The sequence below is a fragment of the Nocardia sp. NPDC059154 genome (genome assembly GCF_042755705.1).
Lineage (GTDB): Bacteria > Actinomycetota > Actinomycetes > Mycobacteriales > Mycobacteriaceae > Nocardia.
Window position 1 is genome coordinate 1 of sequence record NZ_JBHZCS010000050.1, and the last position, 57671, is coordinate 57671.

Sequence of the window (57671 nt, forward strand, 5' to 3'; positions counted from 1 at the left end):
CGGACACGGCGCTGGACCTGAACTTCCCGCCCTGTTACCTCGACTTCGCCGACACAGCTTGACAACGACTCCAGCAGCCAAACTTCCCGGCATTGACCCAAGGCCCACGTCCAGCACGTCCTCACCGCCATCGCCGTGAACATCGAACGCCTCAGCGCGGGACAGCTACCCGACGAGTCTTCCCCATCCAGGCCACCGACAGCCTTCCAAAACTTCCTGGACCAGAACGGAATTCACCGACAGCGGTCCTGGCGGGCACTCAACAGCTGATCTTGAAACTCACAAGATCACCGACAGAGTCAAGCTAGGACTCGCGTCCCGTAGGCGATCCCGCGTTCGTTCGTGTCGTACGTGGCAGCGTGACGTAGGCGCCCCACTCATCTCCTTCAATGCCCTCGCTGGGCATCGCCTCGCACCCCGGAGGTTGCATCGGAGAACCTTGGACTCCGACGCAGGGCACGACACCGGTTTCAGCGGTCGTTTCCGGTGGATGGGAACTTGCATCGACTGGAGATTGGGATTCAGGCAATCCAGCAATTCCGCCCTATCACACGGGTCCCTCCGGCACCCCGTCCCCGACCACTGGGCCCGGTCACCGGATTCTCTGGCATGCTGTTGTCCCGTCAGCCTTTCGGCATCAGGTCAGCCATTCGACCCAGGAACCTCCCTTCAAGTCCCTCCCGGCTGAGCCGGGGATACGACACGCCGCTTCGCGGCGCACAAGGATTGTTCGACGATCCAGCGGCCGGCGGTGACCTTGTCGCGGGTGCCGCGGCGGGGAATGTAGCCGGTGATACGTCGTTGCCGCAGTTCGGAATACACGCCGGGGTAGTCGTCCCCTTATCCGCGATCAGGTTCGTGATCCGATGCCTGGGCCGGCCCGCACGCCCGCGCAGGGGTCGGACCCGGTCGAGCAGCGTGGGTAACAGCAGATGGTCATTGACATTCGCGCCCGACAGCGCCACCGCGAGCGGGAATCCGTTCCCGCAGGTCAGCAGGACTTCGGTGCCTGGGTCACGTGGCAGCGGCAGGTATGTCTCCTCGACGGTCGCCATCGTCGTGGTCACAGTGTCCGGAGGTGCTGGGTTGGTCTCACTGGCATGGGTTGATGTACGTGGTTGCGGGAAAGTATTGCTGCCATTCGTCTGTCGAGACGGTCGATGCTGTTGCGGTGCACAGGGTCGCGGTGATTTCGGCTGGGTCGATGTGCCAGGTTCGCAGGGTTCCGTCGAATCCTGCGGCGGTGAGACGAGAGCCGTCGGGGCTGAACGCGACATCGTTGACTCGCCCGGTGTAGGCGTTGAGTGCGGCGTAGGGCTGCGGATCTTGTGGGTGGGTTACATCCCACACCCAGACTTGGTGGTCGCCGATTCCTGCGGCGAGTCGATGACCGGACGGGTCGAAGGTCAGTGACTCGATGGCACCGGAGGGCCCTGTGAGCGTCGCGACAAGGGTGGGTTGTCGGGGGTCGTGGAAGTCCCAGAGTTTGATCGTGCGGTCGTCGCTGCCCGCGGCGAGTAGTCGGCCGGTGCCGAATCTGGCTGCGGTGACCGTAGAACCGAAAATGTGGCGCAGGTCGGCGACGGGAGTTGCCTGCGGGCCGGAGATGTCCCACACGTTGATTCCGTTGGCCGTGCTCGCGGCAAGGAGGCCCCCGTCGGCGCTGATCGTCAGCAGTTGGACCAGGCCGTTGGCGGTCAGGGTCCCCACCGTGCGGGGGTTGGCCGGATCTGTGAAGTCCACGATGGCGATTCGGTTCAGGGAGTCACCGGCTGCGGCTGCATAGGCGTGGTGGCCGTCGTAGGACAGCACGGCAGCGTCGATGACACGGTCGAGAACACGGATGGATGGTGCGAATCGGTGCGGTTGCTCGGGTTCGCTGACATTCCAGGTGTATAGCTCGCCGTCGTTGGTCCCGGCCGCGACGATGTGTCCGTCGCCCGATACCGCGGCTACTCCCGACATCCGGCCACCGCCTTCGAACTGCAGCGGTGGCCGGATCTCACCGATTCCGGCCGGATCGGTGAGATCGAAGCGGTGTACGACGTTGAACTCGCTGTTGACGGGTGCGACCAGCCCGACGGCCGCAACGGAACTGTCCGCGCTGGCGGGGAGGGTGAATACGCGGCCGCCAAGGCTTACGGTGACCGGTCCCGGCATGCTCCATTCACGAATGAAACCGTCTGTGGCGGCGGTGATTACGGTACCTCCGGCATCGAGCACCGAGGTGACCAGGGAGGGTCCCGGAAGAATCTGGGTAGTGGTTCCGGACGCGACATCGAAGAGGCGGACCGAGTTGTCCGAACTGCCCGCGACCAGCGTGGCACCGTTGTCGCGGAAGGCAACCGAGTTGACAAAGCTGGTGAATCCGCCCAGATGAGCTGTGATGGAGGGCGTTTCGGGCCGGGTGACATCGACGAGGGTGCACTCGTTGGCTTGCGATCCGACCGCGAGGTGGGTCGAGGTCGGATCGAATTGCAGGTCGAGGATGCCATCGGTGGGCCGGGGCATCGTCAGAATTCCCGCGGGACTATCGGGCGTGTTGGGAGTCCGGTTCCACAGCTGGACTGTTGCGGCTTCGGTGCCTGTTGCGAGGTATCGCCCGTCGGGGCTGTAGGCGAGGGCTTTGGTCACCGTGGTCGAGTCCGAGATCGGGGGGTGTGCCGCGCCGTCGGGGTCGACGGTCCAGCGCAGCGCGCCTCCCGTTGTCGCGGCAGCGATCTCGTGTCCATCCGGTGACCACGCGAGATCGTAGACCGGACCGGTGATCCCGCTCAGCAATGTCAGGTTGCGTGGATGAGCCGGTCTCGAAACGTCCCACAGCGTCGCTCCGGACACGCCACCGACCGCGAGTGTCTGGCCATCGGGCGCGAAGCTGACCGCATACAGCGCTCCGATCGACGGGGTAAGCATCACCGGTGAATCCCGGCCTGCGTCACCGCGATTGAACAAACGCACAGTGCCATCGGAGTTGCCTACTGCGAGCCAGGTCTTGTCGGTGTTCAGCGCGATCGCAACAGTTCCCGGCACGGTCGGTGTGCGCTGTGGCGTCGGGACTGCGGTGGAGTCCAGTAGCGCCGAGCGGGCTTCCAGGGTTGCCGCGGTATCCCACCCCACCAGCGCCAGCTGCTGAGCCAGGGCAGGATCTCGATCGCGTAGCTGCCCGGACTGGACGGCGGCAAGGCGGGAGAACGCTTCGTTGCGCGCTGTGCGAGCAACCTGTGCAGCGGTGCGCGCGCGGTCGCGGTTGCTCACGGCCTCGACCACGGCCGCTGATGCCACGATAGTCAGGATCGTCAGCAGAACTGCCAACCATTGCAGCACTCGTGCCCGCCGGCGAAGCTGCGCTCGCGAGATCCTGAGCCTGTCCACTGTTTCGTTCAACTCGGCCACACGGCGACGTTCCTTGGCCGCCTGTTCGGCATGAAAAGCCACGTTGGCGGTCAGGAACTGCCGTTCGAGCGGATTGAGTTCGCGCTGGTGGGTTTCGTCGGCGGCCCACGCCGCGAACTCCTCGGTACGGCCGGCGCTGAGCAGGTCCTTGTGCGCGCGCCCGCCGTGCTCCCATTGCAGAGCCTCGCTGGTCAACCGTCGGTGCCGCAGCAGACTGACCCGATCGGTGTCGATCCAGCGCGCGAGTCGCCGCCAGGCCGACAGCAAGGCCTCGTGGCTGGCTTGGACACCGTGATCGCTGATGGTGAGCAGTCGCTGGTCAGCGAACCGGTCGATCGCGGCGTCGACATCGGTGGGGGACAGGTCGTCCCATTGCAGTTCCGAGCGGATCGCGGTCCTGCGTGCGGTCGATTCCTCGGTGACGGCCACGCAGCGCATCAGTATGCGTTTGACTGCCAGCTGTTGGGTGGAGCTCGATGCCGCATACGCGTCCTCGGCGGCCTTCTCGATCGCTCCACGGATCCCGCCGGTTTTGTGATAGTCGCCGTATTTCAAGGTTTTTCGTGGCGGACGCAGGTTGGCCCAGGTCTGTTTGAGCGCGTAGGACAGCAACGGCAATGCGCCCGGTTCGGAATCGGCGTCGGTGACGGCCAGTTCTTCGAGCAGTCGTTGCACCAGCGCTGGATCGACCTGTATGTCGCGCCGCGCCGCAGGTGCTTCGATCACCTGGCACAACTGGTGTCGGTTCATGGGGGTCACGACGATTTGATGGCCGCCGGTCAGTGCGGCGCCCAGAAGGGGTTCGTTGGCGGCATAGCCGAAGTGATCGGCGCGCAAACCGACCACCACTACGGTGCGGGGCCGTCGAGCCCACGCGGACAGTTCGCCGAGAAACTGGCGCCGGTTGTGATCCCAGCGGACGCTGGCTTGGTCGCGTTCACCGGTGTCCGGTGGAGCCAGCGCCCACAACTCTTCGCATTGGTCGACTACCAGAACCACAGCCTCGTCGCTGTCGAGCCGGCATCCGCGGGTCGTATCCGCGAGCGAGGCAAGCGGATCGAGGCCGGGTGTGAGAATGCGGCAGTCGAAACGCGCGGCGAGCCCGGCACGCAGCAGCGAGCTCTTTCCCGCACCGGAGGATCCGACCACGACGACCACGCTGGATTCCGTCGCCGCGGCTAGCCTCGAGCCGACCTGGTCGCACAGTTGCTCTGTGAGCTCGGTGCGGCCGAAGAAGTCCTCGGCGTGTTCGAGCTCGAATGGATCCAGCCCGCGGTACGGGGAGCGGGTCGCTGCTGCCGGCCGTGGAATCCGGCGCACGCGTGCCGCGGCCGCGTGCCACCGCGAAACCTCGTGCGGCGCAATACCTAATGTCAGCAGGACCGGTGTCAGGAACGGAGAGTTCGCGTCGGGTGTCGCTGTTCCGGAGAACCAGCCTTGGATGGTCCCGTACGGGACGACCTGACCTGGTGGTAGGTGAGCGCTGGCAGCTTCAGCCACCTGGCGAACCGACAGTCCGGCTTGCAGCGCGAATGACTTCAGCGTGCTCGCGAACTGTTCACGGCTGGTGATCAGTGCCGGATCGGTCGGAGCGGTGTCCCCCACGGCCATATCTCATTGTGGCACAGGCGATTGGGCCGATTGGATGCTCAGGAATTTGGCCTGACCTGCGCGAAGGTGGGCTGGTCGCCGTTCGATTCGGCGATCGCCTCACGGAGATCGGAGCTCTCGATGTTTTTCGCCGCCACCAATTCCCGCACCGTATCCACGACATCCGCACGGCAGGTGTCCAAGACCGCCATCGCCTTGGCGGCCACCGCGTTCGTCGCGGTGTTCTCCGGCAGCGGCGCCGCCGCGGCCGGCCCTCAGCACAACGGCACCGACCCCGCCGCTACCGGCTGCAACCAGAACGCGTATCTGGCCGCTACCCGAGGCATTCAGACCGAACTCGGTCAGGTCGTGAGCTACGTCGATGTCTACTACTCCAACAGCTGCCAGACCAATTGGATCCGCGTGCGCAGCAACCCCGCCGGTGGTGCTGCGGTCAAGGACATCTGGGCAGACGGACAGGCGGCTTTGCCGACTGAGATCGACTACGGCTCAGGGTCGAGCTACAGCATGCAGGTCTATGCGCCGGGCAGTACCTGCATTCACTTCCAGGTGCATCTGAAGTACCCGAATGGTCAGAACTACGCCGAAACCTACACCGCCGGCGCGAACTCCGAAACCGTCTGCGGATAGACGCAGACAACCGCGTCCTCGGCCGTTTCTCTCGGCGCTTGCGCCCGAAGGCGCTGCCGAAGACCGCAGCCATGACCTGAATCGAAAGGAAAGATCATGCCAAATCCACTGATCCTGCTCGTCGGAGGCCGCAGCACCGAGCACGACGCATCGTTGCACAGCTACCGCCGTGTGCTGACCGAATTACTCGATGCCGCCGATAGATTCGCGGTGCAGGCGGTTGTGCACATCGATCGCAAAGACGGTGCCCGGATCATCACCGGACCGCCCTGGCCCATCACCGAATCCGAGTTCCTCATCCGCCGTTCAGCTCCGCTACGCGAGGCCATCGCCTTTCTTCAAGACGAAGGTTGTTTCACTTTCTCGCTGCTGCACGGCACCGAAGGCGAGGACGGCTGCTGGCAGGGTCTGGCCGAAATCCTCGACATCCGAGGTAGTTTCGGTTCGGTGCTGTCCTCTGCGGTCGGAATGGACAAGCGGATCCAAGCGGTGCTTGCCGACGCGGTGGTGCCGGGTCTGCGGGTTCCGCGGACCGTCGCGATCGATCGTCGACACCGCGTGAGCGGTATCGACGTCGCGGCGGCGGCCTTCGAGGGATCTGCGGTCGTGGTCAAGCCCAACCGCATGGGTGCCTCGCTGCTCACGACTGTGCTCACGGGCTTCGACGGTGCCGCGGTCGAGGATCTGGTGCGCGAGATCCACGAGTTCAGCACCACCGCACTTGTGCAGCAGTACATCTCGGGCACCGAGATCAGCTGCGGGGTTCTCGTGGAGGACGGCCACGCGCGACCGTTGCCGGTCCTGGCCATCGACACACCTGAGCGATTTTTCGGCCATGACCAGAAGCATCGGCACGGAGGGGCTGAGGTCACGGTCAACACCGGTGCCGAGGCCACGCTGGCGCAACGCGCCTCTGTTCGATTGTTCGAGTATCTGGAGCTGTTCGGGTGGGCGCGGTTCGACTACATCGCCGCATCCGATGGCGTGTACTTCCTCGAAGTCAACACCATTCCTGGACTCATGTACGGGAGCCTGTTTCCTCGCATGCTCGCCGAGCACGGGCAAAGCATCCCCGATCTGATCGACCGCTGTATCCAGGTGGGGGCTTCGATGCCCAGTTCCCGCAAACAGTTGCCCTACGAGATCGGGCATTGACCGATGACTACCACGACCATCGCCCCCCGTGTCACGCCCGTGCGCGAGCTGCCCGGCCATGGCTGGCGCAGGCTCACGATCAAAGACGAAACACAGCAGATCTCGGGTGCTTTCAAGTTCCGTGGAGTCGCGCGAAAGATCGCTGCAATGCCACGCAGTGCCACGCTGATCACAGCATCGACGGGCAACCATGGTGCCGCGCTGGCCATCGCGGGACGTCTCGCCGGCCACCGGGTCCAGGTGTTCGTTCCTGAGTCCACCCCCGCTGTGAAGCTCGCCCGCATCATCGACACCGGTGCGCACGTCGACCTCATTGCCGGTTCCTACGACGACGCCGAAGCTGCCGCACGCGAAAAAGCGCGTTCGAGCGGCGCTCACTATGTACCCAGCTTCGACGACCCCGACATTATCGCCGGGCATCAGAGCCTGTTCGCCGAGGCCGAACGACAATGCGGTCGACCCGATTTCGCGTTCGTCCCGATCGGCGGGGGAGGCCTGGTATCAGCGGCACTGACAGCGTGGCCCGACACCACCGTCATCGGCGTCGAGCATGCCAGCGCACCCGCCATGAAGGAATCGCTGCGCTGCGGGTACCGATGGCAAGCCTCACCCGGCCGCAGTTCCGCAGAGGGTCTGCTCGTGCGCTACATCGGCGCGTTGCCGTTCTCTATCTGCCGAGCCGCCGACCTACGCGTGGAACTTGTGACCGATTCCGAGATCGCCGAGACGATTCGACTGCTACACAACACTTTTGGCATCCGAGCCGAGTTCGCTGGAGCCGCCGCATTGACCGTCGCGCTGCGGTTCACGCAACCAGATCTCCACGCATTGTGTGTCGTATCGGGCGGGAACATCGACAACAGTCTGTGGAGCACCCTCATCCGGACTCATGGGGATAGGATCTCGTCGTGACCGTCGCGGACATGGCACTCCCAGTGCCCTACTACTCGCAATGGGAATCCCCGGACCTCGTCGACGCGATCCTCGCCGGCACCATGGCCGCCGCCGACGACCCGCGATGGCCAGACTCGGGTGCCTCGTCGGCCCAGGAGTACCAATTCTGGTCGTGGCGAACCTGCGGTGTCGCGTGCCTGCGCATGGTGCTCGCCTACCGAGATGGCACCGCACCCGACGCGGCATCGGTGATTCGAGACTGCCTCGAGGTCGGTGCCTACATCGTCGACGGCGACTCTGTCCGAGGTCTCATCTACGCACCGTTCAGCGAATACGTGGCTCAGCGATGGGGACTGTCGGCGCAGGTCGAGCCCTCGCTGACACTGCAGCACGTGAGGCAGGCGGTCGCTGCTGGCCGTCCGACGATGCTCTCGGTCCACCCGTCGATCCGCCGTCCGTCGGAAAAGCCCGGAGGCAAAGGCGGGCACTTGGTCCTGGCTGTCGGTGCCAGCGCAACTGGCCTGATCATCCACAATCCCTCCGGTCTGCCGAATCGATCGCAGCAATTCGCCACGGTCGATTTCGACGCCTTCGAGGACTACTTCGCCGGGCGCGGGATCGTCATCGATCCCACCCTCGCTCACTGACTGTCTCACCGCTTCGACCCGTCACCGACTTGCCGGGCCGACCGACTACGTCGCTGATGTGCGTGTCCATAGCCGCGCACAGCCGACGGGTTGTATCCGCACCCGAACGGAGCTCCATCATGTGCAAAAACGCTCTTGTTGCCTTGCCAACGGCACTCTGTGATGCTCGATATTTCCTTCACGGGCATCCGGGGGCCCGTTCAGTCTGTCTGGCTGCGCCGGAAATGGCGCGACGGCTCGGGATGGCCGCCGAACACATTGCACGCTTGAGCCGGCCACGCCGCCGCTACGGACTGCTCGTCTGGGACGCCTATCGCGCGCCCGAGACCCAGAAGGCGATCTTCCTCGACTACGCAACCCGCATCAGCCAGCAACAAGGTGTCACCCTCGACGAAGCAGCCCGGCAGGCCGCTACCTATGTCTCCCCGCCCGATACGGTGTTCCCCCACGGAACCGGCGGCGCGGTCGATCTGACCGTGACGATCGACGGCGAACCCGCCTTCATGGGAACAGATTTCGATGAATTCGCGGCCCATTCAGCCGCGGACTGGTACTTCCGCCACCCACCGTCGACTCCCGAGCACCACCTCGCGCAACAATCGCGGTCGCTGTTGCATTTCGTGATGACCTCAGCAGGGTTCGTGCCCTATCCCGAGGAATGGTGGCACTTCGAATGGGGCACACAACGGTGGGCAGCCACGACAGGCTCACCGGCAGTACTCGAGCAGGTCCACCAGGTGGCGTAATCTCAGCGACCGGCTCCGGCCACCGGACCGATCAATCACTTCTCTGGTACCGGAGCGGTCGCGCGACCGTGATCGTCCACAAGCGATTCTGCGATGCGCCACAGCGCGAACGACTTCGACGCCTTCACCAACACGACATCGCCTTCGTCCAACTCCTGTCGTAGAAGATCAAGCGCCGCATCAATGTCCGCCACTGCGTACGCACTGGTGCCTACGATTCTGATGCCACCGAGCACGGCATGTGCCTGCTCGCCGACGGCGACGACACGGTCAATGCCCAGATCCGCGGCAAGCCCTCCGATCAGCTCATGTTCGACGTGACTGGAGGACCCGAGCTCGCCCATCGGCCCGAGGACCGCCCAGCTACGCGGGCGCCCCACCGCCATTGCGGCCAGACTGTGCAACGCAGCACCGGTGGATTCCGGGTTGGCGTTGTAGGCATCGTTGATGATCGTGACTCCATCGGAACGAGTGCACACCTGCATCCGCCGTACCGATCGTGAGCTGGCATGCGACAACCGATCGGCGATCTCGTCGACACCCGCGCCCAGTTGCATCGCGGCTGCAGCTACCGCCACGGCGTTGTCGACATGATGTTCGCCGTGTAACTGCAAACGCACCATCGCAGCCCCGTCAGGCGTTGCGAGCCGAAAACTGGCGCGGGCGTTCTCATCGAGAGCGATATCGACGGCACGTACGTCGGCGTGCTCGCTTCGCCCGGCGTAAACGACCGTGGCAGAGGTCCGCGACGCCATTGCCCGCACCAGCGGATCGTCGGCATTGAGAACGGCCACACCATCTGCGGTCAGCGCTTCGACCAGCTCTCCTTTCGTCGCAGCGATCTGCTCGCGGGAACCGAACTCCGCCAGATGCGCGCTACCGACGTTGAGTACGAGGCCGATTCGGGGCGGTGCTGTCTTGCACAGAGCCGCGATGTGTCCCGGGCCTCGCGCAGACAGCTCCGCCACGAGAAACCTCGTGGCGTCCTCGGCACGAAGCACTGTCCACGGATGGCCCAGCTCGTTGTTGAACGATCCGGGGGGTGCGACAGTGGAGCCCATCGGGTCGAGAACCTGGCCCATCAAGTCCTTGGTGGAGGTTTTCCCCGACGAGCCGGTGATTCCCACGACAACGAGTCCACGAGCAGTCAATCGCCCCGCCACCGCGCGGGCGAGCTTCTCGAGTGCTGCCAAGACGGCGGCGCCGGCGCCATCCTTGTCCCCGGTGAGCGCTACCGAGCGGGTGTGCGTTCGAGCAGGGTCAACCGGCGGTACGACAATGGCGGGAGCATTCACCGGCCTGGCTGCCAAAACTGCAACCGCGCCTGCGGCTGCGGCGGCATCGGCGAAATCGTGCCCGTCGACCTGCTCACCTGGCAGCGCGGCGAACAGGCCCCCTCGAGTGACCTGCCGCGAGTCGAACTCCACTGTGCCGGTGACGAACTCGTCGTCGTTTGCGCCGTACAGGCGGCCACCCACCACAGCAGCGACGTCGGCCAGCCGCATCGGTATCATCCCGGATCTCTCCTTGGCTTGGAGGGCTCTGAGCCACGGACTCGACACTCCTGGCGTGCTCCAAGATGTCCGTGACGCGGCATGCAATGAGACGGTTTCAGCTTGCCCATCGGTCAGCCAGCTATCTCGAGACGGTAGTCGAGCATCAGGACCGGTCCAACCTTCGCGGCGTGGCCTGCGGAGTGTCGCCCGCATTCTGGTTCGATGGGCTACGACGAGGACGTCTCGGAATCGCCGCCAGCACAACGTCCGTGGATTATTACTCTCGCCTTTTCCTGGACCGAACACCTGCGCCGCGGCCGTGCGACCGAATGTTTTGCTCAACAACATGATTCATGCACCGATCGTGATGTCAACTTTAGTTGACGCGACTGTTAAGAGCTGCGCGACCAAGCAAGCATCGCGTCGGCCCACCGCTCGGCGTCGAAAAGTTGGGTGTTGCTCAGGCCGGTTACCTCGCGCAACGCGTGCGGATATGCCTGGTCGTAAATGCGATTCATGGCTGTCGCCATTTCGGGAGCCAACAGCATCCACTCGGCACAGATGCTTGTCGGGGTCCACATTATCGCGTCCAGCTCTTCGATTGCATCGAGGAGTCCGTGCCCGCGCAGCCCGCGCCAGAGCGACGCGCATTCCTGAGCCGACGTACCGTACGACGATGGACGGTCGACGACCAAGAGTGGCCGCGGCAGCTGCTGTGGCACCTCGACGCCGTCCTACCCACCGGCGGGATGCCGTTCGCGGAGATCTATGACCCCACCATCGGCACCGTCGCTGCACGCATCGACGCCACGGTGGCGGACGCCCGCCACACGCGAAGGCTCGGAAGATGAAACGCCACCAGGTGACCGATGGGCCCGGATGCGATCCACGCAAACCATACGGTTCTTCGGGCCGCGAGCGCCCGCGACTGTATGGCAAGCGATCGACAAGAACCCTTTCGACGGAATCGATCGTTACGACAGCCTCGACGACCTGTCCGACACGATGCCCCCCGCCGACTGCGAGCGGTGGCGAGAGCACCTGCAGGCGTCGACCGTCTTCTTTTCCTGGCCATTGGATTTGGACTTGTCCCTGCTGCGCGCCTACCGGGACCACTACATCCGCCTCGAAGGCTCCGAGACCGGTCCTCGTGAGACCGACGCCCGCGCTGCGATGCTCGGTGTGGCCGGAGCCCGCAGCGACTACTGGAACCCCGTAGACCAGAACAAGAACGACGAGCGCCAAGACGAGCTGCGCTGGCATCGATACTTGTTCAAGACCCGCTCCAAACCCAGCACGCATCTGCGCGCGCTGGCCACGGTGCCCGCGGCCGAGCTCGCTGAGCCACCGAGCCCGCTGGCGGAATTGATCACGCTGATCGCGCAGGAGATCGCGCTGTGAACATCCCTGCCGCCGATTCCTCACCCGCGCACTCGGATACCCGCGCGAGCGCGGGACTCGCCGACCCGCAGTCATGGCGCCCGATCGGCATCGACGACCTCGAGCCCGCGGCGTGGGAGGCGTTGCGCAGCACCACGTCCTGCGCGGTCATTGCCGGGCCCGGCTCGGGCAAAACCGAGTTCCTGGCCCAGCATGCCGCCTACCTGCTGCAGACCAAGTTGTGCCCAGCGCCACGGCGTATCTTGGCGATCTCGTTCAAGCGCGACGCCGCGGCCAACCTCGGCCTTCGGGTACGAGATCGTCTCGGCGAGCTCGGAAGTCGTTTCGAATCCATGACCTTCGATACCTTCACCCGCTCGCTGGTGGATCGTTTCGGGGCGATGCTGCCGCCGGCATGGGCACTGCGGGGCGACTACCAGCTCAACTACTTCACCGTCGCCCAGCAACGGGACTTCGTGCAAACACTGGCCACGGCAACAACCACAGAGCCGATGCGCACGAAGTTGTTCGCCCTGCCTCAGGCCCGATTTCTGACAGAAGTCCTCGGGGCCTATCCGCTGCCAGAGCACCCTCCCACCGAGACCGGCATCCCCGCCGAGTATGCCGCCCTGTCCTGGTGGCGGGAGCACTACCTGGGGCATGCCGCACAGCTGGTGGACTTCACCATGCTGAATCGGCTTGCGGAACTGCTCGTGCGGACATCACCGCACATCCGTCGAGCACTCACCGCGACCTACCCTTATGTGTTCGTCGACGAGTTCCAGGACACCACCTACGCCCAATACTCTTTTCTGACATCGGTGTTCGGCAGTGGTCCCGTCGTCACTGCCGTGGGCGACCGCAAGCAGCGGATTATGGGGTGGGCCGGCGCGCTCGAGGACGCGTTCACAGAATTCCGGGCAGACTTCGAGGCGTCGCCGTTCAGACTGACATGGAACCATCGCTCAACCCCGGTGACTGGCGCTGCAGCACGCGGTGGCAGTGCGCCTCGACCCCGAATCCGCACCGGCAGAATCGAAAGCGGTCGCTGACGTCGTCGGCGACCCGGTCCAAATCTGGACCTTCCCGAACCTCGACCGCGAAGCACAGATCATCGCGGAATGGATCGCCAACGAGACCTCGGAGGCGAGGCGGTCACCGGGGCGCTACATCATCGTTGTACGGCAACAGGTTGCCGAGTTCGAACAGCGATTCCGTACCGCTTTCGCCCAGCACGGAATCGGCCTGCGCAACGACGCTGCGAAGGTGATCGGTGAACTGAGCGTGCAGGACCTGCTCAAGAATCCGATTGCTCAGCTCCTGACCGGAATTATGCAGTTGGCGACCGCGGGTGGGCAGCCGGCGGTATGGACCGAGGTGTGCGGTCAGGTCTTGCGTGTTCACGGCGTCAGCTCTCGCGAGGACCTGGCCGGGCGCGTGGTGATCGACGAACTCAGTGCGTTCGTCGCAGAGCTGCGGTCCTGGCTTCGGCTCAACCCGCCCACCGTCGACAACGCCGGTAGCGCAATTGTTCACATTGCGGAGTTCCTCGATGCCGATCGGATCCACCGTCAACTCGCTGCGCATCAGCAGGCCGGGGAAGTCCGCGAGCTGCTCGAAGCTGTCGCGCTCCGATTGGGCCAGTGCGCCGAGAGCGCCGATTCGTGGATCACCGCGGTGCGCGCCTACCCGGCAGCCGACGCGGTCGGACTCATGACCGTGCACAAGAGCAATAGACTAGAATATCACACGGTGTTCTTCGTCGGTCTCGACGACAAACAATGGTGGTCGTACAAGAAGGATCCCGAGGAGTCCACGGCCGCGTTCTTCGTCGGCTTGTCCCGCGCGGCTCAACGTACGATCTTCGCCTCGTGCACTGAACGCGGGGCCCGCACCGACATCGAGGACCTCTACGGTGTCCTCCGCCATGCTGCAGTGCCGGAAATCGAGTGGCAGTAGCGGGCCGGCCGCAGGCCCAGCAACGTGCACCTGGCTGCGGGATGTGGGGGACACCGGAGGGTAGGTCAGCGGGCTTCGGCGGTGTCCGTAGCAGGTGTCCGTAGCGGCCCGACACCTCCGGAGCAGCCCGAACCTGACGTGTTATCCGCCGTTGTGGCAGCGAGGTTCTATCGATCCGGCGAGAACACGGTGTCCGGTGCTACCAGACCGACAAGAGTACCCACGACTTGGCGCAGCGTCGATTCGCTGACCACTCCGATGCGGTCCTGCAGCCAGGGCCGGTACATCGGTGTGATGCGGTATACGACGGCCGAGAGGCCCGGAAGGGGGTCGAGGTCGGAGAACGGGACCGCGAGGCCGGGCATCTTGGGTGCCAACTCGACTGGCACCGCGAGCGCAGTCGGCAGGATCGCGTTCACGGCGGTGCGCGACAGCACCAGGATCCGGTCCGCGCCCAAGGCTGACGGTTTCTCACGACCGGCGATCGTCGGCAGGTAGTGCCATACCTCGCCGTGGGCAGGCGCCGCCGCGGTTACCACGCGGCGCCGTCAGCGCGGATCGCTTCGGCCATCGCGGCCCGCTCGGCCTCCGCCTGTGCGAAGTGCTCAGCGGTGTCGCGTCCTTGGGCCCGCTCATAGTCGGCCGCGATCCGTGCCGCGCCGGCAAGCAGTTTGTCCCGCAACGCCGCTTCGGCAAACGCCGAGAAGGTGATCCCCAACTCGGCAGCAACCTGTTTGGACTGCTCAAGCACAGTACCATCCAAACTCAGCGACGTATTAGCTTTCATAATAGAGATCGTAACAGCACGCCGAGCATCGATCAGGGTCTTTGTCTCGGCTGCAGCGCACTACTGCGACAAGAGCTAACCAGGAGATTCGGACCGACCTCGCCGACTTGGCCTCGGCTGCTGGTCGAGCTCGGGAACGCTCCAGGTTTCCTGCGGGTCCGCGTTCAGCCGACCAGGGTCGACAGCCGGACCTGCCGGACGGGATTGTCGACATTGAGGTCGACCATCGCGACCGATTGCTAGGCTCCCAGGGCCATCTCACCGCCCAGCACCGGGATGCTCGCGTAGGGGGCGATCAGCGCCGGCATGACGTGGGATCGTCCGTGCCCACGCGAACCGTGTGCGTGACGCCAGCGATCATCGCGGGGGAGTAGATCCGCCAAGGCAGCGAGGAGGTCGTCGTCGCTGCCGGCACCGAGCTCGATAAGCGCAATGTCTATTGTCGCGTGCGCGACGAAAAACGTGCAGCAGGCCATCGCGGCCGGCCGCAGCTTCGTGCAGGAACTCGATGCGATGCGGTCTCGGATCGTGAACCACCTCGACGGCGCCGGTCCTCCATCGATGAGTGTGCTCTGCATGGCCACATCGTCCTCCAGTCACATGGCGACCCGCCCCACCGACACATATCCCCTCGATCCGTCAGGGGATGGCCGTGCGCGGGCAGGCATTAACCCCAGCTCGGTTTTGCAGTGCGCGCGACAGACCACGCTGACACCGGTCAGCCCAGAAATCCTTGGCCAATCGAAGCTCGTAGGTGACAAGCCGGAATGATTTGGGCATCAAAGTATTTCGTTCTGCCTGGATCGGCCGCCGGTCCAGGTGAGCGCCCTGCCGCTTTCCGGGACACGCGTGCACTCGCAGACGAGTTCGAGCGGGTCGGGATCGAAGTAGCGATGGGGAGGCCCTTCGCTGACCGTGACAGTCGTTGCGGGACAATGCCGGTGTGGCGGATGACTATGGGTTCGACGAAATCCCCTTGGCCCAAATGGTTTTGGCCGGGCAGGACCACGATCTGCTGAGCGCGGCTGGATTCACGCCTACTCGGGTGGGGCGTACGAACGCATCAATCAAGCGATGCGCGGACAGATCCCGATGACAGCGGACCTGGAGCGGCGTATCGTGACGATCCGTTCCGGGCTGGCCAAATACCCGATTCCTGCGACGGTCCGCGTCACCCGCGAAATCGATGCCGCGGTGTATGGCGTGACCGATGAGGCATCTGCGCAGGATCTGCTCTTCCGGGAAATCTACGAGCCAGCATTCCTATCGACCAGCGGCCTGGCCAACCCACCCCACAACACTCTCCATATCGAGCCGCTCATCGTGGACATCCGGAGCTGCTGCTGTCCGTGAAATGTGGTGTACGGATTCACCCGGTAACCCAGATGCGTTTGGTCCCTTGCGGCGGATTGGCCGAGATCCAGGGTCAGGCCGGGTGAGGTTTTCGGTCGCAGCGAGAAACCTCTTGCCGGAGCGCGTCCATGAGCTTCGGGTAGGCGCTGTCCCAGGGGATTCGTTCCTGTTCGAGTAGCAGTCCTGTCCCGTGTTCGGTCGCGTGCTCGACGAGGTGATGGTACAGCCGGCGTTCGTGGTCGGTCAGATGTGGTGGGATCGAGTTACGTTGCGGCAGCGCACCTTCAACTGAGAGGTGCCGGTAGCGTCGGAGGACGGCGGTATCGGTGAGGATGGTGGTGGCGGGGATGCCGTGGCCGCGTAGGTCGCTTACGAACTGCAGGCCGGGGATGTCGATATCGCCCCAGTAGATGACTCGTTCGGCGTCACGTACCCAGGTGATTCGGGCGTATTGATCGACGAAGAAGCCGTGGCCGTGCAAGATGACCGTGCCGAGGTGGTCATCTTGCACGGCGAAGGCAGTTTCCTTGTTCTCCAGGATCACCACGGTGGTGGGATGGTGCGGCCATCGGTTGAGGTCGTCGACCGGGGCAGCGAGGTGGCGCATGCCTGCCAGTTGATGGCGCAGCTGTGGATCGCAGACGGTGACTTGGACGAGTTCGGGGACGACCCGCAGGCCCAGTCGGGTGTGCAGGGTGCGCTTGCGAGATTGGGGTGGCTCGTTGTCGGAGGGTTCGGGGTTCGGTTCGTCTCCGAGGAGCGCGAGGACCAGATTGGCGTGTGCGCCTATCCATTTCGTGTCGATGCCTTCGATCGGCAACTGTCGTAGCAGTAGCCCGGAGGTGGGGTTCGCACGTAGCCAGCGCACGGTGCGGGTCAGGCGGTCGTAGTCGCGTTGCCCGAGCTCGGTGATGCGGCGGATCAGGCCGGTGAAGCGTGCCTCGGGAAATTCGCGTTGCAGGGTGGTGAGGCGTTGCCCGCACCGCTGCCATGTCTGCTGGTCGTCGGGATGCGCCGTGGCGACGTCGCCGGGGCGTTGGAGTATCAGCGTTTTCGGCATGCGGTGGGTGCCGGTCGGGAATCGCAGGTTGGTGTATTCGAGGGTGCCTGGGCCGGGGTGCGCCGCCCAGTGTGCGGCCCACTCGTGACACGCGACCGGCGTGGTGGATCGTTGCGTAGTGCTCGGTGGTTGTAGTGAGATGCGAAGTGGCCAGCTGCCTTTGCCGCGGGCCCACGCCGGGTATTCGTCCCGGAACCGCTGATGCAGTCGATCGAGAACCTCGTCAGGCCGTAGCACGGGTGGCTCCGTCGCTTTCGGCGAATCGCTGGGCGGCAAGCTCGCCGAAAGTGGCGGAGCGGCCGTGTGATCGGGTGCCGTCAGGGAAGAGCCGCTTTTCGACCAGGATGGCTTGGCCGATGTAGGGCTCAACGATGCCCGACAGGCGGATGGGTGCCGCGATGACCAGTTGAAAGCCGAACTCGTCGAACGCCGACAGGGCCTGGGCGGAGAAGTTCTCGTCGGATTTGCTGAACGCTTCGTCGAGCATGAGGGTGCCGAATCGTGGGCGCGCGTCGGTTTGGTCGTCGGCGAGGTTGTAGCTCAGTGCCGCGGCGAGGCAGAAGGCTACCAATTTTTCTTGTTCCCCACCGGAATTGGAGGCAGTGTTGCGGTAGGTGTGTTTGGTGATCTCACCCTCGACCTCACGTCCGTAGAAGACGTAGCCGTTGCGGACGTCGAGCACATTGCGGCGCCAGCGTTCGGCGGCGGTGTCGGTGGCGGTGAACTTGGCCATGAGTGCTTTGACCCGTTTGAACTGTTCGACGTAGCGCTGGGGGTCGTTGCCGAGTTGGGCGGCCTTGCGCATCAGGTTGTCGACGCTGGCGCGGAATGCCTTGATGTCGACGGAGGGGCTGGTCGTGTACGAGATCTGTAGGTGTGTCCCGGTGTTGAATTCGACGCGGCGCAGGCCGGCATTGACCATCCCGACTCGGCGTTCGATCTCGGTGGCGGCGTTCTCGATGCTGCGCTGCAGCATGGCGATCGAGGGAACCATGTCCTCGCTGATCATTTTTTCGAAGCGCCGCATCGCTTCGGGGAATCGGCGTTGCACGATCTCGGCGTGCAGGTCGACGAAGTCCTGGCCGCTGCGGTCGACGTCTCCGCTGTCGTCGGGTGCGCTGTCGCGCCACTGGTCGAGAAATCGTGTGATCGCCGACCGGACTCGCTCGCGGGCAGCCTGCCGTTCGCCGTTGGCGATGCCGACACTCTTGTCGAGCGTCGAAATAAGCTGGCGCCGAACGTTGTCGATGGTGTCGACGGTGGCAATGACGCCGGTCGAGGCGTACAGCTCGTCGAGGTACTGCTGGTCGTCTGCGTCGAGGGCGTGGGGTCGACTCTCCTCATCGGATTGCAGGTCCACCAGAGTCGTTTCGCGAGTAGTGATTTCGGTGATGCGTTGCTCGGTGCGGTGCCAGATGCCGTAAGCCTTCTTGTCCTCGTCGGCGGCCTTGTCCCGCTTGGCTTCGAGATCCTGCAAATCGACATTGCCCGAGCGGATCTCGTCGACGCGGTCACCCAGCTCGCTCGCATCGTGGTCGGGAGTCCAGTAGTCCAGTTCGGTCCAAGTGGTGAAGCCGGTGAGCTGGGTGGCGGCGTCCCGGTGCCGGTTGGCTTCTTCCAGTTGGTCCTGCAGGTCCCGGGCGTCGTCGTCGGCAATCCTCTTCTGATCGGCGAGCTGCTGGATATCCGCTTCCAGTGCTCGACGTTTGGCGATCGTGTTGGCTCCGAGAATGTAGCTCGACGTGCTGGTCAGCTCGGGACGGTCGTCCTTGCGGTAGTGGTTTGCGTGCAGTTTCACGGTGCCATTGACTGTGACGGCTATTTGATGATCGTCGAGGTCGTGTGCGGATTCGACGCAGACGTGGTTGAACCGGCGGGTCAGCTGGTCGGCGAGCCATCGCCCATACGCATGGTCTCGGTCGACGGTGAGTTTTCCCGCCAGGGTCGTGGGCAGCGGGCGCGGTTCGTGCGCGGAAACCGCGGTGACGACGCTGTATTCGATCACTCCGCGCATATCGTTCTGGTCTATGAAGCGACGTACCGATTCCTTGTGCCGCTGCGGGACGAGCATCCGCATGCCGTAGCTGCGTAGCACCTTCTCCGCGGCCGCCCGCCAGCGTTCGTGGCCTTCGGCCATATCGATCAGTTCGGCGGCATAGGGTAGGTCGGCGATCGGCACACCGGTTTCCGCGCTGATGCGGGCCCGCCGATCGATGGCAGGGCCGGGCATCAGGGACTTCGCCGAACGCAGCCGGGCGAGTTCTTCCTCGGCCTCCCGGTGCGCCTTGGCAGCCATGTACTTGGCGGCAATGGCGGTATGGGTTGTCGGCGTGAGGTTTTCCGCGCGGGCAGCCGCCGCGGAGCGCAGCTCCGGCAGCCGGGTTCGCAGCCGCTCGAAGCCCTCGGGATCCTGCGGGCACGGTTCGCCCAGCTTCGTCACATGCCCGCTGTATTGCCGGTACAGCAGCCTGGCCGCGCGCGCTTGGTCCAGCAGCGCTTCGTGGCGTGTTTCGAGGGCGCGCAGGCTCTGGTTCTCCTTGTTGAGCTGCATTTGCAGTTCGATCAGAGCCCCGCGGGCGGCCTCGCTACGGGCCTTCTGGTCGCCGATCACCGCATCGAGGCTCTGGACCTCGGTATCGATCTCGTCGAGTTCACGCTGGATCGCCGAGAGCAGAAGCCCGCGCACATACCGTTCGAGTCCCGCTCCCCGCACGTTGGTGGCCCGGTCGATCATGTGCGCGGATTCCCGGTAGGTCCGCCAGCTTTCGGGAAGATCATGCAGCACCTGGGCTTGCGCGTTGGCGCGCTTTGCCGTCTCGTAGGCTTCGTTGAGAGGCGTGAACGCCGACAGCATGTGCTGGGCGTCGTCGAAGGTGTCGGGGCGGTCGAGCATATTGTCGCGAATGAAGAGGTTGAGATCGCCGACGTTCTTCATCGCTTTCGCTTTACCGAGCAGCGCCAGCGCGGTGCGCGACTTGCTCAGGCCGATACGTTTGGCCAGTTCGGTCATGTACTTGTCTTGAGTCGGCGGGAATTGCGCCGCGGGATTGACGCTCTTCCACCATCGGGTGTCGAATGTGCGGTCAGCCCAGCCATTGAGCTCCTGCAGATCGAAGTCGCCGTCGTTGAGTTGATGCAGGGTGCTCATGGCCGCGCCGTCGTTCTCGACGCCGGTGAACCACTTCACGACGACCGCCGTGGTGACGGCTCCTCGGCCGTCATCGTAGGTGGCCGCAACCGCCGACCAGGTGGGCGCGCCGCCACGCAGGTAGCGGACCTGTGAATGTTCGTTCTCGTCGTTGGTTTCCGACCACGCGCCGCGTACGTAGTCGGCGACGGTGCGGGTATTGCGTTTCGAACCGCGCGCGGTGAGATCGGCTGAGGCGTTGAACCGTTGGTCGTGAGTCGGTAGCAGCACCAGTGAATGCGCGTCCATGAGCGAGGATTTGCCGGATCCAGACGGGCCGGTGAGCAGCACCCCGCGATCGTCGATGCGAAAGTCCTTGTAGCCGCAGAAGGTTCCCCAATTCACCACCTGTAGCCGGGTCAGGCGGAACTGGCCCAGATGCACGGTGCGCGATGATGCGGGCTCGGTCATTCGGATCCCTCTTCTTGCGCGCTGGCACCATCCGCCGACGGTGCCGACTCCCCCGTGGCGATCGCCCGGTATCGGGCTTCGAGTGCGGCCACCTGATCGGCGGTCAGGATCGCCGTGATCACTCCGTAGATGGTGAATCGATCGTTGTTTCCCTTGATGGGCTTGATGATCGCGGCTTCGTCGAGCGACCGGATCGCCGCATTGATCTTGTCGCGGAATCTGACCTCGTCGGTATCGTCGCTCGGCCGGTAGGCCAGCAGATGCTCGACCATATCGGCGCGGTCGACGATCGGATCGTCCGGCGAAACCACATACAGCCGATACAAATACAGTGCCAGTGCGCTGGCCGCCAGACTGAGCGTTTTGGCGCGCAGCAAGGTACGGCTACGCGGGCTGGGGTCCTCGGCTTGTCGGGTGAACGCGTACCGGAACTCGCGGTTGATCTCGAGAATCAGACCGAGTTCCGACAATCGCGACCGCAGGGGCTGTTCGTACTGCAGGACCACCGGCCAGCTTCTGGACTTCTCGGTGATGTGCGGTGCGGTCACCAATTCTTGTAGTGTCCAACATAATTCGGGTGGTAGTTCGCTGGTGTCACCGTCGAAACGCTCGGCGGGAGCGTCGTCGTTCACCCGCGCCCCAACGTTATCGTCGTCGCCGGTGAATACGGCGTCCGGATCGAGTCGCACTTGATCGGCGAGCGACGCCGCGTTCCCCTGGCCGGACAGATCGTCGCCGAACACATCGGCGAAGGAGGGGTCAGTTGCGTCACTCATCGCTCAGCTCCTCGGCCAGGGTCAGCTGCCGTTCCAGGCGGCGTGGTGCGCGTACCGGGGCGGCCGGAGCGGGAATGGGCTCGCCGAATATCGCGTAAGGAACCGAGATTTCCCGGTGTCCGCCTGCGGTAACCGCCCAAACCGGGGTGGTCGCGGTGTCATCGACTTCGCCGTAACGTGTTGCCAGCGACCATAATCCGATGACGTCGCCAGTGCGCGCGGCGGGCAGTCGTTCCAGCACTTCGGATAATGTAGCGAAGCCCGAATGCGCCTCCATGCTGGCGTGGACGGCCTCGCGCAACGCGTTCCAGTCGATCGATTCCCGTCCCACCATCTCCGCCGGATCGATCGCGAACTCCGCACTCGTGTCCTGTACCGCCGCGGGCTTGGTGGTCATGCCCTGATCGAGCCGGAGCCGACCCACCGAATGGGTGTCCACGCCGCTCATCGGCACCACGAAGCCGATGTCGCGGCTGCCGTGGGTGTGCTGGAACGCCAGCGCCGCCGAGGCCTGCGCTTCGCTGATCCGTGTCCGCATGCTCCGGTAGTGCGTCAGATCTCCGCCGCGCACGAAGTTGCTCATGCGGCGGAAGGCGATGCGGCGAATGTCCTCGACTTCGCGCACCCGCTGCCACATGGCACCGATGAATCCGTTCAGCGACCGCTCCAGATGCGCCGGCAGGCCTTCGACCCGGTCGATGATCTCGGCGATATCGCGTTCGAGCTGGGCGCGCTGCGACGGCGTCGCGATGAGCGTGGCGAACGCCCGGAATGCCTGCCCTTCAGGTGATTCGGCGATCACGTCATGGCCGTCGAACATGCGCTGAAGAGACTCGGCGAACTCCATCGCATCATCGGAAAGGCTCTGCCGCAGCAGCGCAGCGGTATTGGCGTGCATCCGCTCGCCGTAACTGGCGACGTCGGAGGGAATCCGGTCAACGAGCTCGGCCAGCGTGGCGATCTTGTCCACCAATTCCGCGTGATCCACCGCGAGCTCCGCGCCGCTGTCGAGCGCATCGCGCTGCGCGACCAGTGCCGCGATCCGTTCGTCGATCGCGAGCCGGCGAGCCGCTCGATCGGGGTTCGCCTCGGTGGCGATCAGGTGGAGTTCCGACATCACGATGCCCAGACCCGACCCGGTCGCAATGGAAGTACGCCGCCGCAGATTACGCATCTGCCGCACCGCCGCATGCGCCCCCGAGGTCAACTGATATCGCTCCACCCGCGGATCACGCGGGTCGGCACTGCGGTGAACCCAGTTCCTTTTTCGCCATCGGGTGAGCACCGCGTCGGCGCCCCCCGATTCCTGCTCGGCGCCGCGCTCCTCTGCAGGACTCCCGCGCAGCAGTGCCGGCAGATCGGCGTCCATCGCCGCGGTCAGGGTCTGTCCGTCGACGATCTGCCCGTCTCCCAGGTGCGCGGCCATAAGCGCCAGGTCGAACAGCGCGCTCCGGGACCGCAACAACGACAGCGAGACATCCGCGATCGCACTGTTGCGGAATTCGTGGAAGAGCTGTTCCGCAGTCAATTCGGCCACTCCAAACCCCCTAGCCCTGAGCAGCTTCCGGGCTCATTACAGCATCGCCCGCCGACAGGTTGCTGTTTCGCAGATTTCCTCGCAGCCGGCACGACGGCCTCGCCTTGGAGCCCGGGTCGGCGGACACTCTCGTGATCCACACGCCTGAACACGCTTACGAGCGCGTAGTACTGATGCTGTGCGAATACGCGCAGATCAGCGCCCTCGTCGAATTTGGGTACGATGAGGATCGTGATCAGGTCTGCGGCCTGCGCGGGCGTCGCCTCTTCGAAGCTTTTGTCCATCAGACCGATCACATTCCCCTTGATGATTTTCTCGATCTCGACGCATTCCTCGATATACGCCAGTGCATAGGATCGGATGCGCAGCACATCCCGGACCCAACGCACCGAACAATTATCGCGGCGAATGCCGTCCAACCGGGTACGGATGTGTTCGGCATTCTGCGCAATAACGCGCAGGGCGGTCTCCGGGGTGCGGATCGCGTCGATCAACCTCCCCCGCTTGACCAATGCGCTAAGTTCCGCATCGGCGGCAACTTGTTCGGACGCGATGTCGACCGCGCCCACCGGCACCGCGATCGCATCGTTCGAAGCACGGAGCCGGGGACGACCATCGAGCCCGACGACCTCACGTAACAGCCTGTCCGAGAAGATATGTGAAGCGAACGTGCCGCCCGACGTGACCCCGTGCACGTGACTGAAGCGGCGATCGACGGTACTGACGTACACCAGGCTGTCCAGAATCCATCCGGCCACCTCGTCGTGCTCCTCGGTGCTATGGCCGGGCATTTGGCTCCGCGCCACGCCGACCACCGCGACCACGACATCTTCGTGCTTGGTGCCGTCCTCGAAGTCCCTCTTCAGAGTGATGGTATCGATGGCGTTCAGCGCGAGCTCCTCCATCTGATAACCGGTCCGGTCCCGTGATGTCAGAAGCGATTTGCATCGTTCCAAGTCGAGTACCGGATCGGCGACGGCGAGTGCCCTCCCCCGTATGGCCGGGCCGAGTGTGTCCCGGCCACGCCCGTCGGCTTTGAACATTGCGAGTCTTCTCCCAGCGGTCGGTGCGCTCAGTGCAGGCCACTGGACAGATCGGCATTCACCAGCTCCTCTCGCTCGGCGGTGGTGAGCCATCGTGCAGCGGAGCCGCCGCCGAGCGGCCGCTCGACCCACAGCACGTCGTCGACAGCTTCGGCGACGGCGTGCAGGTGGCTGATCACCATCACCAGTCGGTCGCCACCGGTCTGGGTGCGCAAGACCTCGAGCGCTGCCTGCAATGCCGCGGTGTCCAGAGTCGCGAAGCCTTCATCGAGAAACAGGGCTCCGAGCCGCGGTCCGCTGCGAGAGTGCAACTCCGCCAAGGCGAGAGCCAGAGCGAGCGATGCCAGGAATTTCTCGCCGCCGGAGAGCCTATTCGCACTGTGGACGACCTTGGAATGGCGGCTGACGATATCGCAGTTGTCAGCGAATCCGAACTGCCTGTCGGTGAGACGTGCAAGCAACGTACTGGCGATACCGAGCAGCGCGCGGCTGTTCAATTTCGTCAGATGGCCCAGGAACCTGGCATCGACGAGCTCCCGGCGCAGCACGTCTAGGGCCTCGAATCTCGCCTGCCCGGCGGCGATGGCGAAGTCGAGGTCGGCTGCGGTCTGGAACTGAGCCGCTGCGGCACTGTGCTTCGCACGCCATTGCTCGGCCTCACGTCGAGCGATGGCCGCCGCGGCGATGATCGGGTGCATCGACTGCGCGGTGGTCAAATCGGCGGTTGGTTCGAAGCTGACCACGTCGGCCAACCGCGCGGCCGCGTCCGCGAGGCTGCTGGTCGCCGCCTCGACGTCGGCGTGGTGGGCAGCGGACGCTCCGCTCAGTTCGGTGCAGACGGCAGCCGTGACTTCGAGCAATTCGGCAGCGAACGGCCGGATCCCAGCGATGCCGGGTTCGGTCGGGGTGAACGGCACACGGTATTCGCAGGTGTCTCCGAAGTAGTCGACCGCGCGACGCAGATCTTTGGCCCACGCCTCCAGCGCACTCCTGAGCTCGGTGAGCGGTTGGTCCAGGAAACGGCCGACATCCTGTTCGACCTGGCGCTGCCGGTCGAGTACGTCCGCCTTCTCCTTACGTCCGGTCTCCCTTGCGGTGAGCAGTCGCTCGATCTCGGACTTCCCGGCGATAGCCATCGAGATCGCCTGTTCGACGGAATCGCTTGTTATGTCGATGATTTCCCCAGGCAGCAGGCTACGAACCTGGTCGGGCAGCGCATGAATGTCGGCGACGGTACGGGCAATCGCCTCGGTCTCCCTGGCTGAGGCTGTTGCGACGGACTCGATCGCCGCGTCATAAGTTTCTCGGCGGTTGGCCAGTGACCTGCGATCGACTTCGATGTTGGTGGTGGCTTCGGACGCGGTGTCGCGCAGTTGTGCAACATGGGCGGAAACCGCCTCCTCGCACAGTGCCAGTGCCGAGGTGATCGGTGCGCTCACGTGCTGATGCGAGGTGTAGCGACCGGGTTCTGCCGCGATCGCGTTCATCGCGGCGGTGAGAGCTGCGGCGGCACCGACAGCATCGAATGCTCCACCGACTTGCGCGGCGAGAGCGGCGAACTCATCGAACTGCTCACATGTCGCGGCGGCGGAGAGTTGTGCTTGCAGCTCCGCGACTCGCAGATTCTCCACATTGCTCGACGCTGCTTGCAAAGCCGCGGTGACCTGCGCTTTGGACTGCGCGAGTTCACCACCGACTTTGTCGCGCAGCCGCTTGACCTGACGTAGCGCCGCCTTCACCGCTTGGATCTCGTCGACTCCGGCAGCCGAGCCGGCTTCGAAGGAATCCGGAACCTTTTGGCGGCAAACCGGGCAATCGTCATCCGGATGGAGGTCAGCTGCGATCAGAGCCGCCCGATTGTTCAGGTCCAAAGCGCTCTCACGCACCTCGGCGCGGATGAGCGCCGCCTTCGCGTCCACGAGCTTTCCCTCGAACCGCACCACAGCCTTGTTCGCATCGTCCAACGCGCCGGTCGCAGAGCCGCACGCTACGACGGCCTCGGCGGCTTTCAACGCGGCCTGCATCGACTCCGAGACCTGTACGCGCAGTGCACTTTCGGCGGTGCGCACTTCCTGGCCGGCCTTCGCTGCGAGGGCGGCCTCGTCGATCAGTGGCCGTACCTGTTCGATCCGATCGTTCAGAGCCGCCTCATCGGCGGCGATTCGGTCACCGTCGACAACCAGTTGGGTTGACTGGGCGTCGAGCTCGCGGCGTTCGGCCCTGTGTACGTCAGCACGTGCCGCGAGATGTTCGAGAATCACAGCGGCTCTGGTGAATCGATCCAATCCTTCGCCACGATCTTCACGCTGCTGAATCTCCGCAGTGAGCGCGGCCTCTCGGTCATCGATTTCGTCGGAGTGCTGTTGCAGGAAGGCACGCTGTGTTTCGAGTCGCTCGGCGACCAGCCCGAGCTCGTCCAGTTTCGCGACCGCGTCACGGACCATCCCGTCGGCCAAACTCCGCGCTGCCGCCTCGGCCGCGCTCGCCGCAGCGCGAGCCGTCGAAACCTTGTCCTGCAATTCGTTCATGGCGTCAACCGAGGCACCTAGGCGCGTCGTCAACGCCTCGGCAGCCGAGGCACGCGCGGCGGCTTCCGTGGCGGCTTCCGCTGGATTCCCCATCGCATCGCGTTTGGCCCTGGCGACCGCGAGCAGCTCCTTCAGGTTCGCGCAACGGTCTCTGGCGATGTCCTGGACCGACACCAGAGATTCCGCGCCGAACAACTCACGCAACAGTTTGGAGCGGTCTGCCGGAGATGAGGTCAGGAGCCGGTCGAACTTGCCCTGCGGCAGTAGTCCGACGCGCAGGAATGTATCGCAATCCATGTGCAGGACAGTCTCGATGCGTTTGGATACCGCCTTCGCACCGTCGACTTCGTCGCCAGTGTCGAGATTCTTCAGGTGATGTCTTCCCAAGTTGGAATTAGTGGCGTGGATAGTGCGGTGCACATGCCACCGATGATCACCGTGCGTGAAGGTGAGATCGACGCTGCCGGTTTCGGATCGGTCTGCGATGAGGTGTTTGGTCTCGCGGCCGTCCCAGGAGCTCTTACCGAAGAGGGCGAACGTAATAGCCTCTAGCATAGTGCTTTTGCCCGCGCCGGTGTCGCCGAGCGCCGCGGTGAGACCTTTCCCGGTGAAGTCGATGGTTACCGGTGTGGGGTAGCTGCGGAATCCCCGCAGAGACAGTTCGACGGGCTTCATGGCAGCACCTCCGAATCCGTGATCTCGGTTCCCGTCAGCACGCCTGATCGATCGAAGCCATCGATGCCGCGGCCGTCGATCGCGGCAGTCAGCAGGTTCTCTTCACAGCACAAGGTGCGATCAGCCGGGTCCGGGTCCGCTTGGATTTGCGCGAGCGTGGCCATGACGCGATCGAGCGCCGGTCCGGTGACACGACCATCCGAAAGATATTCGCGCAGTAATTGTTCGACACTGGGCAGTTCAGCGACCGTCGTCGCGTGGTCGAGGATCTGACTCTCGGTACCCGGACGAAGTTCGTCGATATCGACGATCGTTGCCTTCGGCAACATCTGTGCGAGGGTCTCCGCCAGCGCGAGTGTGGGACCGTCGGTGTGGACCGTGGCCTTCACCCAACTGTCACCGACACGGCTCGCGGTCATCGCGATCTCGTCCAGGGTTCCGGCGAGCTTGACCAGCCGTCTGCCCGATTCGAGTGGTACGACTTCGATCCGGGGGTCTTTACCCGGGGCGATCTCGGCCAGGACGACACTCTTGGTGTCGCGTGTCTCGCCGAAGTCCATTTGCAGAGGACTGCCCGCGTAGCGGGCCGGGAAGCCTATCCCGCCGATTCCCTGTGGTTTGTGAATGTGTCCGAGCGCGCCGTAATCCACGATCGGCAGGCCGGAAACACTTGCAGCATAGTCTGATTCAACGGAAATCGGACGTTCGGAATAGGAAGGAGTGGCCCCTTCGACGAACAGGTGAGCAGCGAAAACCAGGACGTCATCGGGTCCGCGATCGTGCGTGAGGCGGCGATACACATCTGTCTGCACAGCTCGCATCCGATCAGCGTAGGTCGTCGCCGTGGCGCCATCGGCGAATTCGTAGGCGAACCGGTTCGGGTGCAGATACGGTAGCGCGGCGACGCGGACCGTCGATTCCCCTCGCGCGCTGGGATACTCGGCGATCAGCAGGCCCTCGGGCCGAGCATCGGTGGCGAAGCGCACTCGACGCTCGGCGCCGCTATCCCACATGTCGTTCAACGTGAAATTCAGGAAGGACAACACATGTCGCGTGTCGTGATTGCCCGCGACCACCATTACCGGTGCGATCTCGCCGAGCCGCCGAAGGGTGTGCGCGGCCCGGCGCACATCGTCCAGGCTTGGGCGCGGACCGTCGAAGAGATCTCCGCTGTGCACGATGAGGTCTGGATCGGATTCCGTTGCGATATAGGTGATTTCGTGTAGGACGGCATCGAACTCGGCATCGCGCCGATGACGCCCAGCGATTTGGCGTCCCAGATGCCAATCGGAGGTGTGGAACACGCGTGCGGTCACGAGGTTCTCCGGGGAAGGTAGCGGGCGGGCACAGCGTGCACCGCTGCGGTCGAATGGAATCGAGCACCACGAGGCTACCGCATACTCAGGGATAAGTCTGGAAAATTCTGGAACCCTGGTAGGCTCCCGAGGTATGAGCAACCCATTGGACGCGTTGGAGAACAGCATCGCCGAGCTGCGGCGCGCGATCCGCGACGCGTCCGCCGTCGGCGACGCGGAGCGTGTCGGCGAACTCCGGGCGCAGCTGCGCCGGGCCGAACGGGCCTGGAACACCCTGATCGACACCGACGAGTCTCACGCTTCGACCTCGATCACCGCGGAACGTGCCGCGGCAACGGAATCCCCTTCCATGACTCTGCCTGCTCGTGAGCATGTGCAGCGAGCGCTGGTCCTGCTCCAGGCGCCGGCCGCGCCGAAATTGATCGTCGATGTCCACGACGCGTTCTTCCCCGGAGACCTGTCGGCCTCGAAGCTGTCGAGCCTGCGCCGCGACGAAGAACGCTCCTACCGTTCGGCTCCAGGCTCCCGCCCGTACTATCTGTGCCCGGCACTCAATCATGATCTGCTGTCTCCTGCCAGGGCCTTGATCACGATCAGTACTTGGTCGCTTGAGCAGCGCATCGTGGGCCCGCTCTCCCCCCGAGTGAACTTCCTGACCGGCGCGGTGCGCATCGCCGAATCGGTGCGCGAAATGAAAATGGCTGGTTCCGAACCCGCGCCTGCCGCGATGCGCTTACTGTGGCGCTTCGCCACCAATATCCCGGGCGCCATGCCGCCGGGCTCGACCCTGGTCGTGCACGACACGGAGCAGGTGATCGATGCGGCTCTCGCAGAGCTGGAGGTCCACGCCGACGCCGACCTCGCCACACGTGGCGCGGCCGCGCGTCGAGCTCGCAAACAACTCAACGACGAACAGCAACTGTTCGGTGCCCCACTGCGACAGGCCCGGCTTGAGCAAGCCGACGTCTGACCCCGCCGCTCGACCCCGCTCAGCCCCTCCCCTCCTCCCCAAGGAACGACACTGCCGTGAAGGTAGCTCCCGACGATCGCTTGGACGCGTTGCGCGGGTCTGCACCGCGTCTGAAGTTCAACGCCAGATCACTTGCAGCACTGGAGAACAACCCCCGATGCACCCTCCGAGCAGTTCTGGACGCCTCCGGTTCCGACAAGGCTGCCATCGCGGAGCACGCAGGGTATCGGACGCCGTTCGGCCAGTCCATTTTCGCCATCACCCGCGGCAAAGGCTTCGAGAAGATGGTCAAGGACAACGGCTGCGCCGAGCTGCTGCGGGTACTCCGCGAAGTCCTCGAACTCCCGGTTTCGCAGGTCGGATACCGCGATCTCAACGACGTCGGCGGCGACAGCAGTCCGGCCGCTCGCTTCGCCAAGACCCAGTCACTTCTGGTGGCTGCAGCTCGAGGTGACGGTGACAGTCCGCTGTACGACCACCCAATGCTGCGTTTGGAGGTCGGTGGCCACTCCGTCTATCTGGAGCCGGATCTGGTTGCCTTCAAGTTGGGTGACCGCCTGTACGTGGTCGAGATCAAGAGCCTTCCGATCGTCGACGGACAGGCCGACGCGGCACTGGTCAAGTCGGCCACGACCCAGGCCTGCGCGTACATCATCGCGCTGCGCGCCATGCTCGCCGCCGTCGGTATCGATGACCCGGACATCGTGTCCGACAAGGTTGTGCTGATTGGACCGAAAAATTTCACCAACCGCCCCACGGGCGCCTTCGTCGACGCCCGCAATCAGGTCGGCAACCTCGCCCGCCAGCTTTCGCGTATCGAACGCGTCGGCGATCAACTCGATTTGCTGCCCGAGGGTTTGACCTTCGACCTCGCCGAGAATGCGACCGGCCGGCCGCAGCGTCCGCGCGACGAGCTACTGGCCGCGTTGGATGCCGTGCCGGCTGCTTACCGCCCTGATTGCCTGAACCATTGCGAGATGGCCTACTTCTGCCGGTCACGGGCGCGGGCCGCCGGCTCGCTCGATGTGCTCGGATCGATCGTGACCGAGCCGCTGGGCGGAATCGACACCGTGACAATGGCTTTGGGCCTGGCACGCGGTGAGATCGAGCCGAACGACGAGCAGGTGGAGATGACCCTAGCACTGCGGCATGCCGTACGGCTGCGCGCCGAACTGGCCGGGGCGAGTGGAGGCCACTCGATCGGGGGTATGGGATGAGCAAGGTTTCGGCGTTGGCACGGCTGGAAGCGATGGCGTCCATGCGGGCGCAGCCCGTGACCCGGTTCCGTCACCGCCGACTATCGGAGAGGCCGCTGGTCGTCATCCCCCTGGTCATGGCGGGCGAAGCCGGATCCCCGCTTGCAGTGATGGTCGGTCAGGCCAAACGGTCGCCGAAATTGCTCATCGTCGGACAACCGCGAAATCCGGTCCAGCGCTTCATCTTCGCAGCGGACCTCGGCAATATCGTGATGGACTACATCAACTCGTGCCGGCTGGACAGGCGTGATGTGCCCGCGCGCGCCAAGGAGTCGCGCTCGCGCTTCACCGCCGCCCCACAGCTCCTCGTGCCCAACCCCGGCGGCATCAAGGCGCTGGCCGACCTCGGTCGTGCGTGCCGCTTCCGCAAGACCGACGGTGACTTCCCGGTCGACGCGGTCATCCCCGAAATGGGTACGTGGCTGACCTTTCTGGCCGAGTCGGCCGAACAAGCCGGAACGTCGATGCTGTTGGCGGTCACCGATCTGCTCACCGAACACTGGGCGACTGGGCACAGCACCCTCGAGGACCAGAACCTGGCCGCGCTCATGGCGTGGATCAGCCCGCCGGAGGGGTTGAGCGTCGAGCAGGCGCTGTGCGATGCCGAGAACCCGATCATCTGGCCGCCCGCAGGCCCGACGACGTCACCGGACTTCGACAATCACCAGTTGCACTCGGCAATAAAGGAATTCGATGCCGCGCGAGCAGCTGGTGATAAGGCCGCCGTCGATGCCGCCGAGCAGGAGTTGTTTGAACTCATCGGCGATCAGATCAAACCGACCTGGCGCCTGATGTGGGACGCGATCGCACTGCTGCGTGGCGTCCCCGAAGCACCGAGCGCGGCAAGGCGTTTCGAGGGCGACTGCTGGTCGTTCACCAATTTCTCCGATTACCGGCAGTCGGAGACTGCCAGACCGCAGCGCGCTCGAGACAAGGCGGTCGCAGCCGCGCGTAGACTCAGCCGTCTGGAGCGGGCCATCGATGACCTCGAAGCCAGCATGGCGTTCGACGACCCGTTCGTTCTAGCCGATCGTCGCAGCATCGGGGAGGCGTTCGCAGGCATCGTCGAAGCGGTGGAGGCCGACCGCATCATCACGACCGACAAGAACCGCCGTGTCGCACGACCCCTCGTTACCATTCGAACCTTCGACCCTACCCGCCTTGCAGACGGGACCATGGTGATCAGTCCCTCGATGCCGCCCGGTCACAAGGCCGTCATCGTCAGCACGGAACTCGATGCGGACACGAGCCTGGTCACCGTGGAGATCAACGGCGGCATGGGTCGTTCTCTCATCCCCAAGGCCGGCTCAATACCGGACATCGGCCGGCACATCGCCTACCTGCCGGACCCAGGTTGGCGGCCGACACCCGCTTTCCCCGACGCGGACGCGACACCATGGACACACACCGACACCACCGCGCCGGATCCCGACATCTCGACTTCCGGCACAGCCAGCACTGAGGAGTGGGGCGATGAGGACTGACATCGGGCTCGATCCGGCTGCACAAGCCGCTGCGGTCAGCGCCGCGATCCTGGCCGACCTCGGTGCACCCGGCCACCGGTCCGTCGTCGTGGACTCACCACCCGGAGCGGGCAAAAGCACCCTCGTCGTTCGTGCCGCAGCAGACCTAGTCGCGGGTAGCGAGCGGCCGATGATCGTCGCCCAGACCAACAATCAGGTCGACGATCTCATCAGCCGCCTGCACCAAGCCCACCCGGAAATCGCGATTGGCCGACTCACCGGTAGCACGTACGCACCCTCACGCGCCCTCACCGCCATCTGCACGGTCCGAAACTCACTCACGGACCTGGCCGCATGCCAGATCATCGTGGGCACCTCCGCCAAATGGACCACGGTGCGCGACAGCCGATTCGGGTGGGCAATTCTGGACGAGGCCTATCAGATGCGCTCTGACATGTTGCTGCAGATCGTCGAACGCTTCGATCGTGGACTGTTCGTCGGCGATCCGGGCCAACTCGACCCGTTCACCGTGGTGGGAACCGAACGCTGGATCGGTCTGCCGCACGATCCGACACAGAACGGCGTCACCGTCATGCTGGAACACAACCGGGACACCCCACTGCACGAGTTGCCAGTGTCGTGGCGACTGCCCGCCTCCGCGGCACCCACCATCAACGAAGCCTTCTACCCTAGATCCACCTTCACCTCCGGAACACGAGAAGGCACCCGATCGCTGCGATTCCGCACCTCTGGATTCGGGGCGGTCCAACTAGACGAAACACTCGCCGAGGCTTCCTCAACCGGATGGGCACTACACGAACTTCCCCGCCGACACGTTCCACGAACCGATACCGAGACCATCCAGACCGCCGCCGACCTCGCGGTCAGACTGCTCGATCGGGGCGCGGTCGGCTTTTGCGAACGCCACCCCGACGGCCGCGAACTGAACGCCGGTGACATCGCGATCGGTGTAGCCCACCGAGATCAGGCAGACCTCGTCCGATTGGCTCTCGCGCGATCGAGCAACCCGATGGCACGCGGGATCGCCGTCGACAACGCAAATCGGCTCCAAGGCCGCGAATACGAAGTGGTCATCGTGGTACACCCGCTGTCGGGCCGTCGCGACGCCACATCGTTCCACCTTGAAGCTGGCCGCCTTTGCGTTCTCACCTCACGACACCGGCAAGCCTGCATTGTCGTCGCTAGGAAGGGCATCGTGGATCTCTTGGACAGCCATCCTTCGACCGAGCCGATTCATCTCTCGGTGCCCGCCAAATTTCCCGACGGTTGGCAAGCGAACCAGATCATAATGGCCAAATTGGCTGAGCATTGCCCTACCGCTTGAGCTATGGTTCCTCAGTCGCAGATGCCGGGAAGACGACCGCTTTGCGCGCCTTGGTGCCCTGCGGGCCGCGGTGCAACGCGAAGTAGTCCACGCCCAACGCTTTCGGTGTCGGCCGATGTGGCAGCAGGATCCGCAACACGGACGCGGATCGCGGTAGGACGCGACAATCGGAGCGCCGCGAGCAGTCGGATGCTGGCGCGGCCGTCCAGCTCTTGTACCACCGACCTGACCTTGACAGTCAAGCGGACGGTTCGCCGCTGGTAGTGTTTCAACACACCGGGCACCTGCTCTCGGAAAGTGTTGCGGCAGTCCAATGTTGGACATACAAGTCGACGCGGCTTGTACCGGAACCATATCGGCCCGGCCATCCAGGGGCACGTCCGCCACGATCCGCAGGTGATATCCGTGCACCCGTGCGGACTCCACCCCGGAGCCCGGACATGCTGCCGGACCATCCGGCGTCCGCGCCTGCACCAGAGTCCGGCCACCCTCATCGACGATCTCCTCCACCCGCCAGGGGAGCCAGCCCCGAAAACACCACGGCAGCAGGAACGTTCACCACGACCACCGCGATATCGTGCCGTCAGAGGCCCTGCATCACCGCCGGAAGAATGCTGATGGTGACCTAGGTTTCGGCACTGTTACCATGCATCGACTGGTCGAGGCCGTCTGGCGAGGAGGACGGGTTCCTCCCTGACCGGCCGCACGACGGAACGACGAAGACCCGTCCGGGCTACTGGTCCGAACGGGATCGTGCCCCTGTGCGAACGCCACTCTGCACCCAGAGGCCCCTCGAGCACCGTGAGCCGTAACCAGGGGGCGCGTCATGACCGGACGTCATCGCTGGCAGAGCGGGGGAGCGGAGTCCGTGCAGAAGCAGCGTCGTCATCTCGTCGGTGACCTGCGGGCAGCAATCCGCGTAGATCGCCGACCCTGCCGGGGTGAACAAGAGCGCGTTGTTCTACCACATAGGCTCCATAATGCCGCAGGTCTGATCACCTCGGGGGCGGCCGACATCATTGTGTGCAGCGGCGTCGAGCAGATGACGCGACACCCGCTCGGCCAAGATGCTGCAGCGGGGGAGGCGCCGCTCCACAGCGAGGCATTCTGACCGATCAGCGGCGACGATGGCACATGGCTGCTTCAGCGTGCAATCGGGCCCGCCCGCGCCGCAGAGATGGCGCTGACCGGCGACCGCCTGGATGCGACGACCGCGCTTGCATGGGGCCTGGTCTCCCAGGTACATCCGTCCGAGGAGTTGTTGTCCGCGGCCGAGGCGCTCGCCCAGCGCGTTGCGATCAACCCAACACTGGCTGTGGGTCTACGAAACGGCTTCTTCGTGCTTCCGAGCACACAGATTTCGCCGGTGCCTCGAGCTTGCGAGCGCGACTCAGGCCCTTATGCAGCACACCACCGCAGTGCGGTCGCGGGCGAGACCCGGTTCAACGCGTCACGAACCGCACTCTGCCACCGCCACTGCCGACCGTCCTCAAGGACGAGCCCCTGCGTGCGCTGCGCCACGAGGTCCGGGACTTCCTCGCCGACGAGTCATTATCGGCGGACGAATCGCGTTGTACTGCAGCGCAAAATGTAGAGTGGGAACCGCGCGACCAGCGAAACCAGTTGTACGCCAAAGGCGCCGGCAGGGCGGCGGAACTGGGCAGGCTCAGCGCCGAGCTGTCTGGTCCGGAACTGGCGAGCCAGCTCACATCAGGGCACCGGAAATATTCCGGACGCGACCACTTTGGGGCGGGCGGGGGCGATCCCATGCCGTCGTCCCATCGCGCCGCGAGCGCCTCGAATTCGGTTTGAGGCATCCACGATCACTCGCTGTCACACGGGTCGGTCACGTCCCCATGGCTTTTCGTGGCCGATCGTACCTGTCCTAGAATGTGCGTGACGAACTCATCGACAGAAGAAGACGGCTTGTCCTCAGGGAAGCTCGTGCCTGTAAAGATTTCGGGGTGGTGGATCGACCGTCGGCGGTGGCGGAGCCTCGATGCTGTTATCGCGCTCGGCAGGGGGATATGTTGATGCTGGACAACTCTCGCATCGTGCATGGCCGCTGCCATCCTCGCTATGACGGCGGTGATCGGTGCCCGGCGTCGAGTGCAGGTCGTGAAATCGCTTCGGGTGTCACGCTTCGCCCGCGTCGATGATTCGCCGGTAATCGAACCGCATGGCTGCTGAGCCGTGCTCGGCGCCGCATCAGGTCACCGAGCACTTTCTTCACGGAATGGGCGTGGTGGGGTTTGCACCCTCAGTGCAATACGCCACAGTGACAAATGGCGAGGCCCTACGCTGAACCGGGAGTGCAACCCGAACACTCCGAGTATGCGGGCCATCCTCAGTTCATAGCGGATTCGAATCTGACATAATGATCGGTAAACGAATACTTCTGTGCCGCACCGTGTTTGCTGCAACGCCGACGATTCACAGTGCCGGGGTTTCCTCGGGTCCTATCTCGTGAAGGACGTTACGCCGGATCCGACTGATCGAGAGCCCATATGTTGTGAAGGCAGGGGGAGAGGGCGGCAAAGACTGCACTGGAAATTCTCGGCCGGCACCTCACCGGGATGAGGCACGGATGTAGTCTCGCCACCCCTCGAAGGTCAGATACCTGACATGCTGGCATGGATTTCGGTGGCAAACGGCTGCCCTACGACCCGTTCACCGAGCTGGTCACAGCGAATCCGCGATGCGATTGGGGTAGTCAGGCCATACGGCGCAGTCGATTCGCCTGAGCTTCCGACCCGATGGATTCGTCCCCATCGACGTCGCCTTCTCCCGACTGATTCTCAGGTTCCGACGCAGGCTGGTCGGCCGTAGCCCTACGGAGATGCAGACGCCAAAGAGACTGGGTCACTGTAGTTTCCATGTTGGAAGCGAGTTGGTCTGCCAACGACAGCCACTGGTCGTTCTTCACACTGGCATCGCGCGCCGCACGCCATAGGAGATGTATCAGCGTGTCGCGGGTAAGGCGCTCGAGTTCGACAGCTTGCTCAACGAGCGGAAGGTCCCCGGTACTGTTGTCCAGCACACCGGCGTCGGAGTCATCGAAGTCGTCAAAGATTCTGGAGAACCTGCATGGCCGATCATCTCCGAGTCGATCCAGTGCGGTGAGAACGGCGGAGAAGTCGTCCAGCAGCCGACGCGGGTAGCTTCGCCGATGAGCCCACACCTCGAGGATGGTAGATACGATCTGCTGACGTTGCTCGACGCTCGTGTCCGCGTCTTTGGCGACGATGATCAGTTCTGCGAGGTGGTGGGCCATCCATTGCCCGAGGACATCCTCGTCCTTCAAATGAGCGGCGAGCATGGCGCCGAGTTGCAGGGCAGCTTCAGTATTCGAACCACTGTCCTGTCGGATCGACGAGATAGATCTTGGCCGACCACTCGATCCATCCGAGCTCGTCATCGTCTTCCTTCCGGTTGTAGATCGGGCGGTCCAGGTCGCGGCGGATTGCCACTCGAAGAACCAACGCGACATCGAGATCCTGGAGAACTCTTCGCAGAAACTCTCGATCGACCTCGAGCAGTTCGCCGCGGGTTCCGGGTTCCCGGTGATGCGAAGGGCCGGGACTGGTGTCTTTCCATACCCGGCTGCGGAATACCGCGTTGCCGTGGAGAAACCAGTTCCGCAGGTCCTCGTCAGTCGTGAGGTCGAACTGCTCGATGATGTTATCGGCGGGTCTTGCAGGGGGGAACAGTATGCCCTCGCCGCGTTCATCGTGCTGATCGATGCCGTAGTGGATGCGTGCGGTGTTCAGCCACGCGTTCAACTCGTATGGCGGGCGACCAGGCCGATCGTGCGGGTCGTCGACTGTCGGGATCTTCAGCAGAAACGGACCATTCGATGGCGGCGCCGTTTGCAGTGCGACCAGCAGCGATCTTGCTGTTTCCCGGAGCACGAACCCTGTCGTACGGTCCTGTCCGTTCGTGCGAGAGATCGCTTTTCGTGCGATCAGCACGGTCGTCCGAGATCGTCGAGAAGCTCCGTGAGTACCGCTTCCTCATGCAGTGCCCAGCCGTGGCGGACCATCGCGGTGTTGAGCCGAGGATCCCACGGTGTTGCGACCGGGCGGCCGACGAGCGGGATCCGGTGGATTCCTGATGCCGCGCCGCGCAGGTAATCGGATGCACTCATCAGCCAAGGCCGGGCACCTGCGGCGAACAACCGGGCGGCGATAGCCACCCCAGGCCAGTCGAAGTCGCCGTGATACTCGATCGAAAGACGTTCGGCGAGCAGCATTCCCGCAGATGCGGGATTGCTGCTGAAGCACACGAGCGGACGGGCGACGCCGATTTCCGCGGCACGCTGCAACACCTGCGGGTTTTCGCACGCGGAAACGACGGAGCCGGGCTCGGCCAGCGACGCGGTGGTGCTTGTGAGTTCGGCGAGGGTGAGATGGGTAACCAGTCCAAGATCGGCACGCGCACGCATCATGACCGACCAAGGGTCGTCGTGTTCGACGCGCTGCGAGACATCGAGTTGTCCGGTGGTGTCGGCTCCGAACCGGGTGAGGGCGTTGAGCAGCTGATTGACGGAGCCACCGCGCGAGCGGCCGCACGAGCGGCGCGGCTGGCCGAAATCGCCACCAACCGCCGGCAGCGCGCCTCAACAGTGTCGGCGTCGAGTCGCAAACCGTCTCGCGCCAAGTGCTCCGTGACTGTACTCGCGGACATATCGGCCAGCAACGACGCCGTGAATTGGGTCCTGATGGCGATGTAGTCGATTCGCTCCTCGGCAGTGAGATAGCGGAAGAGATCCAGATGCGGTGGCTCCCCGCCGGATTCCGCCATCCCCTCACAACCCTTCGATGCTGCGCCGTATCGGCACGAGTCACGATAGACGAGAAGGCCGACACGTTCCGCAGCGCTGAACGAATCGTGTTGTACGGCAACTGAGATCGGGTGCTCACCAGGGGGAAGGTGCGTGCAGCGCTTGTGTTCAACAACCAATTAGTCACGGCCATGACGAATTTTTTTCGTGACTAATCGCGCGGCCCGGCCAGCATGTCACCGACCGATGGCATCCTCGAAACTTGAAAAGCACCGGAGGTGAAGAGACATGGACGAAGTCGACGACACGCTCCCGGAGGCGGCCGCCCCGACCGGGGTCACCAAATCGAGCGATCCCTATGTCCTCGATCGGCGATTCACCCTGTGGTTGGCGGCTCGCCCCGGTCGCCCTCTCGTCCCGCGCACGCGAGGCGAGTACTCGCAACGTGTCGCCTTGTTCCTCAACTGGTTGCGGGGCGTTCGTGTCGATCATCCTGCGGCCCTCGCCACCGCTGAGGGGAGGGACGCCGCCGTTGCCGCATTCCTCGCGCACCTGAAGTCGCTCGGCCGCGGATACAGCACGTGGAACGTAACCCTCGCGGCTCTCAACGCCTACTACGACTACCTCGAACTCGAGCCATCCCGGGTGCCTCCGGCTCCTATCGAGCGGGTGATCACCCGGCCACTGACCGTGTCCGAGCAGTCGGATCTCATCGCGGTGGCGCAGGCGCGGCCAGCGCATACCCGCTTGTTCCGGATCCGGCGGACCCGCAATCTCGCGCTGGTCGTATTGCTGCTGTACAGCGGTTTGAGAGAGTCGGAGGTCTCCGGCCTCGACGACGAAGATGTGGTGTTGACCGGGGCCCAGAGTTTCGTACGCGCCCCGCGCCGTCTGATCCATCTACCTGGGCGGGCGCATTACGCACTGGCGGAATGGCGCGCCGAGCGGGCCGCCCTGGTCGGGGATCAGCGGATCAAGGCCTTCTTCCTCGCCGGAGACCACGACGGGGACAGCGGGCGCATGCGGCGGCTGTCGCGCCGCCAGATCGAAGACATCGTGCGAGAGCTCGGCCGCGAAACCGGGCTCCGCGACGGCTCCGGCATCGCACCCGGCATGCTGCGTGCCACCTACGCCAGCCGTTTGGCCGCCGAACAACCGGACCAGGTGGTGGCCCGGCAGCTGGGTCAGGTCAAACCTGATGTGCCCCAACTCGATACCTTGCGTGCGACGGCACCGACTCGGCATCCGGGTCGATTCCCAGAACCTGATCCGCCCGGGGATCCACAGCTGTCACTCGACTTCTGAACGATTAACGTCGCATGGTTCGTCGTAGGGAAGGTCGTACATACGACCTTAAGGACGGATCCTGGCCCGCTTCGGCAGTCTGGATTCTGGGAATCACCGGCAGGCAAGGGGTTTCCGGTCGGCCCGGAGAATGACTCCTCGATCGGCTATCGAACGCTGGTCATTCGGTGCCCGCCGGTCTATTCCACATTTCGGAGCCGTGGTCGGGGGATTGGCGTTGATCACGCCGATCTCCTCCGTCTGGCGTAGCGGCCCCGTGGGCGGGTGCGACGGGTCTGCGGCGCGGCGACCGTCGCTCTTTGTTCGAATCGATGTCGGTTGCCTCGTTGTCGACCTGGAATTACATCGACGCGGTGGCGGCCGGGGCGTTGCTGGGCGGGTTTGGCCGCAGTCGCGGTGTATCGAGCGTCGGTTACGGCCGCCCACGTGCTGGGCGTGCTGGCCGCCGTGCTGATCGGGGATTTCGCTCAGGGGCCAGGCTCTGGCAGCAGCGGTCAGTTGCAGTCTCCGGTGGTGCTGCCGATCGGTGAGTCACCGCCGCTGTGACTGATCTGGCCGACCGTGGTTGCTCGTCGCCTTCGGCGTGTTCGGCGATCGCGGACGGCGGATCGCCGAATTCGAGTCGGGGGAGGTCCCGTTGGGGCCGATCTCGGTGGCAGTGGTGGTGGTCGGTGTCACGTTGCTCGATTCGGAATGGGTGGCTCGTCACGGCGACACCGCGATTCGTATCGTGGCGGCTGTCGCGGTCACGGTGGCGGGTGCAGTGGCGACCGCGTTCCTGCTTCCCGGCAGGGACGGGACGCTGGTGCTGCTGGCGGTCGCTTTCGTGTCGGCAGGCGGCGCGATCGTCGCCGTATCGCTGCCGCGCTGGATAGTGCCGGTGCTGTTCGTGTGTGTCGCAGCTGGTTTCACGCTCGGCCGAGTCCGCCCCGCACCGTTGGCCGGAATGGCGGCGACGCTGCTGATCGCACTGTTCGCGGTGCTCACGGCGGGTTCGCTCGAACATGTCACCGTGATTCCTACTGTCGGAACCGCCGCGGTCTCCACCATCGCCGGATACTGCTACGGCTCCGCGTTGCCACGCACTGCGCTCAGTGTGATGGCGGGGCTGGCGGTCTTGTTCGTGCCGCCGGCGGGCGTGGCCATGCGAGTGCGGGATTTCAGCCATCTGTCACGTTCCCCGCAGTGGTCAGGCGGCCATGCTGTCGTGTCCGACGCTGCGCCGGGGTGGGGGCGGCGGCGGTGACGCTCGGGCGTGGTGCCGGCGTGCTCGTGCTGCGCCGCTTTCGCGGAGATGACGCTGCCGCAGGGCCGTGAACCTGACCGTTCTTGCCTGCTACCCGTGCGCCTGAAACACCGCCGACAAGCACCTGCCGCCGAACTGTATGTCACAGTGACGAAATGGAGCGATGGGGGGAGGGGTGCGGGGGAGTCCGGGCCACCGGATCTTCGCATCGAGTACACCCCCGTTTGTCCAGGGTCGCGTTGCGCGGATCGTCCATCGCTGAGTACTGCCGCCGGGGCAGGCTGGCAATGGCCGCACGGTAGTCGACGGTTCAGCTTGACATAACTGATAGATATCGGCGAAAAACGCTGGCCGGCAATTGGTCTCGATTGATGTCCTAGGCATGTGAACGGCCAGCCGATCCGTCGCAAGAATCCCGTGATCCTCGCCTGGTGCATCTTCCGAGATGCACCAGGCGTCGGCTTGGTTACCCGAAGGGGTATGGAAAAGCGTGCAGGGCAACTTGATTCAAGCGCCGATAATATTCCTTATGTAAACTTGAACGCGTCGACACCCATCTGCCCCTTCGTTCATTCACTATCCGTGGCCGATAGTGATGCGCTATGTCAAGTTATGGCCCTCCAATCATGGGGTGCAGAATCCGAACTCTTCGATGACCATCCCCCTGGCGACTACTTTCAGTCGCCGGAGAAGCCATTCCGGCCAGGACCTCTTTCAGAGTCGGCGCGGCTCTCGGTGGGGTGAAGTCGTCAACTTGATCGGCGGTATCCTCCGACTCGGCGGATCGAAACTCGCGATAGCGGGCCCGCGACGAGCTTGTTGTCGGGCGGCCATCCAGTCGGAGGGCTGGGTTGCGGCGAACTGTACTCCCCGGCTTTCTCCCCCACCGTTATTGCGTCACTGTGACGAAGCAGGTGCGGCTCCCTTCTTGCTGTCACTGGGTGGCAACCCGGTTGCCACGTCCATCCGTATGGTTCAGATCGAGGCGCTCACGGATCGTCTGGAGTGCTGGGGGTGTTTGCGCGGCTAGAATCCTTCTCATGTCAGCCATCTTCGACTGGGCTCGGCCGGACAACATCCAACCTGAGCCGATCACTGTCGAGATCTGGCGGGAATTGCCCGAGGAGTTCTGCCGCCTGGTCGAAGTCGCCAACGGCGATGCTGTCCGGTGCGAGTCGCCGAGCCGCGCGCACCAGAAGGCGGTGCATCGGCTGTTGGGCATGTTCGAAGCGGCAACGCGTGAATACATGGCCGAAGACCCTTCCGCGTGCCTGGACGCGAACCATGATTTCGATATCGTGCTGTGGGAGGTCCCCCGCGCCACGATTCGTCGTCCCGATGTCGCCATTTTCGATTGTGTGCCTGACGATGTTCGCCCGGTGCCGGCTCGCTATCTGAAGATCGCTGTGGAGGTGATCTCCCCCAGTCACGTGAAGACCGATCGTCTCGAGAAGATGAGCGAGTATGCGGCGGCGGGGATTCCGTGGTACTGGCTGGTCAGTGTCTCCGAGTCCGAGGTCACCTCGATCGAGACCTATGCCCTCGACCATGCGGTCGGCCACTATCGCCTGGCCCGGGTTCTCAAGCCTGGCACCGCGTTTGCTGTGGATCTGCCCTTGCGTGTGCAGATCGACTGGAGCCAGCTCACTGATCTCGTTCTGTGACTGCCGTCGTGCGGAGCGACGTGGTCGTTGCTGTGTCGTTGAGCGTCGGTGGATGTCAAGAGGCGGTAGCTCTGCTGCGATCCGGGGTAGTCGCCGTAATCGGTCAGTCGGGTTGTTGTCCTCGGGGAAGCTCGTACCGTCGTGCAGGTGCAGTCGCAAAATCCTCGCTGCGGCACGTTGACGTGGACGAGCAGCGCGGCCAACGCCCAAGCGACTCGTGGCCGGTCGCCATCGCCCCGATCAACTCCCCTCGAAATCCGGCATTATTTCGAGTCGGTGGGGTTGCGTAACCCGTTGAGCACCAAGGTGATCAAGCGATCTGCCTGTTCGGGACCGGCGTGCTCATGGGTCCAGGCGGCTGCATTGATGAGCGTGAACACATCGGCGGCGGTGGCCTCGGACCTTAGTGCTGCCGATCGGGCGGCATGGTTGAGGAGTTCCTCGCCGATGCTGTTCATCCGCAGGCACGATGCGTGTAGTTCGCTGCCGTCGTCGTCCAGGCTCTGCGCGAGCATCGCGGCCAAGCCCTGATAGGTGGCGGCGTGGCGGACCACCGCGCGCACCCACTCCGCCACGGTGTCGGTCGTGGCAGGCTCATCCAGCAGCCGATCACCGCGCTCGAACAGGTCCTCGTTGCGCTCGGCGAGCAGCGCCGCGACGAGTGCCCGGCGGGTCGGGAAGTGGCCGTACAGCGTGCCGATACCCACGCCGGCTCGACGGGCCACATGCTCAAGCGGCGCATCGGCACCACCCGCGCCGAAGACCTCATCGGCGGCGGCGAGCAGACGTTCCCGATTGCGGCGGGCATCCGCGCGCGGACGGCGGACCCGGGATGCGGTTTGGTCCATCACAACCCTTTAAGTCGAGGGACCCTCAAGATATATTCCGAGGGTCCCTCGATTTTAGAAGGAGTAGCTGATGATCCTGGTCACGGGTGCCACCGGCGCGATCGGTCGCCATCTGGTCGGCCGGTTGCGAGAGCAGAACGCACCGTTCCGGGCGCTGGTGCGCGACCTGGAGCGCGGGCGGGAACTCGACTGCGATCTGGTGGTGGGCGATTTCGACGATCCGGACTCGATCGCCATCGCGGTCTCCGGAGTCGAGCAGATATTCCTCTGCTCACCCGGGGCGCAACCGACGCCCGGCCCCCAGCCCATGGTCACCCAACAGACCACCGTGATCGACGCGGCGGTACGCGCGGGGGTGCGGCGCATTGTGAAGATCTCGGTGTGGGGCGCCCGGCCCGGCGGCCTACTGGCCGAGGGAGCGCACGCCGAGATCGAGGCGCGGCTCGAGGCATCGGGGCTCGACTGCACGATCCTGCGGCCGAGCGGGTTCATGCAGAACTTCCTCACCGGCGCAGGCGCATTCACCAACGGCGGCGATCTCCTCGGCGCCTACGGACACGGCCGCGTGTCCTACATCGACTGCGCCGACATCGCCGCCTGCGCCGCCGTCCTGCTCAGCAGCGACCTCGGCAGTCGCCAGCGATTCGTGGTCACCGGCCCCGAGGCACTCACGCACACCGAGATTGCCGCCAGGCTTTCCGAGGCACTCGGCCGGACGGTGTCCTATATCGACCGGCCCCCAGCAGCTTTCGCGGACATCCTCACGAGCCAGGGACTGCCCGCCCAGTTCGCCACCGACGTGGCAGCGCTCTTCGCCGATGTGGCGGGCGGATCTCTCACCGAGACCACCTCCGCCGTCCGCGATCTCACCGGCCGGCCTGCCACGACGTTCGCTGAATTCCTGGCGCGCGAGCGGAATCTGTTGCGGCAGTGGCCCCCACGGCACTAGGGGTAGGACCGGTCCCGGCTGGTCTGTGAGGCGCAATTCGCGGTAACGCGTACTCACGATGATTCGGCAGCGAAGTGATCCGCGGGGGTTTCGTCGCCGACATAGGCCGACCACAACCGGCGGTAGGGGCCGTCGATCTCGAGAAGGTCGGCGTGGCGGCCGGTTTGCAGCAGACGGCCCTCGCCCATCACGATGATCAGATCGGCATCGGCGGCGGTGGCCAGGCGGTGGGCCACGACGATGGTGGTGCGGCCTGCGGTGAGGACCTCGACAGCCGCGCGGACGCGGGCGTCGGTCGCCAGGTCCAGCGAAGCGGTGGCCTCGTCGAGGATGAGTATGTCGGGCTCCACCAGTTGAGCGCGGGCCAGCGCCAGCAGTTGGCGCTGACCGGCGGACAGGGCGGCGCCGTGCGCGCCGATCGGCTGCCGGTAACCGTGTTCGAGAGCGGCGATCATCTCGTGGGCGCCGACCGCGCGCGCCGCCCATTCGATGTCGGCGGGTGTGGCATCGGGTTTTCCGTAGGCGATGGTGGCATGCACCGTGTCGCCGAACAGGAACGGTTCCTGCGGCACCACGCCCAGCCGTTTGCGGTAGTCGCGCAACCGGTAGCGGCGGATGTCGACGCCGTCGACGAGCACGGCTCCGTCGGTCGTGTCGTACAGGCGCGCGAGCAGTTTCACCAGGGTGGATTTGCCGGCTCCGGTTTCGCCGACCACGGCGACCTGCTGACCGGGCGCGATTCGCAGATCGATGCCGGACAGCACTCGCCGATCGGCCCCCTGGTAGGCGAAACCGACACCGCGGAACTCGATCTCGCCCGCCAGCCGCTCGACCGGACGGGCATCCGGCGCGTCCGGGGTGGACACGGGCTCGCGCATCAGCACACCGAGGCGCTCGATGCCGACGACCGCCTGCTGGTAGCTGTCGAAAACCTGCGACAACTGCTGGATGGGGGCGAACAGCAGATCGATGTAGAGCAGGAACGCGATCAATGTCCCTGCGGTGAGCGCACTCTCGCGCACCTGGTGCACCCCGACCGCGAGCACGGCGGCCGTGGCGATCACCGACATGATCTCGATGAACGGGAAGAACAGCGCCATCAGCGTCTGACTGCGCAGCCGCGCATCGCGGTAACCCCATGAGCGGCGCTCGAATTCGCGCTGATTGATCGCCTCGCGGCGGTAGGCCTGGGTCACCGCGATGGTGTCGACGTTCTCCTGCAGGTAGGCGTTCGCGGCGCTGACCTGCTCGCGCGCCAGGTTGTAGGCGGGCACCGACGCCCGGCGGAACGCGACCGTCGCGATCACCAGCACCGGCAGTAGCGCGAGCACCACCAGCGCCAGGCGGCCGTCGATCACGATCAGCGCCACCACCACGCCGCTGATGGTCAGCGTGCTGGTCAGCGCGACCGCCAGTCCCGTCTGCAGGAAAGTCGACAGCCCGTCCACGTCGGTGATCATCCGGGTCATGATGCGGCCCGCCAGTTCCCGCTCGTAGAACTGCAATCCCAGCCGTTGCAGCTGGGCGAAGACCTTCACCCGCAGGCCGTAGAGCAGCCGCTCCCCCGCCCGTCCGGTCACGCGGACCTGGGCGACGGTGATCGCCCAGTCCACGACCACCACGACCAGCGCGGACGCGGCGGCCAGCAGCAGCACGTCGCGGGCTCCGGCCAGCACGCCGTGGTCGATGCCGTAGCGCACCAGGAACGGAATCAGGATCTGCGTCAGGGCGTCCAGGGCGACCAGGCCCAGTCCGGCCAGCAGCGGCAACGCGAACGGCCGCAGCAGCCGCGCCAAATCGAAGTCCGGGTCCGGTGTGTGCGAAAAATGCTCGGGCACATCGGGTTCACCGGTCGCTGCGGGCAACCGCCCGATCAGGGCGCGCACGTCGCCGCTCGGCGGGGCGCTCGACATCATGCCCCCGCCCAGGTGACCGCCCATCGCCCCCGGCGCGCCGGCGGCGCGCCGGGCGAACGCTCTGGCCATCTGGTCCAGCGCACGTGACTCGTCACCGTCGGTCTCAGTGCCCGTCCACAGCCCGGCGGTGGGCACGGCGTCGGTCACCGCGCTCAGATCGGCGGCGATACTCACCGGGTCCGGCGCGGTGAACAGGGTGTGGAACAACTCTCCGGAGGTCTGCAGATCGTGCAGAGTGCCGAGTTCGGCGACCCGGCCGCCGTCCAGCACGGCCACCCTGTCGGCGAGTGCGAGAGTGGAGATCCGGTGCGCCACCACGATGGTGGTGCGCCGGCGCACCTCGGCGGCGATGCGGGCGAAGATCTCTTCCTCCACCTGTGCGTCGATGGCGGAGGTGGCGTCGTCGAGCACCAGGATCGGGGCGTCGGTGATCAAGGCGCGGGCCAGGGCCAGGCGCTGACGCTGTCCGCCGGACAACCGCTTTCCGCGCTCACCGATGTGCGTGTCCAGGCCCTCGGGCAGCGCGGCGACGAATTCGTCGGCGGCAGCCAGATACAGTGCGTGCCAAACCTGTTCGTCGGTGGCGTCGCGGCGGCCGTAGGACACATTGTCCCGCACCGTATCCGCCATCAGCGAGGTGTCCTCGAAGACCATCGCGATCCGGCCGCGCAGATCCGGCAGATCCCGGATATCGGTGCCGTCCAACAGTATTCGGCCCGCATCGGCATCGAACAGGCGGGGCAGCAGTTGCACCAGAATCGATTTGCCCGAACCGGCCGCACCGGCAACGGCCACCGTCTCCCCCGGCTCGACGGTGAGGTCGAGTCCGTTCAACACCGGTGGCTGGGCCTCGAAAGCGAAACGCACGCCATGGAACTCGATCCGAGGCGCACTGCCGGAGTCACTCGCCACCTCGGTGGCCGACTGCGCCGCGGGCGCCTCGCTCGGTACGGGCGTCTCGATCACCTCACGGACCCGCTCGAGCGAGGCCCTGCCCTGCTGGCTCACCGTGAGCAGCATGGAGAACATGCGGATCGGGGTGACGAACGAGCCCAGGTACGTCATGAAGGCCAGGAAGGTGCCCAGCGTGATGGACTGCCGAAGCGCCAGCAACCCGCCCACGACCAGAATCAGCGCCTGCCCCGCGGCCGGCACCGCCTGCATGGCGGGGGTGAACCGGCTGGTGATCCGCGTGATGCGCAACCGCGACCGGTACAGGTCCCGGGCCGAGCCCGCCAGTTCCTCGAGCTCGTGCGATTCCTGCCCGAACCCCTTCACCACCCGCACGCCCGTCACCGCCGCCTCCACTCGCATGGCGACCTCGGCGGCGCGGGCCTGCGCGTCCCAGTTGGCGGGGAACAGCTCTCGCTGGCTGCGTGAGGTGATCAGCCACAGCGCCGGAACCACCAGCAGCGCAATGACACTCAGTATCGGCGACATCGACGCCATCAGGATCAGTGAAACGGCCAGCAGCACCACATTGCCCGCGACCAGCGGAAGCAGTTGCAGGAACATCTGGATCAGCGTCACGTCGGTGATGGCACGGCTCACGACCTGTCCGGTGTAGAGCCCCGACCGCTGCCGGCCGTTCAGCCGCAGCAACGCGGCGAACAGGTCACGCCGCAGATCGTGCTGCACGTCCAGCGACAGCCGTGAGGACCCGGTGCGACGCCCGTACCCCGCCACGAACCGGGTGGTCCCGACCGTGAGCAGCACCAGCACCCACGGCAACACCGAGGCTGCCGTGGTGGTCACGGTGTCGACCACATGCCGTACCAGCAACGGCAGCACGGCCGTGCAGACGTTGGATACCAACGCACCGGCGCACGCGAGCAATACGGTGCGGCGATGCTGTGCGCAACGCCGCAGCAGATAGCGAATCCACCCGTCGGCGCGGGTATTCGAGGTCGCGTCCGCGGAACAGCCAGAGCCCCCACTCATCCCGTGACCACGAGCGCGCCGGCTCCGGAGAACTGATTGGTGGGCCGCTGCAGACCGTAGTGCCCGCGCAGTGTCGTCTCGGTGTACTCGGTGCGGAACAGCCCGCGCCGCTGCAGGATCGGCACCACCTCGTCCACGAAACGCTTCAGGCCCGAGGGCAGCACGGCGGGCATGATGTTGAACCCGTCCGCGGCGCCGCGGGTGAACCACTCCTCGATGGTGTCGGCGACCTGATCGGCAGTACCGGCGAAGGTGTGGTGACCACGCCCGCCCCCGAGCCGGGCAATCAGCTGGCGCAGCGTGAGCCGTTCGCGCCGAGCGAGATTCACGATGAGGGTGAAGCGGCTCTTGGCACCCTGGATCTCGTCCTCGGTGGGCAGGTCGTCGGGCAGTTCGCTGTCCAGGTCGAGGTCCTCCACCGGAATGCCCCAGGTACGGGCCAGCTGGCGCCTGGCGTACTCGGGTGAGATCAGCCGCTCCAGTTCGGCATCCAATTCCCTGGCGTGCTCGGCGGTATCGCCGATGACGGGCACGATGCCCGGCAGGATCTTGAGGGTCTCCGGGTCACGGCCGAGAGCGATCGCGCGACCCTTCAGGTCGGTGTAGAACGCGAGCCCGTCCTCGATGGTCTGCTGTGCGGTGAACACCGCCTCGGCGTAGCGGGCGGCGAAGTCCTTGCCGTCCTCGGAGGAACCGGCCTGCACCAGCACCGGATACCCCTGCGGCGGCCGCGCCACGTTCAGCGGACCCGCGACCTTGAAGAACCGGCCCTCGTGGTCGATCCTGCGAACCCGGTCCGGATCCGTGTGTATACCCGATTCCTTGTCCGCCAGCACGGCGTCGTCCTGCCAGCTGTCCCACAGCTTCGTTGCCACATCGACGAATTCGGCGGCCTTCTCGTAGCGCAGCTTGTGGTCGGGGACGTCGTCGAGTCCGAAGTTGCGTGCGGCGTCGGCGCCGGCGGTGGTGACGATGTTCCAACCGACGCGCCCGCCCGATACCCAGTCCACCGAGGCGAAACGGCGCGCCAGGTTGAACGGCGAGTTGTAGCTGGTGGACGCGGTGGCGATGAGACCGATCCGCGAGGTCTGCACCGCGATGGCCGTGAGCAGGACCGTCGGCTCCAGCTTGCCGGCGGGGCGGCGGCCGGTATCGCCGTAGAGCACCGGACTGTCGGCGAAGAAGATCGAGTCCAGCTTCCCGCGCTCGGCGATGCGGGCCAGCTCCACATAGTGATCGATCTTGGTGTTCGCGTGCGGATCCGATTCCGGCAGCCGCCACGAGGCCTCGTGGTGTCCGGTCGACATGAGAAATGCGTTGAGGTGCAACTGTTTCGACGGCATGAAGGGTTCCTTATCGGATTGCGGCGGGTACAACGCCCAGCGCGGACAACAGGGTGCGGCGGATGCGCTGGAACTCCGGATCGCCCGGATCGCGCTCGGCCGGCAGGTCGATGGGCAGGTCGAGGCCGAGGCGGCCGTCATCCAGCACCAGCACGCGCTGCGCCAGGGTGATCGCCTCGTCCACATCGTGGGTGACCAGCAGGACGGTCGGGGTGTGCCGCTGGACCAGATCACGCAGCAACGCATGCATCCTGATCCGGGTGAGCGCATCCAGCGCGCCGAACGGCTCATCGGCCAGCAGCAGATCGGGAGCTCCGACCAGTGCCCGCGCCAGCGCCACCCGCTGTTGCTCGCCGCCGGACAGTTCCGAGGGCCACGCGCGCTCCCGCCCGGCCAGCCCGACCTCCGACAGCAGGGCCCGGCCCGCCGCGCCGCGGGCGCGCGGCTGCCCGTACAGCACATTGGTCAGCACCCGCTGCCAGGGCAGCAGTCTCGAATCCTGGAAGACCACGGCGGTTTTCGCCGGCACCCGCAGCACACCGGAACCCTCGACATCGTGATCGAGCCCGGCCAGCGCCCGCAGCAGGGTGCTCTTGCCGGAGCCGCTGCGGCCGAGCAGTGCGACGAACTGGCCCGGCGGGATGGTCAGCGTTATGCGGTCCAGGATGGTCCGCTCCCCGAACGACCGGACCAGGTCACGGGTCCGGACGCCTAGGTCGAGATCGTTCGACGCCATGACAGCACCTTGCGTTCGAGCAGCCGGATACCGGCATCGGAGACGAGTCCGAAGACGCCGTAGATGACCAGGCAGACCAGGATGACATCGGCCTGCCCGTAGTTCTGAGCACTGGTCATGAGCTTGCCCAATCCGTCAGTGGCATTGACGGATTCGACGACGACCAGCGACAGCCAGGCACCGGTGACCGACAATCGCAGCCCGAGGAAGAAACCCGGCAGCGAGCCCGGCATCACCACGCGGGCGATGAACTCCCACCGCGAAACACCCTGCACCTCCGACAGTTCCACGAACCGCTTGTCGATGGCGGTGAGCGAGGCGTGCGTCTGCAGATACATGGCCAGCGCCACGCCCAGAGTGATCAGCACGATCTTGAACGTCTCGCCGATGCCCAGCCACAGGATCATCAGCGGAATCAGCCCGAGGCTGGGAATGGCGCGCTTGACCTGCACCGGCCCGTCGATCAACGATTCGCCCAGACGCGAAAGTCCTGCCACCAGAGCGAGTGTCGTGCCGATGAGGATGCCCAGCCCGAGGCCGATCGCCGCCCGGTGCAGCGAGGCGAGCACGTTGTCCCCGAGCGTGCCGTCGCGGACGAGGTCCCAGCCGGTGCCGAGCACGGTCCATGGCGCGGACAGCTTGCGGTGGTCCAGCAGCCCGTAATAGCTGCCCGCCGACCAGGCCGCGAGCACGACGACCACGCCGAGCAGGCGTGCGAACGGCACCGGTTTCCGCAGTCCGAGGCGACGCAGGCGAGGCCGGTCCACGAACTCCTCGCCCGCCCGGGGTGCGGGCACCGCGATACGGGGCAGCGCGAGTGTCATTGTGACTCCTTGATCCGGTACTGCGCGGGCACCGCGTCCGAGGCCAGCGATTCGAAGCGCCGGTCGAATAGTTCACCGGCGTCGAAGCTCTTACCGAAGTAGCCGGAGCGGGTCACGAGGTCGATGGTTTCCTGTTCCCATTTGATGGCGTCATCCCATTTCGCCGGGTAATAGGGCTTGTCGACGGTGCCCTGAATCCGGCGGGCATCCTCCGCCGAAACCTTCTGATCCTTCACGTAATACGCGTCGAGCCATTGGTCCTGATGCTCCCAGGACCAGATGTCCGCCCGCGCCCAGATCTTCACGAATTCCGTGACCGCGGCCAGTTTCGCGGAATCCTGCAGCACCGCGGTCGGCGTCCACAGGATGGTCAGGGCGTCCACGGTCGGCGTTGCCACCGCACGTGCACCCTGATCACCGTACTGGGCCAGATATTTGGTGGTCTGCGGCTCGGCGAGCGGAGCGACATCGATTTGCTTGCCCTGCAATGCGGTGAGGAATTGCGGACTGTTCAACTCGACGAGCTTGACCTCGTTGAGCCCGATGCCGGCGGCCTGCAGAGTGCGCAGCACCACCACGCCCTGCGCCTGCCCGGGCGAAAAGCCGATCCGCTTACCGCGCAGGTCGGCCAGGCTGTTGATGCTCGAATTCGGTGCCGTCGCCAGTTGATACAGCGGCGTCGAGCGCACCTTGACGCCGACGATCTTCGCGTCCACACCCGTGGCATGGGCGTGGATCGGCGGAATTCCCGCATTGCTCGCCACATCCAGGGCGCTGCCGCGAAAAGCTTGAATCACATCAGGCCCGGCGGAGACCACCGGCCAGTCGGAAACGGTGAACGGCAATGTGTTCGACTGCCCGGCGGCCTCCAGTGCGACCCGGGTCGTATTCACCGAAATGGACAGTTTGGTGTTCGGCGGCACACTGGTCGGCAGCGCCGCCGAAAGATCGGTGTCCCCGGCGCGGGTGGCGCAGCCGGCCACCAGTACAACGGCCGCTACGACAACGCCTAACCCGGATATCGCGTATCGCATTCTTTGCTCCTGATTCGACTGCGGCGGAGAGCATCAGGGAAATCCGGGGAGCGATGACAAGCGAGATTCTCGGACCGGACCGGGAGGACGTAATTTTCCATGTACAGACTGTCGCGGAAACCGTTGCGATCGGGCAACATTCGTTCGACTTAAAATAAATGCGAATCAAACTCGGGCAGCTGTCGCGGCCGGCTCGGCGGACACCACCGCCAATGGATCGGTGAACAGCCGCTGCAGCACCACGGCGCCGGCGGCGGTCTCCAGCACCCGCCCGAAGAACGACGACCCCGTGATGACCTCCTCGGGCCGCTCACAGGCCGAGAACCGGCGCACCACATCGAGATACGCCGCACGCACTCCCGACACCCTGACCAGCGCCGGATCCACGATCACCACCGCGTCCGGATCCAGCAGGTCGATCACGACCGCGACCACCCGGCCCAGTACCCGGGCCCGCTCAGTGAACAACGTCTGCGCCGTCGTGTCCTGACCCGCGAGGGCGATGAGATCCGGAATCCGCTGCACCGGCAGCCCTGCCCGCCGGGCACGAGCCACCACCGCACGGTCGGTGCACTCGGCCAGCGCCGACTCCGCCGCGTCGCCCCCGACCAGACGCGTGATCGCACCCGCGGCCGACCGTGGGCCGTAGTGCACCCGCCCGTGCACCGCGAACGCCACATCGATCACATTGCCCGCGAACAGCAGCACCGTCGCCGCCGCACTCCGCGCATGCCCGAACAACTGCTCCGCGTGCACGAGCGCCCGGCTGTGACTGTCCAGCGTCACCGGCAGCCCGGTCTGCTCCGAGAGATACTGCCGCACAGCCACATTGCGCCAGGGCAAGGTGCCGTGCTCGACCACGGACCCGGCGGAGCTGTCCACCCAGCCGCCGATCGCGACACCCAGCCCGATGACGCGTTCGGTCAGCTCACCCCGCAGCCGCCGCACCTCGGCGGCGGCGGACGCCAGAATCACGTCCGGATCCAGGCCGAGGTGCGGCACCCGATGCGAAAGTCGCACGGCTCCGGCGATATCCAGCACCGCGACCGTGCAATGGTCGGCGGCGATGTGCAGCCCGATCACCACATTGCCCGCGACGTTCAGCATCAGCGGCGAATGCGGGCGGCCCATCCCGCCCGGCCCGGCCGTCTCCGGCCCCTCGGTCAGCAGCCCCGCCGCGGCCAGCGCCCGTACCTGCGAGGTCACGGTCGCCGGCGACAATCCGGCCACCCGCGCGATGACGCTGCGCGGCGCCGTGCCCTCGGCGAGCACGGCACGCAGCACCGCCCCCGCGCTCTTGTCCCCGGTCACCATCGATTCCTCATCTCACCCCACCGAGCCGGGACCTGATCGATTCCCCGCCCGCCGACGCCAGAGTGGCTCGATCGGCGCCATCAGCGCAGCGGGAAACCCTGCGCCGCAAGCTGGTCACGCAGCCGGTCGCGGCCTTTGAGCGCGGCGGCCGAGCCGAGCCGGGTCAGTACCCGGTCGATCCAGGAGTGCTCAAGGTTCTGCTCGGCGTAGAACTCGGCAATGCGGGTCTCGTACTCGGCCAGATGCGCGCCGAGCCCGGTCGCGTCGTAGGTCTCCTCGTGCAGCACCGCGGCCTGCGGCAGCCGCGGCTTGACGCGGGCATCCTCGCTCGGGTCCGGGGTGCCGACCACGAGGCCGACGACCGCGAACACGCCTGGTGGCAGGGATAATTCAGCCGCAACCTGCTCGGGGTTGTTACGGATGGCGCCGATATAGACGGTGCCCAGGCCCAGCGATTCGGCCGCTGTCACCGCGTTCTGCGCGGCCAGCGCCGCGTCCAGGAACGCCACATAGCTGGACTCCAGGTAGTCGGCTCCATCGAGCGGGGCCCCGCGCTCCGCGGCCAGTGCTCGCAGCCGGGCCAGATCCGCCGTCCAGACCAGCAGTACCGGCGCCTGCCGGATATGGTCCTGATCCCCGGCGAGCGTGGCCAGTCGTGCCTTGCGTTCCGGATCTCGGACCGCGATCACGCTCCACGCTTGGAGATTGGAGGATGTCGGCGCCGACTGGGCTGCCGAGACGAGCAGGCGCAAGATGGCGTCCGGCACCGGATCGGCCAGATAGCGACGGATCGAGCGGTGCTCGTGCAGCACCCGTAGCACCGGGTTCCATTCCGGGGCCGGGGCCGGGGCCGGGGCGGGGGCGGGGTCGCGGTAGCGCTGTGCCACCAGCTGATCCGCGGAAACAGAGATCTGGGTCATGGAGCGTATCGTGACCGCCGCGCGGGGCCAAGTCAGGTATTGACCGCAGCTCGAGCCGAATACCACACAACCCGCACCGACTTCGACGGCCATGCCGCCGAGCCCACGGCGCAGCGACGGATCGCGAGCCGACTGTCAATCAATTCTATTGTCCTCCAATAAATTTCCGAAAGATCAGCTTGATCTCAACCGCCGTCACCTGTGGGGCTCATCCCCGCACGCACGGGGAGCATCAGCCCGGGATCGGCCCGGCCGGGTCGCTGTCGGGCTCATCCCGCACGCGCGGGGAGTATAGTCGTTCGGCTCCTGACCTGCGTGGTGTCCGGAGTTCATCCCCACACGTGCGGGGATGAGCCCGAGACCCCGTGAAGTGGATCCTGGAAGAGCCCGTGCTCCCCGCGCGTGCGGGGATGAGCCCGGCTCCAGTCGATTCGGAAACGAAAGGGGCTCGTGCTCCCCGCGCGTGCGGGGATGAGCCCTAGCACGGCCTTGACGTTGGTGACGCCGAGAGGGAGTCGACTGGCTGGTGGTCGGTTTCCGGCGGCAGTGTGTGGTCGATGGTAGTTGTAGTGGATGTTCCAGACAGCCAGGGCGCTGCTGCGCTGGTGTTCGCTGGTCCATTCGCGGGCATAGAGGAATTCCTCGGCCAGGATCCGGTTGTAGCGTTCGACTTTGCCGTTGTGGCGGGGCGTATAAGGGCTGATGCGTTGATGTTTGGCGCCGAGCAAGACCTTGGCGAAGTCGTGGGCGCGATAGCATGCACCGTTGTCGGTGACGATGCGTTCGATGTGGGTGATGCCATGGGCTGCGAAGAACGCTCGCGCCCGGAACATGAATCCTATTGCCGTGACGGCTTTTTCGTCGGGCAGCGCTTCGGTGTAGGCCAACCTGGAGTAGCCGTCGACCGCGGAGTGCAAGAACACATATCCGACGCGCTCACCGCGTGATCTGGCGGCGTGGTTGGCTTTGTGCTGGACGGAGTCTCGGCCGTGGACGCGCCAGCCGCCGCCGTCGCGGATGCGCCCGACCTTCTTCACATCGACGTGGATCATGTGCCCGGGCCGGCGGGCGAGGATCGGGCGGCTGGCTCGGTTGGCCTCACCAGTCGGATCGAGGAAGCGGCGCCGGTTGAGCCCCAGTCGCAGCAGGTGGCGGCCGATGGTGCGCACCGAGATACGCACGCCCTCGACGGCCAGCTCGGTCTGGATGCGTCGGGCCGACCATTTACGGTCCCGGCGCAACGTCTCGATCCGGGCCACCACATCCGCCGAGAGCGCGGTCGGGCTGCGGTGCGGCGTGGAAGAACGATCCGCCAACCCCAGCTCGCCATAACGGTGGAAACGGTTGACCCACTTGGAAGCACACTGCCGCGAGATCCCCATCTCGGCGGCGACATGTGCGATCGGGCGAGACTGGCAACGCTGAACAAGGCGTCGCCGCCCCTCTACGGACAACGGGCATTACGGTGAGACACGGCGGGTCTTTCCTTGCTGGCGGATAAGGGATTGGCGTTTCTCATCCTGCCGCTGAAAGACCCGCCCCTCAGCTCACGTCCCGTGTGACGTCACCAACGTCATGACCCACAACACCTGTATGAGGCCTTGACCCTGTTCGCAGGGGTCGAAGTGGTCGCCACACCGAAGCTGCCCGCTCCGGCCGGCCGCGACTCGCGCGGCAACATCCGCACCTTAGGGGCAAGCGCTGATCGCTCGGGCGAGTGGCACTCGCGCCGACGTGCAGGGCTGGCGCGACATGGCCATTAATCCGCGGTTCATCGCCATGTACGACGCTGCGCTCGCCGTGTTCGACGCTGAGGAGGCCGACCATGCCTGAAATCCCTGACCGCAGTCCCGCTTTCGATGACCGCGCTTACTGTGTGGAGACCGACGAATACCGCATCACCGACGAGTGGCTCCGCGTGCTCGCCACGTCTGCCGGTCGCTGGTCGCGGTCCCTCGCACGGGAGGTACTCGACCTCCGCGTCCGCGTCGCTGAGCGCGATCGCCTGGCCGCTGAGCTCGCCGTGTACCGCCAGGCCCTCGCCGCCATCCGCGCCGCCGACCCGGACCTGTTCGACGACCCCGCGGAGCGCGGCGGGGTGTACGAGACCTATGGCCGCGCCAGAGACCGCCTGCGTAAGGCGTACGTCGCCGCGATCGCCCCCATCACCGCATGGGAGAACCCTTATGCCTGACCAGGTCCATCCCGATGCCCCGAACGTCGTGCTGTACAGCAAGCCAGGCTGCGGCCAATGCATCGGCACCGCGCAAGCGCTTCTGGCACGCGGTGTTCCGTTCATGAAGCTGGACGTCACGACCGACGACAACGCCGCCGACCGGGTCCGCGACCTCGGCTACCAGTGCCTGCCCGTCATCGTCGCGGGCGACATGCACTGGTCCGGGTTCCAGCTCAACAAGATCGATCAGCTCGCCTACGCGCTGCGGAACTGGACTCCGAGCGCACCTATAGAGGAGGCCGACCGTGCCTGACCACTTCCACATCGTGACCATTACCGGCGACCGAGAGTATCCAAGCATCGAATTCCGTTGCAGCGGCGATGAATTTGCGGCCTGCCACACCTATTCGCGCTGCACATGCATCTTTTACGATCCCGACCACCGGCCACCCGCCACGCGGCACGCGGATTGCTGGATGGCCTCGTGGTTCGACAGCGAAGGGACGCACCCGTCGACCTGGAACGCCGCCGAGACCGGCCTCGAGCCCGGCATGAGTGGACCGATCAAGGCCCACCTCGCCCCCGGCCTGTTCGGCTCGATCCTGGAATGGCAGTTCGTCACCGACCAGGAGACCGCCAATGCCTGAGCAGGCCCGCAAGTTCCGTACCCGTGAGGTCGAAGCGATGCAGTGGACCGGCGACAACGCCGAAGCCCTCGTCGCTTGGACCGCCGGCGCGTTCCAGCCGGTCGACCACAAGGACCGGACCGAGGATCCCGAAGCCTCCGGCGAGCTGCTGACCGGACACCACCGGACGTGGTGGGGCGTAAGCCCCGGCGAATGGGTTATCCGCATCGGCAACGTGTATTGCGCGCTGACAGAGGCCGCCTTCGAGCACGAGTACGAGCCGGAGGTGGAGCAGCAGGCCGGGGCATTTCTCGGCTCGTGGTTGGCTGTGTCCGCCCACAACTCGGAGCTGGCGGCCCAGGTCGCCACAAGAGATGCCCGCATCGCCGAGCTGGAGAATGCTCTCGCCGAGAAGCGTGCGCAGTTAG

47 protein-coding genes and 2 pseudogenes (1 of these 49 running past the window's edge) are annotated in these 57671 nt (G+C 65.1%); 26 read left to right on the forward strand and 23 right to left on the reverse strand.

Annotated features, from left to right (window positions below; genetic code table 11):
- Window positions 1-1092: 1092 nt before the first annotated feature.
- The gene (locus ACFXN1_RS34260; protein ID WP_379439358.1) at window positions 1093-4998 is read right to left on the reverse strand and encodes a hypothetical protein; all 3906 of its coding nucleotides are present in this window, start codon (window positions 4996-4998) and stop codon (window positions 1093-1095) included.
- Window positions 4999-5034: 36 nt separating this feature from the next.
- Here ACFXN1_RS34260 and ACFXN1_RS34265 point away from each other — a divergent pair, with 36 nt between their 5' ends.
- The 5 genes from ACFXN1_RS34265 (at window position 5035) to ACFXN1_RS34285 (ending at window position 9076) form a co-directional block, all read left to right on the forward strand.
- Complete coding sequence (locus ACFXN1_RS34265; protein ID WP_379439357.1) at window positions 5035-5634, forward strand: DUF2690 domain-containing protein; 600 nt, start codon at window positions 5035-5037, stop codon at window positions 5632-5634.
- Between the two features lie 96 nt (window positions 5635-5730).
- The gene (locus tag ACFXN1_RS34270) at window positions 5731-6789 is read left to right on the forward strand and encodes an ATP-grasp domain-containing protein (RefSeq protein ID WP_379439356.1); all 1059 of its coding nucleotides are present in this window, start codon (window positions 5731-5733) and stop codon (window positions 6787-6789) included.
- A 3-nt stretch (window positions 6790-6792) separates the two neighbouring features.
- Window positions 6793-7701 (forward strand): threonine/serine dehydratase, encoded by a 909-nt coding sequence (locus ACFXN1_RS34275; protein WP_379439355.1) that lies wholly within the window; start codon window positions 6793-6795, stop codon window positions 7699-7701.
- Entirely contained in the window at window positions 7698-8330 is a 633-nt protein-coding gene (locus ACFXN1_RS34280) for a C39 family peptidase (protein WP_379439354.1), read from the forward strand. The genes ACFXN1_RS34275 and ACFXN1_RS34280 overlap by 4 nt, the downstream gene beginning before the upstream one ends.
- Before the next feature lie 119 nt (window positions 8331-8449).
- Window positions 8450-9076, forward strand: a complete 627-nt coding sequence (locus tag ACFXN1_RS34285) for a M15 family metallopeptidase (RefSeq protein WP_379439353.1) — start codon at window positions 8450-8452, stop codon at window positions 9074-9076.
- A 35-nt stretch (window positions 9077-9111) separates the two neighbouring features.
- Here ACFXN1_RS34285 and murF read toward each other — a convergent pair whose 3' ends face one another.
- The gene (gene murF, locus ACFXN1_RS34290; RefSeq protein ID WP_379439351.1) at window positions 9112-10590 is read right to left on the reverse strand and encodes a UDP-N-acetylmuramoyl-tripeptide--D-alanyl-D-alanine ligase; all 1479 of its coding nucleotides are present in this window, start codon (window positions 10588-10590) and stop codon (window positions 9112-9114) included.
- Between the two features lie 204 nt (window positions 10591-10794).
- Here murF and ACFXN1_RS34295 point away from each other — a divergent pair, with 204 nt between their 5' ends.
- From ACFXN1_RS34295 to ACFXN1_RS34315, 5 genes are all read left to right on the forward strand, one after another.
- Window positions 10795-10956, forward strand: coding sequence for a hypothetical protein (locus ACFXN1_RS34295; RefSeq protein WP_379439349.1), 162 nt, complete (start codon window positions 10795-10797; stop codon window positions 10954-10956).
- 233 nt (window positions 10957-11189) lie between these two features.
- A complete protein-coding gene (locus ACFXN1_RS34300; protein ID WP_379439348.1) occupies window positions 11190-11423 on the forward strand; it encodes a hypothetical protein in 234 nt (77 codons plus the stop codon).
- Window positions 11424-11451: 28 nt separating this feature from the next.
- The gene (locus ACFXN1_RS34305; RefSeq protein ID WP_379439346.1) at window positions 11452-11973 is read left to right on the forward strand and encodes a hypothetical protein; all 522 of its coding nucleotides are present in this window, start codon (window positions 11452-11454) and stop codon (window positions 11971-11973) included.
- Window positions 11970-13004: a UvrD-helicase domain-containing protein gene (locus ACFXN1_RS34310; protein ID WP_379439345.1), complete on the forward strand. Its 1035-nt coding sequence runs from the start codon at window positions 11970-11972 to the stop codon at window positions 13002-13004. Before ACFXN1_RS34305 ends, ACFXN1_RS34310 begins: the two co-directional genes overlap by 4 nt.
- The gene (locus ACFXN1_RS34315) at window positions 12949-13911 is read left to right on the forward strand and encodes a 3'-5' exonuclease (RefSeq protein WP_379439343.1); all 963 of its coding nucleotides are present in this window, start codon (window positions 12949-12951) and stop codon (window positions 13909-13911) included. The genes ACFXN1_RS34310 and ACFXN1_RS34315 overlap by 56 nt, the downstream gene beginning before the upstream one ends.
- A gap of 167 nt (window positions 13912-14078) precedes the next feature.
- On the opposite strand, the gene ACFXN1_RS34320 is transcribed toward ACFXN1_RS34315, so the two are convergent.
- From ACFXN1_RS34320 to ACFXN1_RS34330, 3 genes and pseudogenes are all read right to left on the reverse strand, one after another.
- The gene (locus ACFXN1_RS34320; RefSeq protein ID WP_379439342.1) at window positions 14079-14450 is read right to left on the reverse strand and encodes a hypothetical protein; all 372 of its coding nucleotides are present in this window, start codon (window positions 14448-14450) and stop codon (window positions 14079-14081) included.
- Window positions 14444-14698 (reverse strand): hypothetical protein, encoded by a 255-nt coding sequence (locus tag ACFXN1_RS34325; RefSeq protein ID WP_379439340.1) that lies wholly within the window; start codon window positions 14696-14698, stop codon window positions 14444-14446. Before ACFXN1_RS34325 ends, ACFXN1_RS34320 begins: the two co-directional genes overlap by 7 nt.
- A gap of 164 nt (window positions 14699-14862) precedes the next feature.
- Window positions 14863-15225, reverse strand: a pseudogene (locus tag ACFXN1_RS34330) (YjbQ family protein).
- Between ACFXN1_RS34330 and ACFXN1_RS34335 the strand changes: the two are divergent.
- Both ACFXN1_RS34335 and ACFXN1_RS34340 read left to right on the forward strand, forming a co-directional pair.
- Complete coding sequence (locus ACFXN1_RS34335; protein WP_379439360.1) at window positions 15131-15469, forward strand: hypothetical protein; 339 nt, start codon at window positions 15131-15133, stop codon at window positions 15467-15469. The pseudogene ACFXN1_RS34330 and the gene ACFXN1_RS34335 sit on opposite strands and share 95 nt — an antisense overlap.
- A 252-nt stretch (window positions 15470-15721) precedes the next feature.
- Window positions 15722-16051: pseudogene (locus ACFXN1_RS34340) on the forward strand (ADP-ribosyltransferase); the annotation flags it as partial.
- A gap of 73 nt (window positions 16052-16124) precedes the next feature.
- Here ACFXN1_RS34340 and ACFXN1_RS34345 read toward each other — a convergent pair.
- Genes ACFXN1_RS34345 through ACFXN1_RS34375 form a run of 7 tightly spaced genes read right to left on the reverse strand, consistent with a single transcriptional unit; the run spans window position 16125 to window position 28584 of the window.
- Entirely contained in the window at window positions 16125-17348 is a 1224-nt protein-coding gene (locus ACFXN1_RS34345; RefSeq protein WP_379439339.1) for a DUF3322 domain-containing protein, read from the reverse strand.
- Entirely contained in the window at window positions 17335-20709 is a 3375-nt protein-coding gene (locus tag ACFXN1_RS34350; RefSeq protein WP_379439337.1) for an ATP-binding protein, read from the reverse strand. The genes ACFXN1_RS34345 and ACFXN1_RS34350 overlap by 14 nt, the downstream gene beginning before the upstream one ends.
- Window positions 20706-21485: a DUF4194 domain-containing protein gene (locus ACFXN1_RS34355; RefSeq protein WP_379439336.1), complete on the reverse strand. Its 780-nt coding sequence runs from the start codon at window positions 21483-21485 to the stop codon at window positions 20706-20708. The genes ACFXN1_RS34350 and ACFXN1_RS34355 overlap by 4 nt, the downstream gene beginning before the upstream one ends.
- Window positions 21478-23022, reverse strand: a complete 1545-nt coding sequence (locus ACFXN1_RS34360) for a DUF3375 family protein (protein ID WP_379439334.1) — start codon at window positions 23020-23022, stop codon at window positions 21478-21480. Before ACFXN1_RS34360 ends, ACFXN1_RS34355 begins: the two co-directional genes overlap by 8 nt.
- The gene (locus ACFXN1_RS34365) at window positions 23010-24065 is read right to left on the reverse strand and encodes a hypothetical protein (RefSeq protein ID WP_379439333.1); all 1056 of its coding nucleotides are present in this window, start codon (window positions 24063-24065) and stop codon (window positions 23010-23012) included. The genes ACFXN1_RS34360 and ACFXN1_RS34365 overlap by 13 nt, the downstream gene beginning before the upstream one ends.
- 29 nt (window positions 24066-24094) lie before the next feature.
- Window positions 24095-27268, reverse strand: coding sequence for an AAA family ATPase (locus tag ACFXN1_RS34370; protein ID WP_379439331.1), 3174 nt, complete (start codon window positions 27266-27268; stop codon window positions 24095-24097).
- Window positions 27265-28584: an exonuclease SbcCD subunit D gene (locus ACFXN1_RS34375; protein WP_379439330.1), complete on the reverse strand. Its 1320-nt coding sequence runs from the start codon at window positions 28582-28584 to the stop codon at window positions 27265-27267. The genes ACFXN1_RS34370 and ACFXN1_RS34375 overlap by 4 nt, the downstream gene beginning before the upstream one ends.
- A 145-nt stretch (window positions 28585-28729) precedes the next feature.
- Here ACFXN1_RS34375 and ACFXN1_RS34380 point away from each other — a divergent pair, with 145 nt between their 5' ends.
- The 5 genes from ACFXN1_RS34380 (at window position 28730) to ACFXN1_RS34400 (ending at window position 35212) form a co-directional block, all read left to right on the forward strand.
- Window positions 28730-29554 carry a hypothetical protein gene (locus tag ACFXN1_RS34380; RefSeq protein WP_379439328.1) on the forward strand — a complete coding sequence of 275 codons (825 nt, stop codon included), beginning with the start codon at window positions 28730-28732 and terminating at the stop codon, window positions 29552-29554.
- 80 nt (window positions 29555-29634) lie between these two features.
- Window positions 29635-30771 carry a hypothetical protein gene (locus tag ACFXN1_RS34385; RefSeq protein ID WP_379439327.1) on the forward strand — a complete coding sequence of 379 codons (1137 nt, stop codon included), beginning with the start codon at window positions 29635-29637 and terminating at the stop codon, window positions 30769-30771.
- 116 nt (window positions 30772-30887) lie between these two features.
- The gene (locus ACFXN1_RS34390) at window positions 30888-32294 is read left to right on the forward strand and encodes a hypothetical protein (protein ID WP_379439326.1); all 1407 of its coding nucleotides are present in this window, start codon (window positions 30888-30890) and stop codon (window positions 32292-32294) included.
- The gene (locus ACFXN1_RS34395) at window positions 32284-33618 is read left to right on the forward strand and encodes an AAA domain-containing protein (RefSeq protein ID WP_379439325.1); all 1335 of its coding nucleotides are present in this window, start codon (window positions 32284-32286) and stop codon (window positions 33616-33618) included. Before ACFXN1_RS34390 ends, ACFXN1_RS34395 begins: the two co-directional genes overlap by 11 nt.
- A gap of 1177 nt (window positions 33619-34795) precedes the next feature.
- Window positions 34796-35212, forward strand: coding sequence for a hypothetical protein (locus ACFXN1_RS34400; RefSeq protein ID WP_379439323.1), 417 nt, complete (start codon window positions 34796-34798; stop codon window positions 35210-35212).
- A 1119-nt stretch (window positions 35213-36331) separates the two neighbouring features.
- Here the strand turns inward: ACFXN1_RS34400 and ACFXN1_RS34405 are convergent.
- From ACFXN1_RS34405 to ACFXN1_RS34415, 3 genes are read right to left on the reverse strand one after another with little or no spacing between them, the layout of a single operon-like run.
- Entirely contained in the window at window positions 36332-36937 is a 606-nt protein-coding gene (locus tag ACFXN1_RS34405) for a hypothetical protein (RefSeq protein ID WP_379439322.1), read from the reverse strand.
- A 22-nt stretch (window positions 36938-36959) separates the two neighbouring features.
- On the reverse strand, window positions 36960-37589 hold the full coding sequence (locus tag ACFXN1_RS34410) for a hypothetical protein (RefSeq protein ID WP_379439320.1): 630 nt from the start codon (window positions 37587-37589) through the stop codon (window positions 36960-36962).
- A complete protein-coding gene (locus ACFXN1_RS34415) occupies window positions 37583-38065 on the reverse strand; it encodes a DUF2399 domain-containing protein (protein ID WP_379439319.1) in 483 nt (160 codons plus the stop codon). Before ACFXN1_RS34415 ends, ACFXN1_RS34410 begins: the two co-directional genes overlap by 7 nt.
- A gap of 18 nt (window positions 38066-38083) precedes the next feature.
- Between ACFXN1_RS34415 and ACFXN1_RS34420 the strand changes: the two genes are divergently transcribed.
- The 4 genes from ACFXN1_RS34420 to ACFXN1_RS34435 all read left to right on the forward strand — a co-directional run bounded on the left by ACFXN1_RS34420 (window position 38084) and on the right by ACFXN1_RS34435 (window position 42616).
- The gene (locus ACFXN1_RS34420; RefSeq protein WP_379439318.1) at window positions 38084-38350 is read left to right on the forward strand and encodes a hypothetical protein; all 267 of its coding nucleotides are present in this window, start codon (window positions 38084-38086) and stop codon (window positions 38348-38350) included.
- A 339-nt stretch (window positions 38351-38689) separates the two neighbouring features.
- Window positions 38690-39706: a tyrosine-type recombinase/integrase gene (locus ACFXN1_RS34425; protein WP_379439316.1), complete on the forward strand. Its 1017-nt coding sequence runs from the start codon at window positions 38690-38692 to the stop codon at window positions 39704-39706.
- Window positions 39707-40271: 565 nt separating this feature from the next.
- A complete protein-coding gene (locus ACFXN1_RS34430; protein WP_379439315.1) occupies window positions 40272-40952 on the forward strand; it encodes a hypothetical protein in 681 nt (226 codons plus the stop codon).
- Between the two features lie 1040 nt (window positions 40953-41992).
- Window positions 41993-42616 carry a Uma2 family endonuclease gene (locus tag ACFXN1_RS34435; protein ID WP_379439314.1) on the forward strand — a complete coding sequence of 208 codons (624 nt, stop codon included), beginning with the start codon at window positions 41993-41995 and terminating at the stop codon, window positions 42614-42616.
- A 263-nt stretch (window positions 42617-42879) separates the two neighbouring features.
- Here the strand turns inward: ACFXN1_RS34435 and ACFXN1_RS34440 are convergent, their stop codons facing one another.
- Entirely contained in the window at window positions 42880-43464 is a 585-nt protein-coding gene (locus tag ACFXN1_RS34440) for a TetR/AcrR family transcriptional regulator (protein ID WP_379439313.1), read from the reverse strand.
- A gap of 70 nt (window positions 43465-43534) precedes the next feature.
- Here ACFXN1_RS34440 and ACFXN1_RS34445 point away from each other — a divergent pair, with 70 nt between their 5' ends.
- Entirely contained in the window at window positions 43535-44413 is an 879-nt protein-coding gene (locus tag ACFXN1_RS34445; RefSeq protein WP_379439312.1) for an NmrA family NAD(P)-binding protein, read from the forward strand.
- 53 nt (window positions 44414-44466) lie between these two features.
- On the opposite strand, the gene ACFXN1_RS34450 is transcribed toward ACFXN1_RS34445, so the two are convergent.
- From ACFXN1_RS34450 to ACFXN1_RS34480, 7 genes are all read right to left on the reverse strand, one after another.
- Complete coding sequence (locus ACFXN1_RS34450) at window positions 44467-48270, reverse strand: ABC transporter ATP-binding protein (RefSeq protein WP_379439311.1); 3804 nt, start codon at window positions 48268-48270, stop codon at window positions 44467-44469.
- Entirely contained in the window at window positions 48267-49613 is a 1347-nt protein-coding gene (locus ACFXN1_RS34455) for an LLM class flavin-dependent oxidoreductase (RefSeq protein WP_379439310.1), read from the reverse strand. The genes ACFXN1_RS34450 and ACFXN1_RS34455 overlap by 4 nt, the downstream gene beginning before the upstream one ends.
- 10 nt (window positions 49614-49623) lie before the next feature.
- The gene (locus ACFXN1_RS34460) at window positions 49624-50349 is read right to left on the reverse strand and encodes an ABC transporter ATP-binding protein (RefSeq protein ID WP_379439309.1); all 726 of its coding nucleotides are present in this window, start codon (window positions 50347-50349) and stop codon (window positions 49624-49626) included.
- The gene (locus ACFXN1_RS34465; RefSeq protein ID WP_379439307.1) at window positions 50325-51173 is read right to left on the reverse strand and encodes an ABC transporter permease; all 849 of its coding nucleotides are present in this window, start codon (window positions 51171-51173) and stop codon (window positions 50325-50327) included. The genes ACFXN1_RS34460 and ACFXN1_RS34465 overlap by 25 nt, the downstream gene beginning before the upstream one ends.
- The gene (locus ACFXN1_RS34470) at window positions 51170-52207 is read right to left on the reverse strand and encodes an ABC transporter substrate-binding protein (RefSeq protein ID WP_379439306.1); all 1038 of its coding nucleotides are present in this window, start codon (window positions 52205-52207) and stop codon (window positions 51170-51172) included. The genes ACFXN1_RS34465 and ACFXN1_RS34470 overlap by 4 nt, the downstream gene beginning before the upstream one ends.
- A gap of 165 nt (window positions 52208-52372) precedes the next feature.
- Window positions 52373-53518, reverse strand: a complete 1146-nt coding sequence (locus tag ACFXN1_RS34475) for an ROK family protein (protein ID WP_379439304.1) — start codon at window positions 53516-53518, stop codon at window positions 52373-52375.
- A gap of 83 nt (window positions 53519-53601) precedes the next feature.
- On the reverse strand, window positions 53602-54441 hold the full coding sequence (locus ACFXN1_RS34480) for an NADPH-dependent oxidoreductase (RefSeq protein ID WP_379439303.1): 840 nt from the start codon (window positions 54439-54441) through the stop codon (window positions 53602-53604).
- A 1825-nt stretch (window positions 54442-56266) separates the two neighbouring features.
- Between ACFXN1_RS34480 and ACFXN1_RS34485 the strand changes: the two genes are divergently transcribed.
- The 4 genes in view from ACFXN1_RS34485 to ACFXN1_RS34500 are tightly spaced (at most 13 nt apart) and all read left to right on the forward strand, a layout consistent with a single transcriptional unit that may run on beyond the window.
- Window positions 56267-56635, forward strand: coding sequence for a hypothetical protein (locus tag ACFXN1_RS34485; protein ID WP_379439301.1), 369 nt, complete (start codon window positions 56267-56269; stop codon window positions 56633-56635).
- On the forward strand, window positions 56628-56930 hold the full coding sequence (locus tag ACFXN1_RS34490) for a glutaredoxin family protein (RefSeq protein WP_379439300.1): 303 nt from the start codon (window positions 56628-56630) through the stop codon (window positions 56928-56930). Before ACFXN1_RS34485 ends, ACFXN1_RS34490 begins: the two co-directional genes overlap by 8 nt.
- A 13-nt stretch (window positions 56931-56943) precedes the next feature.
- The gene (locus ACFXN1_RS34495) at window positions 56944-57264 is read left to right on the forward strand and encodes a hypothetical protein (RefSeq protein WP_379439298.1); all 321 of its coding nucleotides are present in this window, start codon (window positions 56944-56946) and stop codon (window positions 57262-57264) included.
- A protein-coding gene (locus tag ACFXN1_RS34500; protein ID WP_379439297.1) for a hypothetical protein crosses the window boundary here: on the forward strand, window positions 57257-57671 show its 5' portion. It continues 281 nt past the right edge of the window; the window shows 415 of its 696 coding nt (coding positions 1-415); the start codon lies at window positions 57257-57259; its stop codon lies beyond the right edge, outside the window. The genes ACFXN1_RS34495 and ACFXN1_RS34500 overlap by 8 nt, the downstream gene beginning before the upstream one ends.

Coding starts and splice junctions, on each gene's coding strand:
- ACFXN1_RS34325 (WP_379439340.1), bottom strand. CDS start 14,698: ATGAAAGCTAATACGTCGCTGAGTTTGGATGGTACTGTGCTTGAGCAG.
- ACFXN1_RS34335 (WP_379439360.1), top strand. CDS start 15,131: ATGTCTATTGTCGCGTGCGCGACGAAAAACGTGCAGCAGGCCATCGCG.
- ACFXN1_RS34440 (WP_379439313.1), bottom strand. CDS start 43,464: ATGGACCAAACCGCATCCCGGGTCCGCCGTCCGCGCGCGGATGCCCGC.
- murF (WP_379439351.1), bottom strand. CDS start 10,590: ATGATACCGATGCGGCTGGCCGACGTCGCTGCTGTGGTGGGTGGCCGC.
- ACFXN1_RS34485 (WP_379439301.1), top strand. CDS start 56,267: ATGCCTGAAATCCCTGACCGCAGTCCCGCTTTCGATGACCGCGCTTAC.
- ACFXN1_RS34425 (WP_379439316.1), top strand. CDS start 38,690: ATGGACGAAGTCGACGACACGCTCCCGGAGGCGGCCGCCCCGACCGGG.
- ACFXN1_RS34490 (WP_379439300.1), top strand. CDS start 56,628: ATGCCTGACCAGGTCCATCCCGATGCCCCGAACGTCGTGCTGTACAGC.
- ACFXN1_RS34435 (WP_379439314.1), top strand. CDS start 41,993: ATGTCAGCCATCTTCGACTGGGCTCGGCCGGACAACATCCAACCTGAG.
- ACFXN1_RS34370 (WP_379439331.1), bottom strand. CDS start 27,268: ATGAAGCCCGTCGAACTGTCTCTGCGGGGATTCCGCAGCTACCCCACA.
- ACFXN1_RS34275 (WP_379439355.1), top strand. CDS start 6,793: ATGACTACCACGACCATCGCCCCCCGTGTCACGCCCGTGCGCGAGCTG.
- ACFXN1_RS34460 (WP_379439309.1), bottom strand. CDS start 50,349: ATGGCGTCGAACGATCTCGACCTAGGCGTCCGGACCCGTGACCTGGTC.
- ACFXN1_RS34470 (WP_379439306.1), bottom strand. CDS start 52,207: ATGCGATACGCGATATCCGGGTTAGGCGTTGTCGTAGCGGCCGTTGTA.
- ACFXN1_RS34445 (WP_379439312.1), top strand. CDS start 43,535: ATGATCCTGGTCACGGGTGCCACCGGCGCGATCGGTCGCCATCTGGTC.
- ACFXN1_RS34455 (WP_379439310.1), bottom strand. CDS start 49,613: ATGCCGTCGAAACAGTTGCACCTCAACGCATTTCTCATGTCGACCGGA.
- ACFXN1_RS34295 (WP_379439349.1), top strand. CDS start 10,795: ATGGGCTACGACGAGGACGTCTCGGAATCGCCGCCAGCACAACGTCCG.
- ACFXN1_RS34465 (WP_379439307.1), bottom strand. CDS start 51,173: ATGACACTCGCGCTGCCCCGTATCGCGGTGCCCGCACCCCGGGCGGGC.
- ACFXN1_RS34450 (WP_379439311.1), bottom strand. CDS start 48,270: ATGAGTGGGGGCTCTGGCTGTTCCGCGGACGCGACCTCGAATACCCGC.
- ACFXN1_RS34395 (WP_379439325.1), top strand. CDS start 32,284: ATGAGGACTGACATCGGGCTCGATCCGGCTGCACAAGCCGCTGCGGTC.
- ACFXN1_RS34390 (WP_379439326.1), top strand. CDS start 30,888: ATGGCGGGCGAAGCCGGATCCCCGCTTGCAGTGATGGTCGGTCAGGCC.
- ACFXN1_RS34415 (WP_379439319.1), bottom strand. CDS start 38,065: ATGATGCGTGCGCGTGCCGATCTTGGACTGGTTACCCATCTCACCCTC.
- ACFXN1_RS34285 (WP_379439353.1), top strand. CDS start 8,450: ATGTGCAAAAACGCTCTTGTTGCCTTGCCAACGGCACTCTGTGATGCT.
- ACFXN1_RS34480 (WP_379439303.1), bottom strand. CDS start 54,441: ATGACCCAGATCTCTGTTTCCGCGGATCAGCTGGTGGCACAGCGCTAC.
- ACFXN1_RS34400 (WP_379439323.1), top strand. CDS start 34,796: ATGGCGCTGACCGGCGACCGCCTGGATGCGACGACCGCGCTTGCATGG.
- ACFXN1_RS34270 (WP_379439356.1), top strand. CDS start 5,731: ATGCCAAATCCACTGATCCTGCTCGTCGGAGGCCGCAGCACCGAGCAC.
- ACFXN1_RS34355 (WP_379439336.1), bottom strand. CDS start 21,485: ATGAGTGACGCAACTGACCCCTCCTTCGCCGATGTGTTCGGCGACGAT.
- ACFXN1_RS34350 (WP_379439337.1), bottom strand. CDS start 20,709: ATGACCGAGCCCGCATCATCGCGCACCGTGCATCTGGGCCAGTTCCGC.
- ACFXN1_RS34365 (WP_379439333.1), bottom strand. CDS start 24,065: ATGTTCAAAGCCGACGGGCGTGGCCGGGACACACTCGGCCCGGCCATA.
- ACFXN1_RS34305 (WP_379439346.1), top strand. CDS start 11,452: ATGCGATCCACGCAAACCATACGGTTCTTCGGGCCGCGAGCGCCCGCG.
- ACFXN1_RS34405 (WP_379439322.1), bottom strand. CDS start 36,937: ATGCTCGCCGCTCATTTGAAGGACGAGGATGTCCTCGGGCAATGGATG.